Source organism: Kutzneria buriramensis (assembly GCF_003387475.1).
In the GTDB taxonomy this organism is placed as follows: domain Bacteria; phylum Actinomycetota; class Actinomycetes; order Mycobacteriales; family Pseudonocardiaceae; genus Kutzneria; species Kutzneria buriramensis.
On sequence record NZ_QUNO01000006.1, the window covers coordinates 509,831 to 567,501 of the forward strand.

52 protein-coding genes, 2 pseudogenes and 2 CRISPR repeat arrays (2 of these 56 running past the window's edge) are annotated in these 57,671 nt (G+C 67.6%); of the genes and pseudogenes, 23 read left to right on the top strand and 31 right to left on the bottom strand.

The genetic code is table 11. The features are described 5' to 3' along the window. The 4 genes from BCF44_RS20505 to BCF44_RS20520 all read left to right on the top strand — a co-directional run. A protein-coding gene (locus BCF44_RS20505) for an FAD-dependent monooxygenase (protein ID WP_116175907.1) crosses the window boundary here: on the top strand, positions 1–264 show its 3' portion. 243 nt of this gene lie to the left of the window's left edge; the window shows 264 of its 507 coding nt (coding positions 244–507); its start codon lies beyond the left edge, outside the window; its stop codon occupies positions 262–264. 72 nt (positions 265–336) lie between these two features. After that, positions 337–1,110, top strand: a complete 774-nt coding sequence (locus BCF44_RS20510) for a heparin lyase I family protein (protein ID WP_116175908.1) — start codon at positions 337–339, stop codon at positions 1,108–1,110. A gap of 22 nt (positions 1,111–1,132) precedes the next feature. Beyond that, positions 1,133–1,675, top strand: coding sequence for a hypothetical protein (locus BCF44_RS20515; protein ID WP_116175909.1), 543 nt, complete (start codon positions 1,133–1,135; stop codon positions 1,673–1,675). Between the two features lie 135 nt (positions 1,676–1,810). Further along, a complete protein-coding gene (locus BCF44_RS20520; protein ID WP_147328553.1) occupies positions 1,811–2,068 on the top strand; it encodes a hypothetical protein in 258 nt (85 codons plus the stop codon). A 122-nt stretch (positions 2,069–2,190) separates the two neighbouring features. Here BCF44_RS20520 and BCF44_RS20525 read toward each other — a convergent pair whose 3' ends face one another. Continuing rightward, a complete protein-coding gene (locus BCF44_RS20525; RefSeq protein ID WP_116175911.1) occupies positions 2,191–2,934 on the bottom strand; it encodes a hypothetical protein in 744 nt (247 codons plus the stop codon). Positions 2,935–3,483: 549 nt separating this feature from the next. Between BCF44_RS20525 and BCF44_RS20530 the strand changes: the two genes are divergently transcribed. Beyond that, positions 3,484–4,293: a PDDEXK family nuclease gene (locus BCF44_RS20530; RefSeq protein WP_147328554.1), complete on the top strand. Its 810-nt coding sequence runs from the start codon at positions 3,484–3,486 to the stop codon at positions 4,291–4,293. Between the two features lie 1,020 nt (positions 4,294–5,313). Continuing rightward, positions 5,314–6,399 (top strand): hypothetical protein, encoded by a 1,086-nt coding sequence (locus BCF44_RS20535; protein WP_147328555.1) that lies wholly within the window; start codon positions 5,314–5,316, stop codon positions 6,397–6,399. A gap of 647 nt (positions 6,400–7,046) precedes the next feature. Here the strand turns inward: BCF44_RS20535 and BCF44_RS54755 are convergent. The 4 genes from BCF44_RS54755 to BCF44_RS20550 form a co-directional block, all read right to left on the bottom strand. After that, entirely contained in the window at positions 7,047–7,613 is a 567-nt protein-coding gene (locus BCF44_RS54755) for a hypothetical protein (RefSeq protein WP_147328556.1), read from the bottom strand. 45 nt (positions 7,614–7,658) lie between these two features. Then, on the bottom strand, positions 7,659–10,349 hold the full coding sequence (locus BCF44_RS20540; RefSeq protein WP_342775620.1) for a DEAD/DEAH box helicase: 2,691 nt from the start codon (positions 10,347–10,349) through the stop codon (positions 7,659–7,661). A gap of 406 nt (positions 10,350–10,755) precedes the next feature. Beyond that, a complete protein-coding gene (locus BCF44_RS20545; RefSeq protein ID WP_211353118.1) occupies positions 10,756–12,399 on the bottom strand; it encodes a tetratricopeptide repeat protein in 1,644 nt (547 codons plus the stop codon). Between the two features lie 191 nt (positions 12,400–12,590). Beyond that, complete coding sequence (locus BCF44_RS20550) at positions 12,591–13,016, bottom strand: transposase (RefSeq protein WP_246015324.1); 426 nt, start codon at positions 13,014–13,016, stop codon at positions 12,591–12,593. A 35-nt stretch (positions 13,017–13,051) separates the two neighbouring features. On the opposite strand from BCF44_RS20550, the gene BCF44_RS20555 reads away from it, so the two are divergent. From BCF44_RS20555 to BCF44_RS20570, 6 genes are all read left to right on the top strand, one after another. Next, a complete protein-coding gene (locus BCF44_RS20555; RefSeq protein WP_116175915.1) occupies positions 13,052–14,125 on the top strand; it encodes a tyrosine-type recombinase/integrase in 1,074 nt (357 codons plus the stop codon). Then, positions 14,122–14,487, top strand: coding sequence for a hypothetical protein (locus tag BCF44_RS57655; RefSeq protein ID WP_246015326.1), 366 nt, complete (start codon positions 14,122–14,124; stop codon positions 14,485–14,487). The genes BCF44_RS20555 and BCF44_RS57655 overlap by 4 nt, the downstream gene beginning before the upstream one ends. A gap of 11 nt (positions 14,488–14,498) precedes the next feature. Further along, a complete protein-coding gene (locus tag BCF44_RS57660; protein WP_246015328.1) occupies positions 14,499–15,398 on the top strand; it encodes a hypothetical protein in 900 nt (299 codons plus the stop codon). A gap of 182 nt (positions 15,399–15,580) precedes the next feature. Beyond that, entirely contained in the window at positions 15,581–16,549 is a 969-nt protein-coding gene (locus BCF44_RS57665) for a tyrosine-type recombinase/integrase (RefSeq protein WP_246015330.1), read from the top strand. Next, on the top strand, positions 16,546–17,109 hold the full coding sequence (locus BCF44_RS20565; protein ID WP_116175916.1) for a hypothetical protein: 564 nt from the start codon (positions 16,546–16,548) through the stop codon (positions 17,107–17,109). The genes BCF44_RS57665 and BCF44_RS20565 overlap by 4 nt, the downstream gene beginning before the upstream one ends. A gap of 189 nt (positions 17,110–17,298) precedes the next feature. Continuing rightward, on the top strand, positions 17,299–17,694 hold the full coding sequence (locus BCF44_RS20570; protein ID WP_211353119.1) for a Tn3 family transposase: 396 nt from the start codon (positions 17,299–17,301) through the stop codon (positions 17,692–17,694). Here the strand turns inward: BCF44_RS20570 and BCF44_RS59215 are convergent. The 3 genes from BCF44_RS59215 to BCF44_RS20585 all read right to left on the bottom strand — a co-directional run bounded on the left by BCF44_RS59215 (position 17,642) and on the right by BCF44_RS20585 (position 20,318). Continuing rightward, positions 17,642–18,316 (bottom strand): tetratricopeptide repeat protein, encoded by a 675-nt coding sequence (locus tag BCF44_RS59215; protein ID WP_379801613.1) that lies wholly within the window; start codon positions 18,314–18,316, stop codon positions 17,642–17,644. The two genes, BCF44_RS20570 and BCF44_RS59215, sit on opposite strands and share 53 nt — an antisense overlap. After that, positions 18,238–19,677: a tetratricopeptide repeat protein gene (locus BCF44_RS20580; RefSeq protein ID WP_116175918.1), complete on the bottom strand. Its 1,440-nt coding sequence runs from the start codon at positions 19,675–19,677 to the stop codon at positions 18,238–18,240. The genes BCF44_RS59215 and BCF44_RS20580 overlap by 79 nt, the downstream gene beginning before the upstream one ends. Before the next feature lie 98 nt (positions 19,678–19,775). Further along, a complete protein-coding gene (locus BCF44_RS20585) occupies positions 19,776–20,318 on the bottom strand; it encodes a hypothetical protein (protein WP_116175919.1) in 543 nt (180 codons plus the stop codon). Positions 20,319–20,422: 104 nt separating this feature from the next. Here BCF44_RS20585 and BCF44_RS20590 point away from each other — a divergent pair, with 104 nt between their 5' ends. The 5 genes from BCF44_RS20590 to BCF44_RS20610 all read left to right on the top strand — a co-directional run bounded on the left by BCF44_RS20590 (position 20,423) and on the right by BCF44_RS20610 (position 25,327). Then, positions 20,423–20,608 (top strand): hypothetical protein, encoded by a 186-nt coding sequence (locus BCF44_RS20590; protein ID WP_116175920.1) that lies wholly within the window; start codon positions 20,423–20,425, stop codon positions 20,606–20,608. A 178-nt stretch (positions 20,609–20,786) separates the two neighbouring features. Then, positions 20,787–21,731 (top strand): recombinase family protein, encoded by a 945-nt coding sequence (locus BCF44_RS20595; protein ID WP_116175921.1) that lies wholly within the window; start codon positions 20,787–20,789, stop codon positions 21,729–21,731. A 23-nt stretch (positions 21,732–21,754) separates the two neighbouring features. Beyond that, positions 21,755–22,120: a hypothetical protein gene (locus BCF44_RS20600; protein ID WP_116175922.1), complete on the top strand. Its 366-nt coding sequence runs from the start codon at positions 21,755–21,757 to the stop codon at positions 22,118–22,120. A 220-nt stretch (positions 22,121–22,340) separates the two neighbouring features. After that, positions 22,341–24,515 (top strand): ATP-binding protein, encoded by a 2,175-nt coding sequence (locus BCF44_RS20605; RefSeq protein WP_147328557.1) that lies wholly within the window; start codon positions 22,341–22,343, stop codon positions 24,513–24,515. 374 nt (positions 24,516–24,889) lie between these two features. Beyond that, complete coding sequence (locus tag BCF44_RS20610) at positions 24,890–25,327, top strand: tetratricopeptide repeat protein (protein WP_170217640.1); 438 nt, start codon at positions 24,890–24,892, stop codon at positions 25,325–25,327. A gap of 104 nt (positions 25,328–25,431) precedes the next feature. Here BCF44_RS20610 and BCF44_RS54760 read toward each other — a convergent pair whose 3' ends face one another. Beyond that, on the bottom strand, positions 25,432–26,601 hold the full coding sequence (locus BCF44_RS54760; RefSeq protein WP_147328558.1) for a hypothetical protein: 1,170 nt from the start codon (positions 26,599–26,601) through the stop codon (positions 25,432–25,434). 367 nt (positions 26,602–26,968) lie between these two features. Between BCF44_RS54760 and BCF44_RS20620 the strand changes: the two genes are divergently transcribed. Continuing rightward, complete coding sequence (locus tag BCF44_RS20620; RefSeq protein WP_116175926.1) at positions 26,969–28,189, top strand: IS4 family transposase; 1,221 nt, start codon at positions 26,969–26,971, stop codon at positions 28,187–28,189. Positions 28,190–28,613: 424 nt separating this feature from the next. Then, positions 28,614–29,467: pseudogene (locus BCF44_RS20630) on the top strand (IS5 family transposase). Positions 29,468–29,660: 193 nt separating this feature from the next. On the opposite strand, the gene BCF44_RS20635 reads toward BCF44_RS20630, so the two are convergent. Next, positions 29,661–30,407 (bottom strand): hypothetical protein, encoded by a 747-nt coding sequence (locus tag BCF44_RS20635; RefSeq protein WP_116175928.1) that lies wholly within the window; start codon positions 30,405–30,407, stop codon positions 29,661–29,663. 153 nt (positions 30,408–30,560) lie between these two features. On the opposite strand from BCF44_RS20635, the gene BCF44_RS20640 reads away from it, so the two are divergent. Further along, positions 30,561–30,878, top strand: coding sequence for a hypothetical protein (locus BCF44_RS20640; protein WP_116175929.1), 318 nt, complete (start codon positions 30,561–30,563; stop codon positions 30,876–30,878). A 583-nt stretch (positions 30,879–31,461) separates the two neighbouring features. Here the strand turns inward: BCF44_RS20640 and BCF44_RS20645 are convergent. Further along, the gene (locus tag BCF44_RS20645) at positions 31,462–31,878 is read right to left on the bottom strand and encodes a hypothetical protein (RefSeq protein ID WP_147328559.1); all 417 of its coding nucleotides are present in this window, start codon (positions 31,876–31,878) and stop codon (positions 31,462–31,464) included. A 43-nt stretch (positions 31,879–31,921) separates the two neighbouring features. On the opposite strand from BCF44_RS20645, the gene BCF44_RS20650 reads away from it, so the two are divergent. Further along, a complete protein-coding gene (locus BCF44_RS20650) occupies positions 31,922–32,740 on the top strand; it encodes a suppressor of fused domain protein (protein ID WP_246015332.1) in 819 nt (272 codons plus the stop codon). Positions 32,741–33,080: 340 nt separating this feature from the next. Here BCF44_RS20650 and BCF44_RS20655 read toward each other — a convergent pair whose 3' ends face one another. Further along, positions 33,081–34,577 (bottom strand): tetratricopeptide repeat protein, encoded by a 1,497-nt coding sequence (locus BCF44_RS20655; protein ID WP_170217641.1) that lies wholly within the window; start codon positions 34,575–34,577, stop codon positions 33,081–33,083. Then, the gene (locus tag BCF44_RS20660; protein ID WP_116175932.1) at positions 34,577–36,052 is read right to left on the bottom strand and encodes an AfsR/SARP family transcriptional regulator; all 1,476 of its coding nucleotides are present in this window, start codon (positions 36,050–36,052) and stop codon (positions 34,577–34,579) included. The genes BCF44_RS20655 and BCF44_RS20660 overlap by 1 nt, the downstream gene beginning before the upstream one ends. Before the next feature lie 735 nt (positions 36,053–36,787). Between BCF44_RS20660 and BCF44_RS20665 the strand changes: the two genes are divergently transcribed. Next, a complete protein-coding gene (locus BCF44_RS20665) occupies positions 36,788–37,816 on the top strand; it encodes a ThiF family adenylyltransferase (protein ID WP_246015334.1) in 1,029 nt (342 codons plus the stop codon). 4 nt (positions 37,817–37,820) lie between these two features. On the opposite strand, the gene BCF44_RS20670 is transcribed toward BCF44_RS20665, so the two are convergent. After that, entirely contained in the window at positions 37,821–39,800 is a 1,980-nt protein-coding gene (locus tag BCF44_RS20670) for a tetratricopeptide repeat protein (protein WP_147328560.1), read from the bottom strand. 598 nt (positions 39,801–40,398) lie between these two features. Then, positions 40,399–40,901: direct repeats of the CRISPR family, unit length 37 nt. 1,173 nt (positions 40,902–42,074) lie between these two features. Here BCF44_RS20670 and BCF44_RS58550 point away from each other — a divergent pair. Further along, on the top strand, positions 42,075–42,206 hold the full coding sequence (locus BCF44_RS58550) for a hypothetical protein (protein WP_281283127.1): 132 nt from the start codon (positions 42,075–42,077) through the stop codon (positions 42,204–42,206). Between the two features lie 245 nt (positions 42,207–42,451). Here the strand turns inward: BCF44_RS58550 and cas2 are convergent, their stop codons facing one another. The 17 genes and pseudogenes from cas2 to BCF44_RS20755 form a co-directional block, all read right to left on the bottom strand. Continuing rightward, entirely contained in the window at positions 42,452–42,736 is a 285-nt protein-coding gene (gene cas2 / locus BCF44_RS20680) for a CRISPR-associated endonuclease Cas2 (protein ID WP_116175935.1), read from the bottom strand. After that, positions 42,727–43,848, bottom strand: a complete 1,122-nt coding sequence (gene cas1 / locus BCF44_RS20685; RefSeq protein WP_147328561.1) for a CRISPR-associated endonuclease Cas1 — start codon at positions 43,846–43,848, stop codon at positions 42,727–42,729. Before cas1 ends, cas2 begins: the two co-directional genes overlap by 10 nt. Continuing rightward, positions 43,846–44,399 (bottom strand): annotated as a pseudogene (locus tag BCF44_RS20690) (reverse transcriptase domain-containing protein); the annotation flags it as partial. The gene cas1 and the pseudogene BCF44_RS20690, both read right to left, overlap by 3 nt. A gap of 66 nt (positions 44,400–44,465) precedes the next feature. Beyond that, positions 44,466–44,597: a hypothetical protein gene (locus tag BCF44_RS58555; protein WP_281283128.1), complete on the bottom strand. Its 132-nt coding sequence runs from the start codon at positions 44,595–44,597 to the stop codon at positions 44,466–44,468. Next, positions 44,590–44,778 (bottom strand): CRISPR system precrRNA processing endoribonuclease RAMP protein Cas6, encoded by a 189-nt coding sequence (locus BCF44_RS20695; protein WP_116175938.1) that lies wholly within the window; start codon positions 44,776–44,778, stop codon positions 44,590–44,592. The genes BCF44_RS58555 and BCF44_RS20695 overlap by 8 nt, the downstream gene beginning before the upstream one ends. Positions 44,779–44,804: 26 nt before the next feature. Then, positions 44,805–45,439: direct repeats of the CRISPR family, unit length 37 nt; unit sequence GTTTCAATACGCCCTCTGGCGTGACTCCCGTATCGAC. 1,928 nt (positions 45,440–47,367) lie between these two features. Next, positions 47,368–47,841, bottom strand: a complete 474-nt coding sequence (locus tag BCF44_RS20700; protein ID WP_170217642.1) for a reverse transcriptase family protein — start codon at positions 47,839–47,841, stop codon at positions 47,368–47,370. Beyond that, positions 47,834–48,586, bottom strand: a complete 753-nt coding sequence (gene cas6 / locus BCF44_RS20705) for a CRISPR system precrRNA processing endoribonuclease RAMP protein Cas6 (protein ID WP_170217643.1) — start codon at positions 48,584–48,586, stop codon at positions 47,834–47,836. The genes BCF44_RS20700 and cas6 overlap by 8 nt, the downstream gene beginning before the upstream one ends. Before the next feature lie 167 nt (positions 48,587–48,753). Further along, a complete protein-coding gene (locus tag BCF44_RS20710) occupies positions 48,754–48,936 on the bottom strand; it encodes a hypothetical protein (protein WP_116175941.1) in 183 nt (60 codons plus the stop codon). After that, positions 48,936–50,150, bottom strand: coding sequence for a type III-B CRISPR module RAMP protein Cmr1 (gene cmr1, locus BCF44_RS20715; protein ID WP_116175942.1), 1,215 nt, complete (start codon positions 50,148–50,150; stop codon positions 48,936–48,938). The genes BCF44_RS20710 and cmr1 overlap by 1 nt, the downstream gene beginning before the upstream one ends. Then, complete coding sequence (locus BCF44_RS20720) at positions 50,147–51,502, bottom strand: hypothetical protein (protein ID WP_116175943.1); 1,356 nt, start codon at positions 51,500–51,502, stop codon at positions 50,147–50,149. The genes cmr1 and BCF44_RS20720 overlap by 4 nt, the downstream gene beginning before the upstream one ends. Further along, positions 51,499–52,464, bottom strand: a complete 966-nt coding sequence (locus BCF44_RS20725) for a hypothetical protein (protein ID WP_116175944.1) — start codon at positions 52,462–52,464, stop codon at positions 51,499–51,501. The genes BCF44_RS20720 and BCF44_RS20725 overlap by 4 nt, the downstream gene beginning before the upstream one ends. Continuing rightward, on the bottom strand, positions 52,461–53,276 hold the full coding sequence (gene cmr6 / locus BCF44_RS20730) for a type III-B CRISPR module RAMP protein Cmr6 (RefSeq protein WP_116175945.1): 816 nt from the start codon (positions 53,274–53,276) through the stop codon (positions 52,461–52,463). The genes BCF44_RS20725 and cmr6 overlap by 4 nt, the downstream gene beginning before the upstream one ends. Then, on the bottom strand, positions 53,276–53,689 hold the full coding sequence (cmr5, locus tag BCF44_RS20735; protein ID WP_116175946.1) for a type III-B CRISPR module-associated protein Cmr5: 414 nt from the start codon (positions 53,687–53,689) through the stop codon (positions 53,276–53,278). Before cmr5 ends, cmr6 begins: the two co-directional genes overlap by 1 nt. Beyond that, positions 53,686–54,621: a type III-B CRISPR module RAMP protein Cmr4 gene (gene cmr4, locus BCF44_RS20740; protein WP_170217644.1), complete on the bottom strand. Its 936-nt coding sequence runs from the start codon at positions 54,619–54,621 to the stop codon at positions 53,686–53,688. Before cmr4 ends, cmr5 begins: the two co-directional genes overlap by 4 nt. Next, complete coding sequence (locus BCF44_RS20745) at positions 54,621–55,652, bottom strand: type III-B CRISPR module-associated Cmr3 family protein (protein ID WP_116175948.1); 1,032 nt, start codon at positions 55,650–55,652, stop codon at positions 54,621–54,623. Before BCF44_RS20745 ends, cmr4 begins: the two co-directional genes overlap by 1 nt. After that, a complete protein-coding gene (locus BCF44_RS20750) occupies positions 55,649–57,421 on the bottom strand; it encodes a Cas10/Cmr2 second palm domain-containing protein (protein ID WP_147328562.1) in 1,773 nt (590 codons plus the stop codon). The genes BCF44_RS20745 and BCF44_RS20750 overlap by 4 nt, the downstream gene beginning before the upstream one ends. A gap of 65 nt (positions 57,422–57,486) precedes the next feature. Further along, a protein-coding gene (locus tag BCF44_RS20755; protein ID WP_116175950.1) for a hypothetical protein crosses the window boundary here: on the bottom strand, positions 57,487–57,671 show its final stretch. 1,981 nt of this gene lie beyond the right edge of the window; the window shows 185 of its 2,166 coding nt (coding positions 1,982–2,166); its start codon lies off the right edge, out of view — the gene reads right to left on this strand; the stop codon is at positions 57,487–57,489.

Consider the following 57,671-nt stretch of genomic DNA (forward strand, 5'->3'; position numbering starts at 1 on the left):
CTGCTGCGCAACGACTCCCGGCTCATCGAGCCCTATTCGGACACTGCGCTCCGCCGTGTCTGGCGGGCCGAGGCCTTATCCTGGAACATGACCTCGCCGCTGCACGTCATGCCCAGCGCGGATCCGTTCCAGCGCCAGGTGCAGCTGGCCCAGCTCCGGTACACGGCCAGCAGCAAAGCCGCCATGACCAGCATCGCCGAGAACTACGTCGGCCTGCCCTGGCGACGGCGTTCACTTGCCATCGCGTCAACGGGGCGCTGTTGACAGCGCCTACTGGGAACGTTTACATGAAGACGCCGCCCGCGCTACAAACCTGAACATGGCAGGAGGTCACGGATGATTCGCGCGACGGTGGCGGCGATGGTCGTCGGCCTGACTGCGGCACTGTCCGCGCCGGCGGCGGCCGCGCCCCAGGCGGCGCTGATCTGGCAGGCGGATCCGAGTCGGGGCACCTCGGTCTTCGAGGGCGTCGAGACGGCCCCGGGCACGGTATCCGTGGTCGACGATCCGACCGGCAGGTACGGCCAGTCCTACCGGTTCCAGACGAACACGAACAACGGCACCAAGTCCCGGTGCGAGAGCCGCGGCCTGCGGCTGCCCGACGGCACGGTGTACAAGCTGGACGACAGCAAGGCGGGGCAGACCTTCTACGTCGGCTGGCGCTCGTTCTGGAACCCGATGCCGGACAAGGCGGGCGCCTGGGTCGCGCTGTACCAGCTGCACCTCGACGGCGCGCCCACCGGCGGGGTCGGCGCCGGCCCGTTCGTGCTGCGCACCCTGGGAGACGGCCAGCTGCACTTCCAGCTGGTGTCGCCGGACGGCTCGTCGCGGCACATCTGGAACGCACCGCTGAAGCTCAACGCCTGGAACACCTTCGTCATCGGGTTCAAGCTGTCGCGCAGCAACAGCGTCGGCTGGGTCCAGTTCTGGTACAACGGCGTCCAGCAGACCTTCACCAACGGGTCGACGCAGTATCCCGGCGCGACGCTCATGGGCAACCACGTCAACAACAAGTGGGGCGTGTACCGGTCCGGGGTGAACAGCGGCGTGGCGGACGCGTACCTCAACAGCGCCAAGTTCGGCACCACGTACCAGTCCGTGGCCCCGTAGCGGCCGACATGCACGGTCAGTCATGGCCACCGACCAACCGGGCGCGCTCGGCGACCTCGGCCGCACGCGCGTGTCCCTGACCGAGCAGCACATCGCCCTCGGCAGCCAGGAACTGCCCGCCTGCCAGACGATGCCCGTCCAGCAGTGGATCGACACCGAGATCGAGAGCGACGATGCGCTGCACCCGGCCTGGCGGCGCATCGACGCCGCCGACACCGACGACGACCTCGGCCGGCAGGCCCGCATGATCCTGGCCGGGCTGGCCGACCGCCGCCCCGGCCCGCCACTGTTCCTGATCGGGCTACTGGCCCACATGCAGGCCATCCGCGAGCACCTCCGCGACGCCAAGCTGCGCGCGCTCCAGGACCGCATGGCCCGGCTCACCGAGCAGATCCGGCCCCCGCTTGTGCACGAGATCCACGACTTCGCCGACGACAACACCGACAGCAACCGCAAGTTGGCCGAGGCCGCCGCCGTCTCCCACACCGAAAACGGCCGCTGGCTCAACAGCCCCCTGAGCGTCAGCCTGCCCGCGCCGCCGAGGGCAAGACCAGAGCCGCGGTGATGCTCGGCGACCTGGTCCACGTCCTGCAGCGGCCGAAGGAGATGTTCGACGCGAAGCCGGGCAGCGACCTCGCCGCCGTGCTTCGCAAGCACGCTGCCACCTTCCACACCGTGCTGATCGCCCCCGCCTGCCGGCGTGCCCGGCACGGTGCTGCCGTTAACGGCGGATCGCCAGCCTCGAGCCACGTCGCTGTTGGTCGACGGCGACGTCGCCGGCTCCGGCGTGCCGGCCTCCAGGACGAACGACCTCGGACAGCTGGCGCGGATGCTGCAGGAGAAGTTCGTCGACATCGTCACCGTCGACACCGACCCTCCGACCAGCGCCGGCTGGCCGGCCCGCGCCCTCGACCAAAAACGTCACGGCGACGAAGCGGATGCGTCCACCGAGGACTAGCTGTGCTGGGTCAGGACGTTGGTAACACCACTCTCGGGAAGGCTCGGGAACGATGCCCACGACGTTGACGATGTCAGCCGCGACCGACGGCGGCCCCTCTGGACCGTCGCCGAGGAGCGCGATCAGGCCGGTGCGGTCCCCGTCGTCCGCAGGGTCCGCAGCTGCGCCAGGGACAATTCCCGCGTCCGGTCTGACACGGGCGAGCACGCCCAGTCGTCCAGATGAGGATGCGCCGTCACTTGGCTCGTGTCCGGGGTGACGTCGTGACCGTCGGAGGCCACGATCTTCTCGATCATCTTGGCGAACTTTCCAGGCCCACCGCCGCCGTAGCCGACGTTGTAGCCCTCGCCGGTCTTCTCGGGTAGGAAGTGCAGCTCGCCGCGGTCATTGCGCAGCCACATGACTCCAGCGTCTCGATCGATGATCAACCGCTCCAGCACCTGCCCCTCAGGCAACGACAACGGGGAGAATGTCCAGTAGGTCCAGTTCTCGATGTTCCCGCTGACCGTGCGGTAGTGCTGTTTCACCACCGGCATCCAGGTGAGCGGATCGTACAAGGTCTGCAGGCACAGGCAGCCGTCGCCAGCGACTGCCGACGGTGACTCTGGGTCGTCGAAGACGCAGGGATCCCACAGTCGCGGGGCCTCGTTACTGGAGACCAGGGCCATGTGAAGCGGGGTCGGCTCGGTGTCCTGCAACCGGCCAATCCATTCCTGCGTGTACCGGCTGGACTCACGCAGTTGCTGGGTGGCGTTGAGCGCAGATCCCCACAGCTTCGGTGTTTCGCTGTAGAGCACGAAATTGAACCATCCCCGCCTCGGGTCATAGGTCAGGTTCACTTCGCCGCGCCCAGGCTGGTAGGTCATCAGTCAGGATCCCTTCCGTGGTCGGTTCCGCCAGCGTCCCACCCGCCCCCCGACAAGAGCGTTCGGCAGCCCTGGGATAGAGGGGACATCAGCCAATCGGCGCAACCGCGATCACGGACAAGGTCAGCCGCCGAATTCGGGACGCGTTGTCGATCGGCGAGGCCGCCACGGGACTGCCCGCCGCCGGAGTCCGGCGAGGTCGTCTCGAACATGAACGCACACCTCGTGGCGTTCCTGCACTGGCACGTCGGCGACACCATCGATCGCGCCCAGTTGGACGCCGGGCTGCCCGGCGGTGCCACCGCCACGATCACCGTGGCTGTGGTCGCCGATGGACGGGTCGCATGGAAGCCCCACGATGGACCTCGACGCGGTCGACGGATCCACGCAGCTCGCCGTGACCACGGCACTGACCCAGCTCGGCGAGACCCTGACGAAGGTCCTGCCGGACTCGGCTTTCACCGAGCTGTAGCCTCGGCGAGCTGACTGGGCACAACTCCCCCAACACGTCCACATAGGAGTGTCAGGGGTCGCCGCTACCGTGAGCGCATGACCGAGCAGCCGGGCAAACAACGCGAAGGCGGCTGGCGCCCTGATCCCATGGCCGCGCCAGTGAGCAGCCTCCAGAGCTGGATCGTCGGAGATCCGAGGCTGCGGTGGCCGAGGGAGTCCGACGTGACCCGCTGGCTGGCCGACCACCTCGACTGCCTCGCTCCGCACCTGGGCGTGCGACACCTGGAGGTCATCGGCCGGGAAGTGGTGATCGGTGAACGCTGGTCGACACCGGGACGATATGGCATCGAGCAGACGGTCGCAGGCCTCCGCCTGGATCTCGCCGCCCGCGACGAGCACGGCCGACTCGTCATCGTCGAAGTCCAATTCGGGCCGGCCGACCACAAACACGTCGGCCAGCTGATCACGTACGCGAACACCGCCGACGCCGCGCTCGCGGTGTGGGTCGTCGCCGACTCCGATCCGGTGTTCTGCGGGGATCACCTGGCCACGTTGGCGCGCGTCAATACAGCTTTCGCCGGCCGGCCAGAGTTCCGCGTTGTGGCGGTCACCCTGGAATCGCAGGGGCCGCTCGTTGCCCGTGCCGACGTACCGTGGACGCCCACGCTGCGCGGCGTCGATCCCGCCCACGCAGCGGTACACCGACTGTTCGACCGCAGGCCCGGTGTTGCTCTGACGCCTGGCGGCGGCCAGCAGCGCGGTCCGGGAATCAGTGCGTGGAGGCGCAGACGGGGAGCTGTTCGACGTCCGCGTAGTTACTCGCCGGCCCTACGCGACGTGCGCGGCACCGTCCTCGGCGACGACCACCAGCCACCGCGCCAGGTACGGCCACCAGCGCGTCCCTGAGCCTCCACTAGCGAAGCTCGTCGCTGGAAAAAGCCCGCACAGGCCGCATCCTGAACGCCAAATAGCACTGAACCGCCCGGGCATCGACTGGACGATCGTCCACACAGGACCAGGATCCGAAGGTTCGCATGCGGGCAGTTCGCGTGCTCGACCTCGGAGTGTCCGAAGCGGACGTTCGTGGAGCAGATCGCGCGAGTGACCCGTCGCGCGCCGTTGGTCGCAACGGCCGCACTCGGCTCTGGAGAAGATCGGGCTCGGCCCGGCTGGTCGCGCCGGTGCCCGGTTCTGCGAAGTCATCGGCGCAAAAGCCAGTCGCAGCAACCTGATTCGACTGGTCAGCACGCTGCCCGGCGCGCCACCGACAACTCCAATCGCTGTCGGCATCGACGACTCCGCCCCTGCGCCGCGGGCACCTCTACGGCGCCGTCGTCATCGACGCCGTGACACACAGGCCACTGAACCTGGCCCTCACCCCGCAGTGAAGGTCGTGCGCAGCGACCGTGCCCCGTTCTACATCGACGGCGCCACCACCGGGCGCTACAAGCAATTCACGTCACCTATAGGTGGCACCTGCGGCACAACCTCGTACAGACCGTCGAACGGTGCGTCTCCCCGCGCGTCAACTGCATCCGCGCCGCGACAACGGACGCCTCTGCGCCAGGTGATCACTCCCGGTGACTTCGGCCGGGGTTACGCGACAGTTGATTCCGCGAGGTCACCACTGAGCCCTCGCCAGGGTCCGGCCAGGCGTCACGATGACAGTCCTACGTCCGGTCTCGGTCCTTCCCCAACCTAAATGCCACCTAGCACCTTGTCACGCAACCTCGGTCAGGTAAAGGTTTCACGATCGTTCCGGCGGGACGGGTTCGGGCGGAGTCCCGAATAGACGGGAGAGCCCGGCAGCGGGCGGTGCGAAAATGGCTGCTCGCCGACGGAGGTGCCGCCCGGTCGACCGCGAACGGCGAGCTCGCACCACCAGGGAAGATCGTCCGGCTGCCGCGCGCCCGAACGGAGTCCGCCATGATGCCAGTGCCGCCAGGTCCCGCTCCGGGCCCGGCGATGCACGCCCGTCTGACGATCGCCGCCGAGGACGCGGCGGTTGTGCTGTTACAGGAGGCAGCGGCGATCCTGTGCCTGGTGGACCCGGTCCAGACGGCGATGCGCGCCGACAGCGACCCGGGTGCCATCGGGGACATCGCGGCCAATGTGGGGCGACGGAAATCGGAGCTCGACGAGGCGCACAACGATCTCGTCAGCGCGGTGGGCATTCTGATGCGGGCGTGGCGTGGACAGCGGCACGACAACTGGAACAGTCACGCGAACGATGCCCTGGAGTACTACCAACCGGCCGGGCTGGGACGCGGCAAACCAGGCGTGCTCGCGCGGACGGACAAGTCCGCCAAGGCGGCCTCGTCCATCGGAAACGACCTGGACAAGGCGACGTCGGCGGTCGCCGACGGCCTGATAGCCCGCGCGACCGAGGCTCAGGCGGCGTCCCAGGCAGTGGTGAGCGGGGCGGCCACCGACGAGGACGTCGCCGAGGTGACCATGGCCGTCAACGCGGTGGTGGACTCGGTCCGGGACTTCGGGGCCAAGGTCGAGCAGATGACCGACAAGTACCTGGTCGCGCCCAACCTGGACAGCACCCTGCCATTCCCCCAGCCGAGCGGGGATGCGGGGCCGGCCTCGGTGCTCTACATCGACGACGAGGAGTTCGCCAAGGGGGTCGAGAAGCTGGACAGCTCGGCGGCGCTAGCCGGGATGGCGTCCGAAGGCCTCAACGCGGTAACGGGAATCACCAGCACGGGCGGCCGATCCCCATTCGGGGACAGCCCATCCGCGATCCTGCTGGAGGCGACGTGGATGATGACCGTCACGTCCCGCAGCGAGGAAGCCGGTCGGTTGCGGGACGTGACCCTGCGCCTCAAGGAATCCGCCGAACAGGCGTGGCAGGAGTTCCACGAGGTCGACCGGAGAAACGCCGAAACCTTCGACGGCATCCGTCATTCGCTGGATTCGAACAAAGTCGCGGCTCTTCAGTTCGTTGGCGCACCCGCGACAGTGAAAGGCCGGGGCAGGGACGACCGCACCGTCGGTGATCAGTAGGACATGACCATCGCGGACCACCGCCACGACGTCACCGAACACACCCAACAGCCGCTCGGACTCGGCGCGGCGTCCGGCCCGGATCTTCTCCAGCCCTTCCCCGACCTTCTAGCCCTGCCGGCCGGACCAGCCGACGGACGCTTTGCGCCAGCCAGTGGTGCAAGCACCGGCACCGTGTCAACGAAATGCTCGGCTACACCGCCGCCCACACCGCCCGGCTCGTCGCCGACGTCGGAGGCACGAGAGCCCGCTACGCACTCACTGATCACTCTTGGTGACCTACGCGGAGAATATGCGACAGTTGATTCCCCGAGGTCCCCAGTGCTGCACACCCCGAAGACCGACCCGATACCGCCGACCCAGGCAGCCAGTACCGGCGCTTGCCGGTGCAGGTGACGACGCAGAGTGCAAGCGAACCCCCCGGCAGCGCCCCGCGTGTCAACGTGAGCACCCGCCGCTCATACCCATCCAGCGGCGCCTCCCGACCGGCCTTGATCAACAACACGGCGAGAGCGACGCGACCTGATGATCTTGGAATGAGCGAGGGCCTCCCGGATCGATGTGGATTGCGACATCTGCACCGACGACCGAAAGGCCCTCATGTCCCACCGTAACGCCCCACTGTGAACTTTGTTGCGTAAATCGCGTCAAGCTCGCCATTGCGAAAGCCGGAACATGGGGACCGCGTCACCACTGGGCGCTGGAAGGACAAAGCACGCCGTGCCTTCGTCCTGATAGCCGTACTGTGCTACGGCGGCGTCTCGTTCAGCTGCGGAAATGGTGAAAAGGTGGTCATGAAGCCTTCCATTGGAGGCTCTATAGAGCGGAACTGCACCGTTTTGGCCGTCACTCTCGTAGACCCAGGAGGCGATTCCCTCCAGGGTGTAGCCATACCGCTGGATAGCAATGTTCATTTCGTCTGCCGATACGGTGTAGAGGCGGTCACCACTACTCGGCTGATACAGTCGGTATAGTGGAATGCCGTGGTCATGCTGGCCCGCGAACGTATAATATGCGACACCTTCAAACGTGAAGCCGTATTTCTGAACCGCAACGCTAGCCTCTTCGGTGGACGTTGTGTAAAGGTGATGCATTGTTGCGGTTACGCGATCTGCCTTCACGTTCGCATAGGCGCTGGACTGTGGTAGCGCAACTATACCAACCAGCAGGGCGGCGATTGAACCAATGATAATCTGCCACGCATGCGAGCGCATAAGATTCTCCTCTCGTTTATTCTCAATCCGAGGCAACGCTCGTCGCTAGGTGGAGTGCGCGCGGCGGCGGCGCCTCTCGTTCCGCACTGCGGCAAGAAGCTCGTCCAGGTCGTGATCGTCCAACCGCAGGGCGATCCGCCGGGCTCGGTCCAAGGGCGTGCGCTGGTCGGATGGCGCGTGGGCGCTGTCGCCCTGGCTGTTGGTCCAGCGCCGCACGGCCGGCCCCAAGGCGGGCCGCGCCGGCGGGCTTCGGTCCGAAGCCCTACCGCTGAGCAGGGCTTTTGCCTCCCTTCTTGTGTAGCCGAACGGCTCGATGGGCTGTCCCGGCCGTTCGGGATTGGCCGCCCGGACCTCGCCCAGCGCACGCCGGTAGTCGGGTTGGCCGGTGCGCCGCTCGTCCATCGCCGCTTCCAGCCGGGCTTTGACCTCCACGTTGCGGACCGCGTGCATCACGTCCTCCCGCCGCACGCCCTGCTGGGAGAGGAAGTAGTCGAACTCGCCGGGCTGGAACTCGTAGCTGCCCAACCCGTCCTGGAACTGATGCCAGACGCGGGACTCGAGCATCGTCATCAGCGCGTCGGCGAGCCGGGGCAGGCCCAGGTTGGCCATCTCCAGCGCGAAGGCGTGCACCCGGCGTCCGTTGAGATCCACCAGGGTCTGCGGGGTGCGGCGGGCGCGGTGACCGGTCACGACTGCGATCCCTGTGCGCAGGCGGGGATGTGTTCGGCGTGGGTCAGGCAGTGCCGGATGATCTGGCGGCTCATCCACACCGCGATCGTGACGAGTTGGTCTGGCCGGGCCTGCTCGCCTGCGCCGGCGGAGATGCCGGTCTCCCGTTCGGCAGCCGTCTGGAACTGCTCCAGCGTGCTGCAGTGCGGGGTCACGGCCGAGGTGGCCGCCCATCCAGTCGGTCAGTGCCGCGATGCGCGCCCGGGATGCGAGGCCGCGCGGGTCGGCGGGCCGCAGCAGCGTGACCGCGGCGGCCTGATGGCGTCGAGAGACCACGGCCACCCGGGGCGCGTATGTCTCCGGGATGCCGACCTCGCGGCATTGGCAGACGTAGCAGGCCAGCTCGTCGGCCAGCACCTCCCCATCCGGTTGAGTCAGCACGGTGGCCGACCGCAGCCGCCGGTCGGACAGGTCCAGCAGTTGGTAGCGCGGCAGGCGCGGCTGCCCGGTACCGGGACCAATGCCGGGTTGGCCGGGCGCCTCGGGCAGTTCAACCTCGTGCATCGCGCTGGCCAGTGCCGAGGCGAAGGCCTTGCGCAGTTCGGGATCGTCGGGGATCAGGATCGCGGCGGGCAGCATGCGCCCGTGGGCCCGTTCGGTGGCGGTGATGCGCATGGCCCGCGCCATCATCTGCGCGACATGCACCCTGGCCAGGATGTTGGTCACGTAGGCGATGGTCGCCACCTGCGGGCAGTCGAAGCCCTCGGTGACCATGCGGATCGCCACGATGGCGCACGGCTGACGTTCGCGCGCGGCCCAATGCAGCACCTGCAGCGCGTCGGGCTCGTCCGACACCACCAGCCGGGCGAAGTCGTCCTGGCCGGTGACCTCGTTGAGCGCGTCGCGCGCCATGCGGGCCGCGGCGACATCGGCGGCGATGAACAACAGCTTCAGCGGCTCGTCCAGGCCGATGGCCAGTTGCTGGTTGCGCAGCAGGCGCACCGCCTCGCTCGCGAAGCCGGAGATCCACGGCGCGCTGGTGTAGGCGTTGCGGACCACCGCCGAGCGCTGCTCACAGGTCAGGTCGGCGATGTCGGCGTCGATCACCTCTTCCTGACGCAGATCGACCAGCCGGGCGTGGCTGCCGTAGGCGTAGAGGTCCGGTGAGCGCAGTTCGACGCCGATCAGTGTCGCGGTCGGGACGGAGAAGTCGGCCACCGCCTGGAGTAGTTCGCCGGAGTCGGTGGTGACCTTGTCGTAGCGGACGGTGCTGATGCGTTGCTTGTTGCTGGAGCGGAACAGGGTGCCGGTCGCGTTGAGCACGGCCGGGCGGGCCAGCGGGTCACCTAGGGCCGGCCGGACCATGCGCTGCACGGCTGTGGTGCCCCAGGCGGCGTTCTCGGCGAGGTGGTGCACCTCGTCGAGCACGACCAGCGTCGGGTGCTGCGCGGCCCAGGCGGCATGCCGTGCGGCGGTGCCCTGTTCCTTGGCCAGTGCCTGGTAGGTCACTACGATGCCGTCGGCGTCGGCGTGCTCCACGACGCCGTCCTGCGGCCGGGCGTCCAGGGCGACGCCCAGCTCCCGAAGCGCGTTGCGCCACTGCCGCAGCAACGCCCGATTGGGGACGACGACCAGCAGACGCGTAAGCAGGTCCGCCTCGCGCAGCACGTGGAAGACCATGCCGGCGAACGCGGTCTTGCCCGCGCCGGGCGCGGCGTGCAGCGTGGCGGTGCCGGCGGTGTAGATCCGGTGGAGGATCGTCGGCAACGCCTGGGCCTGCCACTGCCGTGGTCGCAGTGCGCCGATCTGCGGGAGTTGGCAGGGGGCAAGGCGCAGCGCGCACGGTACGCACCGCGCTCGCGCAGCCGGCCGGTCGGCATCCGCGGCGTCGACCCACTGACCCAGGTAGGTGGTGGCGAAATCGCCGGGGAGAACCGTTTCGCAGACCTGACAGCGTCCTGCGGCGCGTCGGAACAGGTCCTCGCGTTCAGCGGTGCTCAGCCGTGGACGGTCGCAGTGGCCGTGCGGTGGACAGCTGGGTTGGGGTTGCGCCGCTCCTGTCACCACGTCCGTCCACAATGGTCGTAAAGGCTCTGGGGACTCCGCGTGCCGGACAGTCAGGACGCGCCGCCTGCCTGGCTTCGCCGGCCTGGTCTCGGGCGGTTTCGAAACCTCCTGAGTTCGTGCGGTGCGGTGCCCGGCCGCGTGGTTCTTCGAACGCTAGCGAGGGGCGACGTCGCCTGGCCCCTGTTCGCGTGGCCAGTTCTCGTCTAGGTCCGCACCACGTCATTGCCGCTCTCGGCGCGGTAGCGGTGGCTACGAGACGACCACACCGGCCCACGAGACCCGCCACACCCCGGAATTACTCGAGCACCGCGCCGTCCCCCCATCCCACCAGCGGCAGGCCGGTCAACAACGCCCTCGGCACGGCCAGGCCGTAGTACTCGGTGGTCCAGGCGATCACGGCGTTGGATCAATCGATCGACGGCTTCCCGCCACGCGCCCGTAGTTCCGTCTCCAGTTCCTCTGCGCGGTCAATTTCCCCTATGGAGCGCTGGATGGTGGCGGTAGTTCTTATGGCGTGCAGCGTTTCTGGGTGGTTGTTGCCCAGTGTCCGTCGGTAGCGCGCTAGGGTGTCTTCCGCGCGGGCCTGTGCGGCGTCCAAGTCCCCGAGGAACCGCAGGACAGCTGCGAGGTTGTTAGCGGCGCGTAGCGTGTTGGGGTCGTCGGGGCCAGGCGCTCGCTGGCTCCGCTGCACGACGGCCTCAAACTGTTCTCGGGCTTCCTGATACTTGCTTAGGTTGCCAAGGGTGGCGCCAAGGTTGCCCGCGGCCGTCAAGGTCGTTGGGTGACTCTCTCCCAGCGTCCGCTCGTATCGGGAGACGAGGTTCGCGTATAAGTCCCGTGCCTCCTGGCTTTTCCCGAGGCCGACCAGGCACCCGGCGAGACGGTCGGCTGCGGACAGCGTGTCCGGGTGGTCCTCACCAAGAGCTTTGAGCCAGTCAGCGTGGATCTTGCGGCCGATGATCACGCCGGGCTGGCACTGGTCGGACACATACAGATAGCGCAGCACATTGATGACCAGCGCACGGAAAGCTTTCGGCTCGTGGTTGCGGTGGAAGTCTGGGTGGGCGAACAGGACCCGAACGAGCGAGGCAGCCCTGCGATACTCAGGCCAGGAGGCCGGAAGGTTGGGGTCACTCGCTCCGATCTCAGCGCTCAGGGCGAGGATGCGGCGTCGGAGGTCCTCCGGGTCGTCCTGGGTGCGGCTGGGCAGTGGCGTGGTGGCGTCGACGGCCGACGGCCCGGCAAGCGAGACGGGTGCCGGGTAGGGCGCAAGCCGCGAAGACGAGGAATCCCAGAGGGATGTAGGGAGCCCCGACTTGCGGAGAAGCAGAAAGGGGCAGCCCTGTACGTGTCTCACGTCGCAACCCGAGTGCAGAGCCGAGCGCTCGCGGCCATCGTAGAGCGCGGCCAGGGGATACAACTCGAATGGCTCCCCGTTGTTGTCGATAACGGTGGTGCCGTGTCGGCCTGCGCAGGTCCAGTCAAGCTCCAGATACCACGAAATCTCGTGTGTGCGGGCTTCGGGCTCGAACCAAAACTGCTCCACGTCAGTCGCGCTGATGGAGAACGGGAAGTCCACGCCTTCGGCCTGCATCCGCGGCTGCTCGGCGTCGAAGTCGGTTGTGAAACGACGAGGTTGGACTGTCGCTCCGACATACATAGGGAGACAGGCAGGGCGCGGCAGTCTGCGGGACACGACGACCGGTCGCGCAGCGTGGAGTACCACCGCCCGGGTCGTCCTGGCCTCCAGGGTGATGACATGGACCGTCCCGCTAGCCACCATTACTCGTGGCGGATCGGCGTCCACGGCCAGATCCGCGCCTCGCCTCAGCTGGACGGAGGCGATGACCGGATCCTCCAGATCGCTCGGGAGGTCGCCGCCGGCATGGAGGGTCACGGGGCCGTGTACCTCACCCGCCATGACGACGTTGGAATAGACGCCGTCCGAGATGTGGTTCGAGATGTGGTTGACGTACTTGTCCGGGCTGGAACCCGAGTCGTCCTGATCATCCCCGTCGGTGCCGCTTTGGTCCGTGTGCGTGTCTGCCATTGCTTGTCCCCCGCTCAACTGCGCCAAGTGCTGATGGTGACCGTGCCTTGATAGCACCCTCGGGCGCGTCGGTGGCCGCGGTTCGTGCCATCCCGGTAGTTGCCACGAACCTTTGCACCGCCCGCCACTTGCGATGTTGCCGCTGCGAGGCGTCTCAGACCGATGGCGCCAGGACCGCCGGACTGAAATCCCTAAAACAGGGTGTCGCGTACCCGCAGTGGCCGGTACCCGGTCGGGCCGAGTTGCGCCAACTCGCCCTCGATGTCGACCTCGATCGCGCCGAAGAAGTTGATGTTCTCGCTGTGCGCGGGCGAGATGTGCGCCAGGACCTCGTCGTCGACCTGCCGCCCGGCCGCGCGCATCTGCTCGACGGCCAGGCCGAAGTACTCGGTGGTCCAGGCGATCACGGCGTTGGTCACCAGCGTCAGGCACCACGCCTGCTCGGTCTGGGCCTCCGGGTGCCGGGCCCGGATCATGCCTTCGTGGGCGTAGAGCAGGTCGCGGCGCAGTGCGTGTAGCGACTCGCCCTTGTTCAGCTGCCGGGAGATCTTGCGCCGGTAGACCGGGTCGGCGAGGTAGCTATCAGTTACGTGGAATCTGCCGACGAGGTTGATCATCTCCTCGTCGGGCGACCACGAACTGAGGAGACCTGTTGGGCACCACGTTGGTCCCGGCCGAGAAGTGGCCGGTGCTCGCCCGGCACGACCAGGCCGCCGAGTGGCTGAAGGTGTGGACCGACCTCGGTCGGGCGCCCCGCACGATCGACGCCTACGGGCGCGGCCTGGCCGAGTACTTGCTGCTGTGCGAGGCCACCAGGGTTGACCCGCTGGTGGCCAACCGGGCCCACATCGCGGTCTACGTGCGCGAACTGACCACGCGTCCCAGCCACCGCGGCGCGAATGTGCTGTCGATCGACTCCGGTTCCGGGCTGGCCAACGCCACCATCCAGCAGCGCCTGGTGCCGGTCCGGCTGTACTACGACTTCCTCATCGAGGAGGGCGTGCGCGAGTCCAACCCGGTCGGCCGCGGCCGGTACACGCCTGGCCGCCGGCGCGGCGGCCACGAGCGCGGCCTGGTCCCGAGGCTGACCAAGCTGCCGTGGATCCCGACCGAGCAGGACTGGCTGGCGCTGCTGGCCGTGGCCGCGCTGGAGCCAATCCGCAACCGAGTCATGCTCGCGCTGGCCTACGACTGCGCGCTGCGCCGGGAAGAACTCTGCCTGCTGGAGACCGGCGACATCGACCCCGCCCACCGGATGGTGCGCGTGCGCGCGGAGACGACGAAGAACGGGCTGGAGCGGGTCGTGCCGTACTCGGCGCCGACCGGCGTGCTGCTCTCGCAGTACCTGATCCACCGGGCGTCGATCAGCCGGGCGCGCGGCCCGCTGTTCCTGTCGGAGTCCCGCCGCAACTTCGGCCAACCGCTAACCTTGTGGACCTGGTGGAAGGTGATCCGCCGGATCGCGCTGGCCGCCGGCGTGCCGCGGTTCAGCACGCACACCACCCGGCACCTATGTCTGACCGACCTGGCCCGCATGGGCTGGGACATCCACGAGATCGCCCTGTTCGCCGGCCACCGCCAGATTCAGTCGACCATGATCTACATCCACCTGTCGGGCCGTGACCTGGGTAAGAAGCTCAACTCCGGCATGGAACAGATCCACAGCTGGCGGGTTGAGATGCTGACCCGCCTCGGCCTGCAACCGACGGAGGTCGCGTCCCCGTGACCACCTCGACATTCACAGCCGTCAGCAAGGCTGCCGGCGCCTCGATCTGGGCATGGCCGATCCACTCGACGCGCTACAACCGCAGCCCAGAGCTCACTGGGGTTGAGCTGGAGGCGTTGCGGCGGCTGGGGATGAACAATCTCCGTCGGCGGCGCTGCTACGACGGGGATGCGCCGGAATGGGCCTTGGTCCAGCGGCTCCTGCGGCCGCTGGACGATGCGCGTGCGGCATTGTGGTGTCCGGACACCACGCACCATCGGCGTGCGATTTCCGATGCGATCGGCTTGGTGCTGTTGCGCTGCGCTGCGCTGAGGATGGCACCAGTTTCTGGGCCTGGTCTGAGGCTGATTGGCTTCGGCTGATCGGCACGAGCGTGGCCGAGTTCGAGCGGCCGTGGCCAGGCTGGATTGACGGCACGGTCCGCCCCTACGTCGCCGCCTATGCCTACCTCCTGGGAGGATTTGCCGCCTTCGACCAGCTCGGTGGCTTCAACCGGCTGGCCCTGACCTGGCGAGTGTTCGGCAAGGACGCGGTCGATGAGGCTCAAGCCCAGGTCGCTGAGGTCCTCACTGGATGGGGCTACCGGCTCGGCCGGCGTTCCGACCACCGGGTGGTCACCGTGGTCTGCCAAGCGCTGCTGCTCAACCGGAGTCCGCTGTTGGAGGATCTGACTACGGACGTCTTCGACCAGCTCCGTCTTGGCGCGGGCATGCGCCAATGGCATGTCGGAACCCTGTTCGGCATCCAGCGGGCCGTCGCCGCGCTGGGCTTCTGCGACCAGCCGTCGTTCTCGGTGCACGGCAGCATGCCCGCCATCGAAGGCACCTCCGGGACCTGGGCCGAATGGGTCGAGCGCTGGTACGCCACCTCGACCCTGACCCCGAAGGTCCGCAGCATTTTCCGGGGCACGATGGCCAAGGCCGGCCGTTGGCTGGCCGACCAGCATCCGGAGATCACCGAGCCCGGCCAGTGGACCCGGCAGACCTGCGCGGCCTGGGTCGCCGCGGTCGACCGCATGAACGTCGGCGACTACATCCAGCGCACGTTCGGGCTGTCCAAACGCGCCGGTCAGCCCATCACCCCGCGCACCAAGGCTGGCATCCTCACCGCCACCAGGGTCTTCTTCCGGGACTGCCAGGAGTGGGAGTGGATCCCACGCCGGTTCGACCCCGCCCGCGCGCTGGCCACCCACGCAGCGTTCAGGCGCTCGTCGGACCCAACCCGAGGGTCATCGCCGACGATATCTGGGCCAAACTGCTGTGGGCCGGCCTGAACATCGAGGCCAACGACCTTCCCGCCAACGCCAGCGGCCCGTGCTACCCGATGGAACTCATCCGCGCAGTCACACTGACCTGGCTGTTCGCCGGGCAGCGCAGCGACTAGATTTCCCGACTTCGTGTCGGCTGCATCCGCTGGCAGCACGACGGCGCCCCGATCCCCGGCGACTCCTCCGACGTGCTCGTCCAAGACGCGATCTGCCTGCTGGACATCCCCGCACACAAGACCGGCACAGCGTTCACCAAACCCGTCGATCCCTTGCTAGGCAAGGCAATCGAGGCGTGGGAAGCCGTGCGACCGGACCAACCGACGATGCTGGACTCCAAAACCGGTGAGCACGTCGACCTGCTCTTCACCTTCCGGGCGAGGCGGGTGGCCAAGGACTACATCAACAAGACGATCATCCCGGCACTCTGCGGCAAGGCCGGCGTCCCCACCGCCGACGTCCGCGGCAACATCACCAGCCACCGGGCCCGCTCCACGATCGCCACCCAGCTCTACAACGCCAAGGAACCGATGACCCTGTTCGAGCTGCAAGCCTGGCTCGGACACCGATCCCCGCAAGCGACCCAGCACTACGCCAAGATCACCCCGAACACACTGTCCAAGGCGTACAACGACGCCGGCTACTTCGCGCGCAACGTTCGCACGATCGAGGTCCTGGTCGACCGGGACGCCGTCACCTCCGGCCAGGCCGCCGCCGGCGAGCCCTGGCAGTACTACGACCTCGGGCATGGCTTCTGCACCTACACGTTCTTCGAGCAGTGCCCCCATCGGATGGCCTGCGCCCGTTGCGACTTCTACGCCCCGAAGGCGTCAACGAAGGGGCAGCTGCTGGAGGCGAAGGAGAACCTTCAGCGGATGCTGGCGAGCATCCCGCTCACCGAGGACGAGCAGGCGGCCGTCGACGACGGCCAGGTAGCCCTCGACCGGCTTCTGGAGCGCCTGGTGGACGTTCCCACGCCGGCTGGGGCGACGCCGCGGCAACTCGGCGTTCCGGCAACCGCGACGCTGCTGCCGATCGTCGCCGTGAGCCACGGCAAGGAGGGGACGACTGGAGTGTCCGGCGCTCAGTCCGATTCGAGCGGGGCACCCGGTTGCCGCAGTAGCTCGCGAGCCGAGTGGAGCGATATCCCACACGCATGATGGCGACGATCCAGGTGGTCGCGCCCCACGTTCCCCTACTGATCATGGAGTTGGGTGTGGACATCTGGACGTCACTGATCGCGGTGGGCGGCACGCTGGCCGGTGTAGCCCTCACTGGATACATAACCCACCGGTCGGCCCGTCGGCAGGCTGATGTGGCCCGGCGCGAACGTTCCAGCACCGAACTACTCGATGCCTGCGCGGCCATGCTGCTGGCGCTGGACCTACGCAACGACGCCATAACCGAGTACTGGCAGGGGTTCCGGGAGAACATGGCGCGCAGCGTGTCCACGGACGCTCCTGTCGAGGAAAGCGGCTCAGCCACCGACTTGACAGAGCCGTATCACCTCGCTAACCGGAAGGTGAGTCACGCCGTGGCGCGAATTCAGCTGCTGACCGGCCGGAACTCGGCGATCAGCGCAGCCGCTCTCCGCGCGGCGACCGCCTCAGAGGAGGTGACCGGAGCATCTGATTTCCTCGCCATGTTGAAGATCGAGGACGCAGCGTGGGACGCCGCCGGGGATTTCCTCGATCTGGCTTACGGCCTGCTCGCCAACTGATCTGACCCCAGCTGCCGACGAGATCGCGTCGCCGCACTTGTTTGCGCCGGTCAGCGACACCCACTCGATTTCAGCGGGTCGAGGCTCCGCGTGCGACGCCGGCCTGCTGGGCCTACCAGTCGTTACGCCGGGTGTAGCCCGACGCTCCTCGACTCGCGTTCGTGAGCTTGACAAATCTGATTCCACATAATGCTGCGATACCTGTCCGAGCCGGCGCTGCGGGAGCAGATCACCGCGATCACCAACCGCACCGAGGCGTTCCACGGCTTCGCCGACTGGCTGATGTTCGGCGGCAAGCTGATCGGCCACAACGACCCCGAGCACCAGGAGAAGGTGATCAAGTTCAACGAGCTGATCGCCAACTGCGTCATCTACTCCACCGCGCTGGACATCACCGACGCCGCCAACGAGATCGCCGGCGAAGGCGAGCCGGTCGACCCCGACGACCTCGCCACGATTGCCCCGTACATCACCCACACCGTGCGCCGGTTTGGCAACTGGGTGATCAACCTGGCCCCGCCTGACCAGCCAGTTACTCGGCTCGATCTGGAACCTCGGGTACTGTTCCGGGCAGGTCCAATCTGATCGATTCTTCGACGATCGCGTTCGATGGGGTCGTCTCCGCTCTCTCGGTAACTCGCGCGCGCCAATAAACGATGTTGTTGTAGGTAGCGATGGCATCCGGATGCGCGGGGCTCAGCACTCGAATCATGTCGCCGAGTAATTCAGTAAGAGCGTCAACAGCGCCTTGCGGATCCTCTAATTCTCCCTGCCATCGCGCGGCTTCACTACGAACGGCTAGAATTGCAGGGTGATCCGGCTCGAGTACCCTCCTCATGTCCTCAAGAAGGACGGACAGGGTCATGACCGCTGCCTTCGGATCACCTGCCCTGCCTTGCCATTCCGCAAGATTGTGTCGTGTGCTCAGAGTATCCAGGTGGTGAGGGCCCAAAACGCGGATTCTATCGTCAACCAGATCGGCCAGCGCCTTGGCCGCCCCGCCCGGATCCCCGCTTTCTCCCTGCCATTGCGCGAGGTTGCCGCGAGTAGTGAGAGTGTCGGGGTCGTCAGGACCAAAGGCGGCCGCCGCCTCCTTCAGCAGTGCAGTGAATGCTGCGACCGCTTCGGCTAGCTCGCCGCTCTTGCCGCGCCAGAAGGCGACGTTTGAGCGCGCATAAAAAGCGTGCCGCCCCCTCTGAAAGCTAATGCGTGCGCTGTGTTATTAAGGTTGGCATGTAGCGTGGCAGCCGCTTCGTGTGAATTTCCCCTTCTACCTTGCCATTCGCCCAGGCTATTGCGGGTGAGAACAGATAAGGGGTCATCGGTGCCCAGTACCCGAGTCATGTCGTCGAGCAGTTCAGCCAGCGCCGTCGCTGCTCCTGCCGGATCTCCTGCCTCTCCCTGCCAACGGGCGAGGTACTGCCGGGCAGCGAGTGTGTGACGATGCTCAGGTCCCAGTCGGTCGCGAGCTGTGGCGGCGAGCCGGGTCAAGTAGGCCACGGCCGCGGTCTCCATCCCGGCTCGGCCGAGGCTGTTGGCATAACGGAACAACACGCCGATCGCGCCTGAGCCCCACAATGCCACGTCAGCCACTGCGACCAGTTGCTCGGTGTTCGAACGCAACGCCGCGGCCAGTGCTGTGTCGCGCTCGACGTCCGGCCACACTTCCAGCAGCGCGTCCGAGGCGGCGTGCGCCGTCGTGAGCCACGCGTGTTCGGTGCGGAGGGCCGCGTCGCGGGTGGCTCGCTGGACTAACCCGTGCACGGAAATCACTGGTGTCGTGCCCTCCGCAGGATTGTCGGTAAGCAGGTTGAACCGATGCAGCATCCGCACAGCCGACATCACCTCCCCGTCCTCAGGTGCCCGCCTGAGGACGGACCGCACCCAGGAACCGACGGCATCGGAGGCAAAGACGGAACGCGGAATGCCGTCAGGGTCCAGGACAGACGCCAGCAACATCACCATCGGCACCACGCCCCCAGGCATCAACTCAGCCGCCTTGTGAATTGAGACCGTCCACGTGGCTGCCACAGTGTCCTGGTAGCGATCCGGGAACTGGTCTGGGGGGACGAACAGCTTCTCCAGTCGAGTCCGGTAGTCGGCAAACTTCATCCGGTACGCCGTGACCGAGACCTGTCCCTCTCGTAGATATGCACTGGCGTGGGATAACGCCAACGGCAGATAACCCAGATCGTGGGCCAGCGCGGCCAACAGGTCGTCGGGCGAAGTGCGCTGGCGCGGATCAGCGAGCAAGTGTGGTTGGTGATCCAGCCGGCGGTGCAGGTATTCCAGGGCTTGCTCGAAGGTATAGAGGCCGACCTCGATGACCTGGCGATCGACACGGATCAGAGAATCACCACGATAGCGGGTGGTGACGATGACCTGGCCCGTCTTCGTCGGGTCCGGCCACCACTGCTCGATCTCGGCAGGGACCTGAACGTCGTCCAGCACGATCAACCACGGCCGGGTCGTGGTCGACAACCACGCCATCAACTGGGCAGCGGCCTGCTCAGGCCGGGCAGGATCTGCCCCCAGTAGCAGAACCGCAGCATCCGCATATCGCTCCATGATCGCCGCCGAATCGCGGGCCGTGATCCAGACGCCCAGATCCAGGCTGGGATCGTCCCACTGTTGACGGGCGTACTGAGCGGCTAGTTGTGACTTGCCTACGCCCCCAGTCCAGACAGCACTCGCTCTTGAGTCTGAGGCGCTCGGATCTCGCCGTTTTCCGGGCCGGCCTGGGTGAGCACGGCGGACTGGCCGGCGACGACGGCTGCCGCTATCAGCCCTAGGTCGGGGCGCTGTACGAAGGCGTCGGCGAGACGCGGGGGACGGCCTACCCGCACCATCCCTGCGGTTGTGCTGCCTGCGCGTCCCAGCGCGTCGTTGAAGCGGGCTCTCCAGTACGAGGCGGAGCCGATCTCACTAGCAAGTTGCGGATTGTCCTGTTGACGCAGGAGACAGGCTGCGATGAACAGTTCGACCGACTGTGTCCGGGCCTCGTTGCTTCCGGAGAGCAGGTTGCGCACCGTCTGGCCGGTGATCCCGCCGTCCGGGCTCGGCGACGCCTCGACGCTGCGGCGGGAGATCTCTGCCAACCCTGTCCGGCCTTCCTGGTCAGTCAGACCTGCGCGGACCGCCAGGTCCAGCAGTACCTGCGCGCCGCGCCTGCGTGCCGCCTCGCGCTGTGCATCCTCCTGTGCTGGCATCGCCCGTCCTCACCAAATTTCGCCAAATTCCCGCAGTTCTCGGCGTTGGACTGCCGGGGCGGTGTGCTCGTGACCATCAGTCACCGCAAATTGAGGAGGCCAGCATGGTCACCACCCTCGCATCTATCGCCCTTGACCCCGCAGCCGTCACCTTCGCCACGCATCTCCTGCACACGGTGTGGATGAATCTGCCTGCGATCACCGCGAGCTTGCGCGCCGTGGGCGCGGCGCTGAGCGTGGCCACTGGCGTCCGTGCCCTTGTTCGTGACCAACACCATGACCGGGGTTGAGCGAGGGGCATGCGGAGGGCGTTGGTCAACTTCGGCGGCCCGGGTCTGTATGGGTCTCTAAAACGATCGTATTAGAGACCCATGCACATCGAGATCTCGTCCGACGTAACATGGGTCTCGAAAGGCTGTCTCGGAAACAACGTCTCACAAACGGTGCTGAGCAGGTTAGGAGACCCATATGGTTCGGTACGGGTACGCGCGGGTGTCCACCCGCGAGCAGAACCCGGACCACCAGATCGACAAGCTGCTCGCAGCCGGCGTGCCGGAGGACAACCTGTTCATCGAGAAGATCTCCGGGAAGCTGTCCTCCCGCACGAAGCTCGACGCCATGCTGGCCAAGCTCGCCGAGGGCGACCAGGTCGTGGTGACCCGGCTGCGCCGGATCGGCCGCTCGCACCAGCACCTGCTCGATCTCGTCCGCGGCTTCGGCGACAGCAAGGTCGACTTCATCGTGCTGGAGCAGGGCATCGACACCACCACACCCGGCGGCAGGCTGGTGTTCCACTTCCTCGCCGCGATGGCCGAGTACGACCGGGAACTCATCGTCGAAGGCACCCTCGACGGACTCGAGTCCGCACGGGCCCGCGGCCGCGTCGGCGGCCGCCCCGAGGCGCTGTCCCAGCGGCAGCTCGACCAGGCCCAGATGATGGTCGACTCACGCGAGCACACCATGGCCGAGATCGCCGAGACCTTCCACGTCGGCCGCGCCACCCTCTACCGGCAGCTCAACGCCTACAACGACGGCGGCGACTGCGTGCTGGTCGTCTACCGCAACACCCGCACCCGCAAGGTCGACGCCGACACCAACCGCCGCTACGGCGAGACCGGCGCCGGCGAGAAGTTCCAGCTCGACGCCGACCGCAAGTGGTTCCCGATCGCGCCGTCCCGCTGGTCCCGACTCAAGGCGATCGTCTACGTCGTCGACGGCACCGTTGCCCGGGTCCGGGCCGTCGACCCCGACCCGTCGAAGTGGGACACCGACGACCGCGGCTACGCCGACGTCCCCGTGTCGAAGCCGCTCACCGAGCTGCAAATCGCCAAGCTTCTACCCACGCTCGGGCTATCGCTCGGCGACGAGCGCCCGCACGTGAAGGGCAAGATCCGCGAGTACGTCAACCTCTAACTGTTGCGAGGAAAGGGAAACCGGTGACCGCCGTCCGCGAGCTGCTGACCCGCCGAGGCGACATCGAGCTGAAGTTCATCCGCCATCGCGTGAGCGGCACTGTGCACGTGGTGGTGCCGGACGATCCCGACAAGCAAGGCGAGGTGTTCCGCATCGGCGAGGTCCCCGCCGATGCGCAGCTGGCGATGGCCAGCGGCCAGACACCGACGCTGTGCGGTTACCTCGCCTACAAGTCTATGGACGGCACGCGCCGCAGCAGCGACGAAATGGTCAGCGAGTTCGACGACGCCCACCTCTGCGCGCGGTGCTGGCGAGCGCTGGGGCCTGAGCACCAGGCACGTGCGTTCGAGTATCACCAGCCAAGCACGATGCTCCGATCAGGAACGTGATCGGCGGCTACCGGTGGTCATTGTCCGTGTCCGAGGTGCTCCGGCCGCACCCAAATTCGGGAGGACGGCCTCGGTACCGCCAGCTTCGGATATAGCGGCGCCGGAAGTAGCCAGCCTCGGCTAGGGGGCTCGCGATGAACCGGACAAACCATATGGCTGATATGAGCGACAAGCCCTGACTGGCTACCGTGAACCCTCCGTGCTCAGTTAGGTGGCGGCGATGACGACAGACGATGACCCGGACGGCGGCAAACTGACAGCCGATCAGGTTCAGGCCGTGCACAACAAGGTCACGGGCTCCGTCGTTGGCCCGATCGTCCAGGCACACACGATCCTCGGCGGGGTTTACTGCCACGCTCCGAGTCATCGGCGGCCGGTACCACGGCAATTGCCACCTGCACCGACGTTGTTCGTGGGCCGAGCACAAGAGTTGGCCACGCTCACCTGCGCCCTCGACTCAGCGGCGGACATGCACAGACCATTAGTGATCACCGCGATTGCTGGTGTCGGCGGCATTGGCAAGACCTGGCTTGCGCTGTGTTGGGCGTATCAACATCTTGAGCGATTCTCTGACGGCCAGCTATTTGTCGATCTCCAGGGCTTTGCCCCTTCCGGGCGGTCAATGACGCCAGAGAAGGCCATACGAGGGTTTCTGGATGCTCTAGGTGTCGATCCGCAGTCTGTACCAATAGACCTGGACGCGCAGGTTGGGTTATATCGCAGTCTAGTCGCCGGAAAGCAGATGCTGATTGTGCTGGACAACGCGCGCAGTACGAACCAGGTTGTCCCATTATTGCCTGGCACTGCCACATGTACGGTGTTGATCACCAGCCGCTCACGCCTCTCTGGCCTGTCAATGGCGTACGGCGCCTCGTCAGTCGGATTGGATGTGCTCAACGATACTGAGGCTTGTGATCTGCTCGCCCGCTACTTGGCTTATGATCGGCTCGTCGACGAGCCTGCTGCGGTAACCGAGCTGTTGAAATCTTGCGCCGGATTGCCGCTTGCGCTCGGAATTGTCGCTGCGCGAGCTTGCGTCCACCCTCGCTTCTCGCTTGCTGTATTGGCGGACGAACTTCGCGATCGCCCTTCGCGATTGGATGCGTTGGACGCTGGAGAGTTGAACACGAACCTCCGTACAGTGTTGTCCTGGTCGTTCGACGCTCTGTCTGCAGATACGGCTACTGTGTTCGGGTGGCTCAGCCTTGCGCCTGGACCGGATATCAGCATGGCTGCCATTTCCAGTCTTGCAGCGCTACCTGACACCAAGGTACAGGCCGTACTTCGGGAGTTGGAAAACGCTCACCTGCTTCAGCAACATGTGCAAGGTCGCTATCGTGCTCACGACCTCGTGCGGCTCTTTGCGGGCGAGCGAGCTACTCTTGAACACTCTGATGAGGTCCGCGCCGTTACCCTTCGTCGATTGGTCGACTTCTATCTGCACACAGCCGCCGCCGGAGCTCGTCTCCTGTATCCACATAGCCCAGTGATCGAGCTTGATCAGCCTGCAAGCCGTTGTGCACCTGCTTTACTCCCGGACTTTCCGGCAGCTTTGGCGTGGTTCGACGCCGAACATCAATGCTTGCTTGCGGCACAACTTTTGTGCGTTCAGCGAAGATGGCACCAGCACGTATGGCGGATGTCCTGGGCCTTGACCGGCTTCTGTCGACGCCGCGGCCACCTTCGCGATCACGTCGTCGCATGCGAGTACGGTGTGGTGGCCGCCGAACACCTAGACAACCTGGCCGACCGTGCATGGGCGCACCAACTCTTGGGCTATGCCCTCTCGCGGATGAATAGGCACTCGGAAGCCCGGGAGCACCTACAACAAGCACTCGAACTTGCACGCCAGTCGGGTGACATCCAACGCGAAGCCAACATCTATCGAGTTCTGGCTCGCGACTGGGCGAGAGATGGCGACTACGAACGGGCACTCATGTACGCCAAGCGAGCCCTGTGTCTCTACGAAAACCTGGGAATTCCGGTGTGGTCAGCTGACTCCCTCAATATGGTTGGATTGTGCCAAGCTCGGCTTGGCCGCTACGGGACGGCGCATACGGCATGCGTCGCCGCCCTTGCCCTGCATCGGCGTCACGACAATCGTCACGGCGAGGGGAATACACTCGACACACTCGGTTACATAGCCCGACAAACCGGCCGATTCGACGATGCCATAAGTCACTATAACGAGGCGCTCGACTTGTTTCAATCTCTTGGAGACGAGTACGCGGAAGCCGATGCAGCCAATAGTATCGGCGACGTTCTTGCCTCGCAGAGTAAGCAACTCGACGCTCGCAACTTTTGGCTACGCGCTCTCAAGCTCTACAGTGCCCAGCACCGCATCACGGATGCCGACCGCGCCGAACAGAAGCTCGCCGACCTCAACGGTGGCTAGATACCAGAGAAGCGATGGACATCGCACTATGGACGCAACCCTATGTGAGGAAGCCATTCGCGAGCGCGAGAAGAAACGGCAGAAGCGGCAGGCCGACCTCATAGCGATAGCTACGACGCACGGCCTGGACCCGAAGGTCGTCAAGAACGGGTTCACCAGTACCACGGCCGTGACGGCGGCCCGGGACTATGTCGGACCTGACTTTCCGGACGTGCCGATCGAGAGCAAGCCGGGCATCTCACTGGTCGAATTCGCTCCTGGCTACGACCGGCTACTCCCACTGGCCGTCGCCGCGCAGCGGACCGTCGAGGTGGCGCTGCTGTCGGGCGCTCCCGTTGGCACACGGCACCGACAGCGGACGAACGGAGGCCATGGTGGCGGGCAACTTGTCCAGGGCCTGCATCGGACTCGGCGACTACCAGCAAGCCCTCAAGCACGGTCAGCATGGCCTGGCCCTGCGACGCCAGTGCGGCGACCGCCCCGGAGAAGCCCTCGCTCTGCACCATCTGGCACGAGCGTGGCAAGGGTTGGGCGATCACCCACGCGCCATCGACCTGTGCCAGAAGGCACTCGCCATCGGCCGGACCAATCCGACGTTGCCGCTCGCCAGTGTCGGCGAGCCGTTGGAGACCCTCGCCGAATGCCTGCACCACACCGGGCACACCAGCGACGCCATCCCACTCTGGCGGGAAGCCGCCGACACCTTCCACCAGTACGGCGAACCGCACCGCGCCGCGCAGGTCCGGGACCTTCTGCGCGCCCTGGCGGACAGCCGCGAGATCAGCGTCGACCCCCATGATGGCGACGAGTGACCGTACGGGGGCACCGGCCAGCTCGCGCTGCCAGCCGCCGGGACCACGACTGTTTCCTTGGTTAGTCGCCAACTGGCAGAGCGACGGATTCGCCGGCGAGGAGTTCAGGGGGCCTTGCGGGCCCGGTTGGCTGCGTAGGCGACCCAGTCGGCGCCAGCCTGGGTGGCATGACGCATGGCGGTACCGGGGTAGATGCCGAGAGCGTCGGCGAGGACCTGCGGAGGGGCCTCACGAGCGAGCTGCTGCCAGGTCGCATTGCGCACGGCTCGCACTGGAACTCCAGCGGCGCGCAGGACATCCCCGACCTGTCGCGAGCTGCGATGCTCTCCAGGGAGAAGACCGGGAAACAGCCACGGCGACGTCGGATGGGCAGCCGTGCCTCGATCGAGACGCGTGGCGAGGTGAGCGCGGAGCAGCGTAGCGAGGGGGTCGCGAACGTCAATCCAATGTCGACCCAACTGAATGCGGACGCCCGAGCCGGCATCCTGGACCCGGTCGACGCGTAGTTCGGTGATGCGGTGAATCGGCTGCCCAAACAGGGTGACTAGACATCCGATGATGCGTTCAGGCAACGGCAAGTCGTTATCCAGCAGTAAGCTGCGAATGATCTCCAGCCGCTGCTGTTGACTGACCAGAGTCGGGTTTTCCTTTGCGCGGCAGGGTATGTCGACGTTGTGGATCACGCGATGCACCTGGGCCCATCGAAGGAACCGGCGAGCGTTCCAGACGGTCGCGGTGTCTCCTGCGAACCAGGCGTCGATGTCGTGCTGAGTGCACTCGGACAGTGGCCGGCCCCGCGCCTCAAGCCATGCGAGAAACCCGATGGCGACAGTGAGAACCTGTTTAGCCGCAAGGAATGGGCCTTCCGGGACCGGCCCCCGATCGGCATGGCGTCGAAGCCGTCGCAGGAGGTCCCAGCGGGCGAATTGCTCGATCAGCCGACGTTGGTCTTCGTCGCCGATCGCCCCGAGCTTGATGGTCATCGTGCGGGTGAACGCCGCTAGCCTGCGGTCTCTGGGTGGCAGTACTCCGTAAGTGACCATCAGGCCGCGGAGGTGATCGACAGCTCGTGAGGGAAGTCGTTCATCGAGCGCGGCATGGTCACAGGGCAGCACCCCAGTCGCCAGGTCCGTGAGTAACTGCTGGACCAGAGGACTGTTGTGTAGCCAGGAAAAACCGCTCTGTGGGCGCCGCGTCCGGCAGATCCCGTCGGCCAGTGGTCGCAGGTGATCGGGGAGGTTGCCGTCCGGCCCGGTGAGGAGTTCGGTGACCATCTCCGTGAGCACGCAGCGCCAGCAGAGTCCGTGGCGTCCCAGCCATCCCTCGGCGTTGCATCGTCGGCAGGTCTGGTTGACTGGAATTCCGCTACACCGCAAGCATGTGGGTTGCCCAGCGGCGTTGAGGCCGGGTATCGCGGCTTCACGTCCGCAGTCAGCGCACGTGCCTTCGAGCAGTCGCGCTTGCCAGTAGCAGTACGTGCAGATCGGGCCTTCTGGCCAGCGTGCCCCGACTTGGTAGCACTGGCCGCATCGGGTGCAGGCAGGGTGACGCGAAGGATCAGGCGTGCGGACACGACGGCTAGGCCCAATACCAGTGACTTAAGCGTTGATTCTGTAGTGTGAGCGTCCAGGAGGTGTCTGGATGCCGCGGCCTGGACAGGTCAAGCCCGACACGGACGCCCGGTTGTCGGACCGGATTGCGATCGGTCTGTTGACCAGGACGTTCCCGCCGGAGCTAGTGGATCGCGTGATCGCGGAGACCGGGCGGACGGGACAGCGTGACCGACTGCTGCCGCCTCGCGTGGTGGTGTACTTCGTGCTGGCGATGTGTCTGTTCAGCGGTCAGGGCTATGAAGAAGTGGCCCGCCTGTTGACGGAGGGGCTGTCGTGGGCTGCGCGGTGGTCCAAGCCCTGGCGGGTGCCCACGACCGCCGCGATCTCGCGGGCCCGGGTCAAGCTGGGCGTGGCGCCGATGAAGGCGCTGTTCGAGCAGGTCGCGAAGCCGTTGGCGGGTCCGGCGACTCGTGGTTCGTGGTATCGGAGCTGGCGGGTGCTGGCCATCGACGGCACCACCTTCGACGCGCCGGACACGCCCGAGAACGTGGAGCGGTTCGGTCGGCCGGGCAGCGCTCGAGCGGCGGCGCGCGGTGATCGGGCGGCGTTTCCGCAGGTGAGGGTGGTGGCAGTGGCCGAGTGTGGCACGCACGCGATCGTCGCGGCCACGCTGGGGCCGATCACCAAGGCCGAGGCGACCCTGGCCCGAGACCTGTTCGGGGGTCTGGGCCGGGGCGAGTTGGTAATCGCCGACCGTGGGTTCGCCGGACTGCCGTTGTGGCGGGCGGCGTCGGCGGGCGGCGCAGATCTGTTGTGGCGGGTGCGCGCCAACATCGTGCTGCCGGTGCGCAAGGAGCTGCCCGACGGGTCGTATCTGTCGGAGATCGTGGCCACCGATGATCACTACCGGAGGAGGGACCCGGTGGCGGTGCGGGTGATCGAGTACACAGTGGACGATCCTGGTCGTCCTGAACAGTCAGTGCCCTACCGGTTGATCACGACGATCCTCGATCACCGCAAGGCGCCGGCGAAGGAGCTGGCGGGGTTGTACTGCCAGCGCTGGGAGATCGAGACCGCACTCAACGAGCTCAAGACCCATCAGCGTGGCGCGGCACAGGTGCTGCGCTCACGCTCGCCCGACGGTGTCGAGCAGGAGGTCTGGGCGCATTTGCTGGTGCACTACGCGATCCGGTCGTTGATGCACGTCGCCGCCACCGAGCAACGTCTGGATCCTGATCGGCTTTCGTTCACCCGTTGCCTGCGCCTGGCTCGTCGCCAGGCCATCGCCCAGGCGGCGTTTTCCCCCTGACCGATTAGCTCGAGCCGTGATCGACGGAGCCTGTGAGATCCTGGCCCGGCTCCTGCCGATCCGACGACGACGCAGCAACCCCCGTGTGGTCAAACGAAAGATGTCCAGCTTCGGCCTCAAACGCACCGAGCACCGCACGTGGCCACAACCCACCCGCGATCCGGCCGAGGCAGTCCGGATTGCACCGCCTTATCGCTCCGCCTCAGCGAATAAGCACCACAGATGGACCTAAGTCACCGGTATTGGGTCTAGGCCGTGTTTCAAAGGTAGGGGCCATGTGGATGATCACGGCGGAGTGTCGGTGATCAAATGAGGGAGGTCTCCGGTAGACGGGTTAGCGACCAAGCAAACCTGTACCACCGGAGACCTCGTGCCCAGCGTAGCGGCAACGGGGCGGCCCGACCTGACCGACGCGCAGTGGGCGATGCTGCAACCGCTGCTGCCTGTCGGGAAGAAGCCGGGCCGTCCGCCGAAATGGACCAAACGGCAACTCATTGACGGGATCCGCTGGCGGGTGCGGGTCGGCGCCCCTTGGCGGGACGTTCCACCGGTCTACGGTCCCTGGCAGACCGTGTACGGGTTGTTCCGTCGCTGGCAGCGGGCTGGGGTCTGGCAGCGCATCCTGACCGCGTTGCAGGCCCGCGCCGACGCCGTGGGGTTGATCGACTGGGATGTGAGTGTGGATTCCACGATCGCGCGGGCGCATCAACACGCGGCCGGTGCGCGGAAAAGGGGGATCTTCAGGTCGAACCGCCGGGCACCGCAGCGGGTGGTGCGGAGCTGGATGATCACGGGTTGGGCCGGTCGCGGGGCGGGTGGACGACCAAGCTGCACGTGGCCTGCGAGCAGGGCCGTAAGCCGTTAGCGCTGGTGGTGACCGCGGGCCAGCGCGGAGACAGCCCACAGTTCATGGTGGTGCTGGAGCAGATCCGGGTTCCCCGGCTGGGATCGGGACGGCCGCGGTGTCGACCGGACCGGGTGTTGGCCGACAAGGCCTACAGCTCCCGGGCGAACCGGCAGTATCTGCGTCGTCGTGGGATCAAGGCCACTATCGGCCAGCCGCGTGACCAGGCCGCCCACCGCCGTGCTCGAGGCTCGGCTGGTGGACGGCCGCCGGCGTTCGACGCGGAGATCTACAAGCAGCGCCATGCCGTGGAGTGCGGGATCAGTCTGGTCAAACAGCATCGGGCGGTGGCCATCCGCTACGACAAGCTGGCGGTGCGGTATCAGGCCACCGTGACGATCGCCGCCATCAATATCTGGTTACGCCACATATGAAACACGGCCTAGCCGGCTGCCACGTCGTGCCGGCAGCGTTGCGGCAACCCTCGAGCGGCGCTCTCGCTCAACCCGTCGGCGCGGCCCGAGCCCGGAACGTTCCACCGCTTCGGCTGCGGCGAGGGCGGTGCCGCCACCGACTTCGCCAATTCGATCAGCAGCTGACGAGGGTTTCGCCCCAGCCCGGGGCGCGTCAGCTCTCGCTGGTCGGGAGGAACGTCGTGATGCCGACGAGCTGGGCGGTGTCGAGGCCGGCCAGGCCGCCGCTGGCGTCCAAGCTGCCGGTCGGCGGCCACCAGATCCGCGGCTCGCACGGCGGCCACAGCGGCAGCAGCTCGGTCGCGAGCGCCTCGTCGGGCTCGATCTGCATCTCGACGTCGTCGGTGACGTAGCCGACGATGTCGAACACCACGTTGATCAGCCGGAACGTGACGCGGTAGCAGGGAAAACTGACGCTTTGGCCAGCGGCCGAGACGGTCGCGACGCGCGGCTCGAACCGGTATCCGGCCAGTTGGAGGCCGTGGGACTCGTTCGTCATGGACGCCGTGCCGATCCGCAGGTGGACGTGCTTCGGCGGCTCGACGTCGTTGTAGAACTCCGTGCGGTGCGCCGCCGGGAACGGGTCGCTACCGGTGACCTGCGCCGCAACCGCGGCGGTCTTGAACGCCCACTGCGCCAGGACCAACTGGGCGTCGGCGTCGAGCTCGACCGAGGCGCCGCCAGCGTTGAACATGGCCAGCAGCAGCGGCATCGCCGCCTCCTCGAGCTTACTCATCCAGCCGGTGCTGCAGGAGAGGCAGGCGATCGGAAGCTTCTTGCTGAAGGGCCCGCCCTTCTGGATGATCGGCTGCGCCCCGTCGCCGGGGATGATCTCGCGAATGACCTCGCCGTTGAACCCGCTCTTGCGCAGCAAGTCGCCGAAGACGTGCTCAGCGGTCATGGGACCAGTCGACCCGCAGAACAGGCACCGCCTCTGCGGCTGTCGGTGCGGCGTGGGCTTGCGAGGCATTGGTCCATTCAAGCAGGTCACTTCGACACTTTCGGGCTCGCCGCGTCGAACGCTTGTACGACCAGCAACGATTACACTGTCCGTGTGGGCGGCAGCGCGAGAGACCTGACACCACATGGCGAGGTCCAGTTCTACTACGACGGCATCCAGCGGCTCCACGGCGTGCTTCCCCGGACGTGCCGGCTCGGCGGTCATGATCTGACTGTCGTCGGTTACACCCACGAGTTCATCGACCGACCTGGTGCGCACAGCCTGATCGTGGTCTGCTGCCCGTGTTGCACGCCACCGGACGACGCCTGGGTACTGATCCTGGTCAAGTCGCAGCGTCCGTACCACGTCGAGCTAGACGACTCTCGGTACGAGAAGCTCAGGACACGGGTGAGCGAGCCATTCGTCGAGTAACCCGCGCCGACAGGCTTGACCGTCCGCCGACGCTGGTGGCCCAATTGGCGACGGGGCCATACGGTCCGACCAGGTCTGCCGCCCCGGCAGCGGTGCCTCCGGCCAGTGCCGCGCGCTGGATGGCAGCGGCGGCTCGCTCTCGCACGCGTCGCCTTGCAGCATGCCGCAAGGCACCCTCGTCGTTTCCTCACCCCCTTCGGCGTGACATCCGTTTGGAAAACGGCATGGCGAGCTCGACGCAGTACACCATCGTTTCCATACGCCCTTCGGCGTGACGCCCTTCTGAACAGACCGAGCTGAACGGCGGCGAGATCGTCTCGACCCTGTTCGAGTTTCCATACACCATTCGCCGTGACGCCTTTATGAACCTAAAGCTGCTCACGCTCACACCAGAGACCGGATTTCCATACACCCCCTCGGCGTGATGCATTTCCGGACCAGATGATCGACATCCTGTCCATCCTGTTCGCCATCCTAACGTTTCTATACGCCCTTCGGCGTGGCACACTTCTGGAGCTGGCGTCATCTGCTCACAGAGCCGCGGACTTGACGAACTCGCGCAGAGCCACGGCAACCGCATACGTCATCGCCGCTCGCGCAGGAGCTCCCGGTCGATCAGCCTCTCCAGCAGCGTGCACAGGCTATGGTCGGATCCGCCGGGAAATCTCGGCGCGGCGTCCTCGACAAGGACCCGCGTGATGCGATAACCGTCCGCCGCCTTACTAAATGTCGCTTCGTATCGTCCGTCGCCCAACCAGCTTCGGTGCAGGAACAGCCGATCGCCCTCCGCGAAGAGGTGCCAGCGATCGTCCATGTCCCGGGCGCGGAAGCCGAGTTGGATGCGCTCCCACTGCTCATCGGTCCACACTCGTCGCGGCACCTCGGACAACAAACGCGGCTCACGGATCGGCACCAGCCGACGCAGATCAGAGCGGAGCACTCGCTTAGACATAGCTTGAGCATAGGGAATCTCGCCCACGTACGACAGGCCGCTACGCACCGTTGCTCCTCTAACGGGTCAGCGCCAGAGACACTCCGGCTGCGTGGATGGCATCTGGAGCCTGACGTCTGATGCAACGAAGGCTGTCGTGCCGATGGTCGATTGTTCGATTGCCGGCGAACTTCCTGCATGTCAGCGACGACCGTTACGGGTGATCAAGTCCTGTGCGTGGATCGAAGGCCTTTTCGGCCAAACCACGTGGGTTCCCGAGCCTGGGTTCCCGACGGGCTGGTCGGTGCGGCGGCCAGGGACGAGGTCGATCGCAGTCTGGGATGATCGCACGGTGAGTGATGCAAGGCTGGCTGCCGCTGACGCCGTCGAGTCACACATCCGCGCATTCTTCATCGGGCACACCGTGGAAGTCGTTGACTTCGACCTCGGTCCAGAACGGCGAAAGATAGTACCTGATCTGCGCGTCGTCACCGTGGCACCCGGTCCGCAGGGCGACAGTTGGGCCTACGTGACCGCCGGATGCTGGGCCTCAGCGGAGAAGGACGGTCACGGACTTGAGTTCGTCATGACCGCCCACGTCCGCGATCAGCGTTTCGTCGAGCTCATGGGGATGATCGCCTACTACCACTGCGGAGGTCATCGGCTTGACCTCGAGCACAGCATGCCGATCGGTGATCCGTGGGTGCCCGGATCGACCTGCGACCATCTACTGATCAGCCTGCCTTATCTGCACGGTCCCGCGCTCGAACAGTGCCCACTGCCTGGCGGACACGCCCGGATCCTGTGGGCCTTGCCGGTCACCGCCGCCGAGATCGAGTTCCGCAGACGTCACGGGCACGAGGCGTTGGAGCAGCTGTTCGACGAGGCAGAGATCGTTCCCACGGATCCCTTCCGAGCGTCCGTCGTCTGAGCGACGGATTCTGGTGGTCATCGCTCGTGACAGGTGAGGACGCCGGCCCGACAAGCCCCCTGCTGGTTTCCGCAGAACGCTCGCTCATGCCGCCGATCGCGTGTCAATTTCTCCCACTGGGCATGGTGTTTGCGAGCGCTCGACCTTCGCCTTTGGCGGTTCTGTGGACGAAGCGTCCCGTCTCCGCGCCGGTCAGGTACCCGCCGTCAAGGGCTCGTGCGTAGTCGAGTGCGTGGGGTGTGAGCCACTCACCGCGCCGCGCCGGTGCACCTCACAGTGGTCGGACCTTGAGGCGGGTGAGCCGGTCCTCCCCCATCCAGCCTGGCATGTCGTTTCGCGCCTATGGCAGGTCGGATGGCTCTGTTGTGTCGTCGTCGGTGTCGCTGTCACTGAGCACGGTGAGCCTGACGGCGGTGGGTTCGATCGCGGGTGTCACGTCGAGGTCGACCAGCAGCTCGCGTGCATGGCGGCTTTCCTCCTGCGCCTCGTCGTGGCGTCCGAGATGTTCCAGCGCCTCGCTCAGGGTCGTCGACGCCCGGATTGCGTGTTCGCGGTCGTTGTGAGGGTGACAGAGGCCGATCGCGTAGCGGGCACGCGCTGCGGCTTGGGCGTAGTCACCTCTGTCGACGTGGATGTCGGCCAATGTCGTCAACGCGCGCACCACGTCCTCGTGGTCCGCGGTCTGGGTTTCCTGAAGCGCCACGACCTCGTCCAACACTGTGAGTGCCGTTTCGGTGTCTCCCTCGCTGTCGGCGAGCATTCCGAGCTCGGTGAGGGTGGCCGCCTGGCCCACGTGGTAGCCGATGCTGCGGCGAATGTCCAGGGCCTGGTGCAGGTACGCCCGTGCCTGGGTGGCGTCGCCTTGCTCAACCATGATCACGCCGAGCGCGTGTAGGGTCGCTGACTGGCCGCTGCGGTCGTTTTCCTCGACCCGCAGCCGCAGCGCGTGATCGTAGAAGGTCTGCGCGGTGGTGTACTCGCGGTCGTAGCGGTAGTGGTTGCCCAGGTAGTGGCGGGTGGTCGCCTCGCCACGCCGGTTTCCGGCTTTGCCGAACAGCTCCAACGCGGAGCGCAGGCCCTGCAATGATTTCGCTGGCTCGTCGTCCAGGCGTGCCAGCAACGCCAAGCCGAGGTGGATGCCGGCCTCGCCTTGGTCGTCGCCGGCCTGGTGCGCCGCGACGAGCGCGACCTCATGCGTGCGTTTCCAGTCGGAGCGGAAGTTGTTGAGCAGATACAGTTCCCGCAGCAGAACCGGCATCCGCCAAGCGTGGGGCAGGCCGTGCTCACTGGCCAGGACGATCGCCGCGCTGAGGTTGGTGCGCTCGGTGCTCAGCCACGCCATCGCCGCAGGGCCGAACTCCAGTATCACCGGCGGCGCCGCCGCGGGTGGCGCCAAATCAGCGCGCTGGATGCGGTGCGGGTACACCGCCTGGTCGGCGCTGCTGGCCCCGGCCCAGTACCAGTCGAGCATCCGGACGCGGGCGTCGGCCAACTCCTGCGGCGCGGTGGCGTCGTGGGCGAGTTCGGTGGCGTACGCGCGCATCAGCGGCGGCAAGATGAAGCGGACGCCGGCGTGCTCGAGGAGATGGACCGAGGCCAACGATCGCAGCATCGGCAGGCACGCCGCGACGGGTGTGCCGATGGTCGCGGCGGCGACCTCGGCGCTGAATTCGTCGCCCGGATGCAGGCTGAGCAGACGAAACAGCCGCGCGACCTCAGCGGGCAAGACCCGGTAGGAGCGGGCCAGGCTGGCGCGCAGGGCATCGTCGCTGTCGTGGCCGTCGTCGATAGCGGCCAGACTGCTCGGCAACGCGCGCAGCGCGGTGACCAGCTCCATCAGCGGCATCTCGGCCAGGTCGAGGGCCGTTCGCCGAGCAGCCGCACCGCCAGTGGGAGGCCGGCGCTCAGATCGGCCAGCCCGGACAGTGCCACCGGGTCGGTGCGTTGGCGACGGCTGCGGGCAAAGATCATCCTGAACAGGTCGAGTCGCTCGGCCTGCGCCAACGGCGGCAGGGCGACGCGGCGGGCGCCGTGGCGCGTCGCCAGGGGCGCCAAACGGTGGCGGCTGGTGACCAACACGACGCATCCCGACGCTCCGGGCAGCAACGGCAGAATTTGGCTGGAGTCCTGCGCGTCGTCCAGGACGATCAGGGCGTTCTGGCCGGCCAACACGCTGCGGAACAGGCCGCCGCGCGCCTCGACCCCGGCGGGGATCTGTCCGACGGGCACGGCCAACGCCTGGAGGAACTCGCCCAGGATCTCCCCGGGGTCTCGGGGCGGGGTGTCGGCGTAGCCGCGCAGGTCCGCGTAGAGCTGGCCGGCCGGGAATCGGTCGCGGATGCCGTGGGCCCATCGCAGGGCGGTGGTCGTCTTGCCGACGCCGGGACCGCCGGTGATGGCGATGATCAGGGTGGTGGGTTGTCGGGTCAGTTGCGCCTGGGCCAGCAGGGTTTCGAGTTCGCTGAGTTGCTCGGCGCGGCCGACGAAGTCGTCGATGGTGGGTGGTAGCTGGGCGGGTGGGGGCAGGGGCGCCGGGACCGAGGCGACGGCCGGATGCTCGCTGATCAGGGCGTCGCGTTCGAAGAGCAGTTGTTGGTGCAGCTGCCGGAGTTCGCGTCCTGGTCCGGTGCCGAAGGCTTCCACGGTGCGGCGGTAGATGTGTTTCCAGTAGGAATCGAACTCGGCGTAGTGGCCGGCGGCGTTGAGTGTGGACAGTCGCAGCGAGATGCACCGGGTGTCCAGCTCGTGGCCGGAGGTGATGGTGTCCAGCAGTTCGAGCGCGTCGTAATAGTTGCCGCGGTCCAGTTCCACGGAGCACAGCAGTTGGTAGCCCGGCAGGCGGTGGTAGGCGTCGAGGTCTTCGCGGACCAGTTCCGCCCAGCTGGTGTGTAGGTCGGCCAGGGGCGGTCCTTGCCACAGCTCGATCGCCTCGTACAGGTGCCGGGCGGCCTCGTCGACGCGGCCCGCGCGCCGTGCGGCCTCCGCGGAGGCGCGCAATGCCTTGAACTGGGTCAGGTCGAGCTGGTCGTCGTCGGCGTGCAGGACGTAGGCGTGGTGCTGGGTGAGGATCTCCGCGGTGCAGCCCTGTGACCGCAGTGCGGCGCGCAGCCGGCTGACGTAGGCCTGGAGGTCCTTGTGGGCTCGCTCGGGTGGGTTGTGGTCCCACAACGCGTGCATCAGGGTGTCCGTGGTGACCCTTTTGTGGTGATTGAGCAGGAGCACACCGAGCAGCGCGCGTTCTTTGGCGCGTCCCAGCCGCAGCTGCCGCCCGCCGTGGCGCAACTGGACTGAACCAAGGATCTGAAACTTCACCAGGCCCCCTTGACGCGTCCCATCCTAGGAAATTCGATCCTGTGTTCGCGTGTCACACCCCCGTTTGTGTAGGTGTCAGGTTATCGGCGATCGTCGGTCGCCGGCGAATGGCAGGTTCAGTGTCGAGTCCATGGCAACCAGAGTGTCAACCGGCGTGCCGGATCATTCCCTCAAACGCGGGATTCGATGCGGGGAGTCGGCAATGATCACTCGAAAGAATGAGCGGGTGGCGGCACTCGAAGTGGTATGCGGCCCTGGGGTTCGGCAGCGCGGCTCTGGGTCGGCGAGCGCACTCGCCGCGCTGATGCCCATCGCTACCAACGCTGGTTGGCCCGCACCATCCAGTGTGCGCTGGCGTGTGGGAGCCCCAGCAGTGGACATGTGGCGGGAGGTCAGCGCAGCCACGTCCGGCCGGGTGGCACAGGTGCGCGGGAGCGCCCGGTGATCGCCGAGTGCTCCCGTGGGTTCTTCGCGCGCGGAATCCGGGTCCGAGAATCCCGGCCCGACGACGACGCCGTGCGGCATGAATGCCTGCTGGCGACCGAGGCGAATTGGGTGGCGATAGGGAAAGGAGGTGGCGAATGATGATCGAGTTCTTGGAGCCGAAACTCGACCTGGTCCTGTGTGACCCTGACCAGAACAACTAGAGGAGTTATGTCGATGAAGCGCCCGCGCGTCAAACATGAACATCGACCCGTCCGCTATGGCCGGAACCGCATTCGTATCGGCGGTGCCGTGCCCGGTATCGCCGTTGATATCGACGACCGCGACGGCTCGGTGTGGGCGCTGTTGCAGCTTCTCGATGGCACACGGACGGTGGACCAGGTCATCGCCGATCTGGTCCACCGCTTCCCGCAGCTGGACGCTGACCGTGTCCGCACCGACATCGACGACCTGGCCGGGCGCGGCCACCTCGAGGATGCCGGCCGCTCAGCGCCACCGCAGCTGACCGCTCGCGACCTGGACCGCCACGCGCGAAGCCAGCGTCTGTGGCAGTGGATCGACGACACGCCCCGCGCGACCCGTTGGCACGCCCAGTTGGCGCTCAAGCAGGCGAGGGTCCTGCTCATCGGGCTCGGCGGCGCCGGCAGCACCGCGGCGCTGGCGCTCACGCAATCCGGTGTCGGTGTCCTGCACTGCCTGGACTTCGACGCCGTCGAGATGTCCAACCTCAACCGCCAGATCCTCTACACCGACGACGATCTGGGGCGGTCGAAGGTCGCCGCCGCCCTTGACCGGCTCCGCGCCCACAACTCCGACATCACCATCACCGGGGAACACCGCGCCATCGACGGTCCGGCTGACGTTGTCACGCTCGCGCCAGGCTTCGACGTGGTCCTGCTTGCCGCCGACCGACCACGGGAGATCACCTCCTGGGTCAACCACGGCTGTCACGCGACCGGCACGGCCTGGGTGCACTGCGGCTACCACGGCCCCGTGGTCGCCGTCGGCTCGTACCAACCCGACCGCACCCCCTGCTACGACTGCGTCCTGGCCGACGCTCGCGACCAACGCCGCCGCGCCGGACTGCGCCCCGTCGCACCCGAGCCAGCACCCGAGCGTCGGCCACCAGCCGCGTCGAACGCGGTGACCGCCGGAACCAGCGGCCTGCTCGCCGCCCACGCGGTAATGCGCTTGATCACCGGCATTCCCGCACAGCACACCAACACCACCGTCGCGCTCGACCTGCTCACGATGACGGCCCTCCCGCTGGCGCCGGTGGCCCACCGACCTGACTGCCCGACCTGCGACCTCACCGCATGAATCCTCACCCCTCCCCCGATAGGTCAGTGTTTCCGGCGCCGACGGCCGCCAGCCGCCGGGAGACGGCCTCCGCCCGTGGATCCCCGACCTCCGTGAACAGTTCCCTGGCCCGGGTCAGACATTCCCGAGCGAGCGTGGGCCGCCCCTGGTACTCATGGGAGGTCGCCGCGGTGCACAGCACCAAGGCGCGGTACCTGCCCGTGCCGGTCAAGGCCTCGTACTGGGCGATCGCCGCGGCGGCCAGGTCCAGTGCCCGTTCGTGGTCGCCCAGGCCCTGCCAGGCCACGGCCTCGTCGTGGACCGCCCAGGCTTCGCCGACCTGGTCACCGGCAGTGTGGCGCAGCACGCGCTCCCGCGTGGCATGGGCCAGCGCGACCTCGAACTGCCCGAGGTTGGCCGCGATCCGGCTCAGGTTGCACTCGACGACGGCTTCGGACCGTGCATCGCCGCTGTGCCGGGCCAGGGGAAGCGCCCGGCGGTAGTAGACTCGCGCGTCGACCCAGCGCGCCTGCTGCATGCGCACGTACCCCAAACCGAGCAACGCCACCCGCTGCCGATCCCCGTCGCCGGACCGCTGAGCCAACGCCAACTCCTGGGACATCGCCACTTCGGCCTCGCTCAACCGCCCCAACCTCGACAGCGTGTCCCCCTGCGAGGCCAGCAGGAACGACTCGACGCCGACGTCGCCGCACGCCCGCGCGGCGCGCAGTCCCAGCGACTGCGCCTGCTCTTGGGTCACCAGCCAGGAGCGTTCGCGCAGGGTGAGAAAACGCGCCGTTCCCGCCAACGCCATCGCCGGGCCCAGCAGCTCGTGATCCACCGCGGTCCGCAGCGCCGTCATCATGGTGGTCACCTCACCGTTCAACCACGCCAGCGCCTGGTCGCGGTCGGCCAACTCCACCGCGGGCGGCACAGCAACCACGGAAACAGGGACAGTGGGTAGACCGGGGAACACCAGCCGGTCTGCAACCAGCGCGGTGTGCGCGTACCAGGTGACCACCTGCGTCAACGCCTCGACGCGTGCGGTCTCGGGTTCGTCGGTGGCCGCGCGATGAGCGGCGTAGGCGTGCAGCAGGTCGTGCACGCGATACCGCCGGCGCCCGGCGGGCTCGACCAGGTGCAGGTCGGCCAGCGACTCCATGTGCCGATAGCTCAGGTGCTGGGTCATGCCGGTCACGGCGGCGATGGCCGGCACGCCGAACTCCCCACCGGGATGCACCCCCAGCAGCCGGAAGGTCCGGGCGAGATCTCGTGGCAGCTGGCTGTAGGACCAGTCGAACACGGTGTCCACCGCGCTGTGCTCATCTCCCCTCGCGCTGAGCTCTGCCAACCGGTCCTCGCCGTCGGTGAGGTCGTCGACGGCGTCGGCGACGGTCAGCGCGCGACGCGCGGCGATCCGGGTGCACGCGATCCGCAAGGCCAGCGGCAGCCGCGCGCACAACGCGATCAAGCTGCTCACCGCGGTCGGTTCCGCCGTCGCTCGAGGCGCGCCGATGATCCGCCGCACCAGGTCCTGCGCGTCCGTCGGCGTGAACAGGTCCAATGTCAGCTGGCTGGCCGCTTCGGCGATGATCAAGCCGGACATGCTGGAGCGGCTCGTGACGAGCACCAGACAGCCCGGTGAGCCGGGCAGCAGGGGCCGCACCTGCTGCGGGCTCGCGGCGTTGTCCAGCACGATCAGGACCCGTCGTCCCGCCAGCAGCGACCTGTACATGCCGGACTGGGCGTCCAACTCGCCCGGGATCGCGTCCGGCGCCACCCCCAGGACGCGCAGGAACCCGGCAAGCACCACGAGCGGGTCCAGCGGGGCACTGGGGCCGTAGCCCCTTAGGTTCGCGAACAGCGTGCCGTCCGGGAATCGGTGCTGCACGCGATGGGCCCATTGGACGGCCAAGGTGGTCTTTCCGACCCCTGGAGCACCGTCCACGGTCGCGATCACGGTGGTGCTGTCCGTGTCGTCGTCAGCGGGCAGCAGTGTGTCCATGGCGGCCAGATCCGTAGACCGGCCCGCGAAGTCGCGGATCGCCGGTGGCAACAGCCGTGGAGTCAGGCGCGCGGCCGGTGCAGCACCGGTTACGACGACGCGGTCGATCCTGCCCGCCTGCACGACGGCACCGTGCACTTCGCCGGAAAGATCGTTGTGTGAGTCCGAATGGTCGGCCACGAGGTCAGTATCCAGTATCTCGGTGGTGATCGTGATCCTTCGGCGCTACCGCTACACGGTCGGACCAGCGGGCACACAGAAGGCTATTGTCAGACGCAGCTACCGCGGTGGCGCCGGTCAGTTGCGTGCGCCATGCGCTTTACGATCACGTTCCAACAGCGAGCGAATGTTCCATTGGGGACTGATAGTGCCGGCGGATCGATCACCGGAAGTCATGGCCGTTCCGGCTCGGCCCAGATGCCGTCTCCCATCGTCGCCCTGCAGTCGTCCAGCGGAGCCCGCCTGGTCACCCGTACATTCGATGCCAGCACCGAAGTGCCGCACCGGTGGCGTTCCGAATTATTCAAATGTCACCCTTCGGCGTGATGCGCTTCTGGACGGCCGGCAACGACGGCAGTGGCGACACCACGTGCATCACGTTTCTATACACCCTTCGGCGTGACGTGCTTCTGAACGTGACTGTCACGTTCCACACGGGCAACATGCAGCTGTGCGTTTCTATACGCCCTTCGGCGTGACGTGCTTCTGGACGGGCGGCCATCGCAGGAAACCTCCTGCCAACCCAAGCTCGTTTCTATACGCCCTTCGGTGTGACGTGCTTATGGACCGAAATTCCGCGGAGCGTCGCTGGCGTCAGTACGTGACGGTTTCTATACGCCCTTCGGCGTGACGCGCTTCTGGACCTTTGTCTTCTTCTCCTGCACGACACCGAAAGGTGGCCTGACCGTTTCTATACGCCTTTCGGCGTGACGTCCTTCTGGACATCTTCGATGGCAATGCGATCCACAGGGCCGGCACTGACGCGTTTCTATACGCCCTTCGGCGTGACGTGCTTCTGAACCCGCCGGCCGGATGGCGACAAGGGCTGGATGATCACCTTCACGTTTCTATACGCCCTTCGGCGTGGCGTGCTTCTGGACCCTACCTACTTCGGCGAGCCTCCATCCAGCGGCAATGAAGGCCTGCGGCGCGCGGACCTGCAACCCACGCCATGAATGATCGTTTCTCGCCGCTGAGGACCGTATCGCCGCAGGCCCAGGCGTTGCACGCAAGACCAGTGTTCGATCTTCACAGACCCCTCCCTGAATGAAGTAGCGTCACAGCGCCGCCCAGTACGGCTTGTCCGGCTCGCGTTCGGCCTGGCCGATCGCGACGAGCTTGGACCAGCACGTCCCACACACCGACAGGACGTGCACAGCATCCGCTGACGCCTTGATTATCGCTGCGAGACGGCCGGCCGGCGTCTCCACTCACACGCAACACCGCCGTCGACAGGTCATCCTCCGGTTCGAGTCATCCTCCGGTCGATCGGCACGCCAGTCGGCGTGACGTCCATCTTGACGGCTGGTTCAAGTCCCGATGGCACATCTTCTGACGTTCCTATAGGTCCTTCTGCGTGAACTCGACTTCTACTCAGCCGAGTTCCAACAGGCGGAATTCGATACACCCTTCGGTGTGACACCCATCTCAACTATCCTCGCCAAGCGTCAGAACCACGACGGAAAGCTCGGGTCTCTATACGCCCTTCGGCGTGACGCCATTCTGACTTGAAGGACTTTCAAGCTACTGAACCCCATCCCGGAGCCAGTGTCCATACGCCTTTCGGCGTGACGCACTTCCGAACGCAAGACTTTTGCCGCCGGCGTGCTCGACAGCCTCGAGCAGGAGTTTCCATACGCCCTTCGACTTGACGCGCTTCTGCACTCGAACCGCTGAGCCGGCGGTTCGACCGGCCGCCTCTGGTTTCAATACACCCTTCGGCGTGACGCCCATCTGGACGACGCGGCGATCGCTCCGTTACCCATGGGTGCGGAGGTTTCCATACGCCCTCGGCGTGACGCCCATCTGGACCGCCAGGTCTACTACGCGCCCTTCAACGCTCACCCGCTTCTATACGCCCTTCGGCGGGGGCCCATCTGGACTCCTCATGGACGGCACGCCGCCCTCCATCGTCACCGTTTCCATACACCCTCCGGCGTGAGGTCCTTCCGGGCCGCCCCGTCTTCGAGATTCTGCCCACCGGCCGGTTCAGTTCTATACGCCCTTCGGCATGACGTTCTTCTGGGCCAGCGCTCGGCGCTCACCCGCCTCATCATGGCCATCAAGTTTCTATACGCCCTTCGGCGTGACGTGATTCTGGACATGATGCTGCTGGAGATCGGCGCAGGCGTCACCGTCCTGTTTCTATACGCCCTTCGGCGTGACGTGATTCTGGACTTGACCTGATCCTGATGCGTCTGGGGCAGGGCGGTGCCATGTTTCTATACGCCCTTCGGCGTGACGTGCTTCTGGACCCTACCTACTTCGACGAGCCTCCAACCAGCAGCAATGAAGGCCTGCTACACGCGGACCTGCACTCCACGCCATCGATGATCGTTTCTCGCCGCTGAGGACCGTATCGCCGCAGCTCCAGGCACTGCGCGCGAGACCAGTGTTCGATCTTCACAGCCCCCTCCCTGAATGGAGTAGCGTCACAGCGCCGCCCAGTACGGCTTGTCCGGCTCGCGTTCGGCCTGGCCGATCGCGACGAGCTTGGACCAGCACGTCCCACACACCGGCAGGACGTGCACGGCATCGGTGGACGGCTCGATCATCGCCGCGAGACGGCCGGTCACCTCTGCCAACTCATCCGACGCCACCGCGCAGACGAACACACTGCGCTGCAGGCGATCGCCCCACTGTTGCAGATAGGCGGCGACGCGAGCGCGGGCACCATCGGCGGAAATGTCGTAACACACCAGCACAGTCAGCGCCATGACAGCCCCACCGGCAGCGGCCCGATTCCCTCCACCCACGCCGCCACCACCTGCGCCTGCCGATACAGGTGGCGCCGCAGACTGCCCGCGAACCCGGGCAGGGCGCCGCGTGTCACCGTCAGCATGCAGCGTTCGTAGCCGTCCAGCACCGCTTCCCGACCCGCCTTGGTCAACAGGATCCCGCCGCGGGCGTCATCACGGCGGCCGTGCTGCGGCCCCAACCGGTGACGGCGCACCAGTTCCAGCACGACCTGATCGACCACCAGCGGCCGGAACTCCTCCATGAGGTCCAGCGCCAGACTCGGACGTCGGTCGTGGTCGGCATGCAGGAAACCGGCGGCTGGTTCCAAGCCGGCAGCCGCGAGCGCGGACACCGCTTCGGACGCCAGAACCGCGTAGCCGAACGACAACGCGCTGTTGACGACGTCCAGTGGTGGCTGTCGGGTGCGGCCGGCGAACCCGAACTCCGCGGGCAGGAACGCGGCCCACGCCTGAAAGTAGGCGCGCGCGGCAGCGCCCTCTAGCCCCATGATCTCGGCGTGGTCGCTGGCCTGCGGCAGCATGGCGGCGTAGCCGCGCATCGACGCGATCGCCTCGGACAGCTCCGCCGCGTGCTCACGTCGGACCATCCGCTGCAGCAGCACGACCTGTTTGCGGATCTTGGCGTCGATCAGAACCCGGCCGAACGGCACCGACAGCGCGGGATCGGCGGTGTGGGCCAGTTGCCGGCGTAGGCGCTGCAGCCTGCCGCTCGGGCCGGACACCGTCTGGCCGAGGTAGCGGCCCCGCTGCGAGCAGAACACGAGCTCGACGCCGTCGGACAGTGCCCAGTTGCGCAACCCGGAGCTGACGCCGACCGCGCCGAAACACACGATGCGGGCCACGAGCCCGGCCGGAACGTCCAGCACCTCGGTGCCGTCGTGCTCGACGAGGACGCGGCCGCGTTCGATGTGCGCCCTGCTGCCCTGGATCCCCGCATACACGGTCCGGTTCTCGGGTACCTCGGCGCGCAGGTCCAGTACCGGCGGATACCGAGGACCGATGTCCTCGCCGAGGAAGCAGAAGCCCTCGTCACATGACATGATCTCCGTCTTGTCCGCGGCCAGCGTCATCCCGATCTCCTGGGCTGCCTCGGAGGCGACACGCGCCGCCTGCCACGCGTCGCGCTCGTCGCAGGCCAGCACGGCGACGTCGTCGGCGTAGCGGACCAGGGGGAAGCCGGCGGCGCGGAGCCGGTCGTCGAAGTCCTCAAGAACCAGGTTGGCCCACAGCGGTGACCGCGGCGACCCCTGCGCCAGCCCATGGGCGGGCCGAGCATGCTGTTGCCCGGGGCGGGGCGCGCCAGCAGCCGGTCCACCAGGTCCAGAAGGTCGCTGTCGACGATCAGGATCTCCAGCAACCGACGCAGCCGCACCAGGTCCACGCTGGGGAAGCAGTCGTGCAGGTCGGTGCGCAGAACCCAGCCGAACCCCTCCTCACGCAGCCGCACCAGCGCTTGGACGGCGTCCACGACGCCCAGCCCGGGCCGGAATCCGTAGCTGCTCGGTCCCAACACCGGGTCCAGGTGCGGACGCAGCTGCGACAGCACGGCACGCTCCACGATCCGGTCCCGGACGGTCGGCACACGCAGGACCCGGTGGCCGCCTTCGGCCTTGGGGATCATCAGCTCGGTGAGCACACCCGGCTGGTAGGCCCCGGTGGCGAGTTGGTCGGCTAGCTCGGCCAGACTCTAGTCGGCGTCGGCGGCGAACCGGCGCACGCCCGCCGATAGCCGCTCGTCCGCGGCGTCGGCGTCCAGGGCCTGCTGCCACGCCTCGGCGAGGCAGCCTGGGTCGCTGGCCGCGGCGAGCAGGTCACCCAACGCGTGCCGCCTGCCCGTCGGGTCGCAGCAGGCGCGCCCCGCCGAAGCCGCGGGTGGTGTAGGCGCCGATCCCGCTGAACGGGGCCAGCCGAGCCAGCGCGCTGACTCCGGCTGGGTCGAAGCCCGGCGCGTCGAGGGCGAAGCGGACCTGTCCGCGGAAACCGCCGACCGCGACCGACACCGGGCGCCGTTCAAGACCCCGATGACGTTTCAATACGCCCTCCGGCGTGACTCGCGTATTGACGATCCCAACAGCCACTACCTGCTGGCCTCATACAACGGGTTTCAATACGCCCTCCGGCGTGACTCCCGTATCAACCGGCCCTTCACTGGATCGGCGCCACAACTCACCTCGGGTTTCAATACGCCTTCCAGCGTGACTCCCGTATCGACCTTCAGTGCAGGCTACGCCATTACAGCGCTTGGCCGGTTTCAATACACCCTCCGGCGTGACACCCGTATCGACGCGGGGCCGTTCCTGTTGATGACCTGGCATCTGCAGAGTTTCAATACGCCCTCCGGCGTGACTCCCGTATCGACGCCCGACCTCGCCCGCATCGTCGACGAACTGGCCGGAGAGTTTCAATACGCCCTCTGGCGTGACTCCCGTATCGACGAGACCATCCTGGCTCGCATCGCCGTCGCCTACCCGTTTCAATACGCCCTCTGGCGTGACTCCCGTATCGACCCACGAAGTGGGCAAACTGGTACAGATGGCGTTCGGGTTTCAATACGCCCTCTGGCGTGACTCCCGTATCGACATTCGGCTCGTATTCCGATTCATCAGGTTTCGCGCAATATGGAGTTTCAATACGCCCTCCGGCGTGACTCCCGTATCAACCGCCACCGCCAGCACGCTCATCATGAGCGCCGAGATGGGGGCGTTTCAATACGCCTCCGGCGTGACTCCCGTACCGACCCTATCTACTTCAGCGAGCCCCCAACCAGCGACAACGAAAACCCGCCGCACGCGGACCCACAACCACAGCCGTCGATGATCGCTTCCCGCCACCTCAGACCATATCGCCGCAGCCCCAGGCGATGCACGCCAGAACAGCATCCGATCTTCACAACCCCCTCTCCGAAGGGAGCAGACCCGACAGTGCAGTTTAGCTACGGCTTGCCCGGTTCACACGGCACGACCGGCCTGAACACCCCGCTCACCCGAATGCCCCTAACAGTCGACCACCTACAGCTCACCCTTCACCATGACCGGTACGCCAGTCGGCGTGAGCCCATCTCGACTAGCTTTGCCGAGGACGTCGTCCCGCCCCGCTGGCCAGCAAGACGTTCCAATACGCCCTGCGGCGTGACTCCCGTATCGCCTTCACTATGCCCGCACGCTGGCCGGAGCCAAGTGCTAGTTTCAATACGCCCTCCGCCGTGACTCCCGTATCAACCTCATCGCCGCGCCCGGCTTCATCGGGTTCAAGACCCCGATGACGTTTCAATACGCCCTCCGGCGTGACTCCCGAATCGACGTGCTGAACGGGCTCGCAATCGTGTTTTCCTGACCGTTTCAATACGCCCTCCGGCGTGACTCCAGTATCGACCCTATCTACTTCAGCGAGCCCCCAACCAGCGACAACGAAAACCCGCCGCACGAGGACCCACAACCACAGCCGTCGATGATCGCTTCCCGTCACCTCAGACCATATCGCCGCAGCCCCAGGCGATGCACGCGAGAACAGTATCCGATCTTCACAGACCCTCCCCGAGCGGAGCAGCCCCGACGGTGCAGCTTAGCTATGGCTTGCCCGGTCCACACGACATGACCGGCCTGAACACCCCGCTCACCCGAATGACCCTAACAGTCGACCACCTACAACTCACCCTTCACCTCGACCAGCACACCCGCCGCCGTGAAGCCCATCTCGACTAGCTTTGCCGAGCACGTCGTCCCGCCCCGCTGGCCAGCAAGACGTTCCTATACGCCATCCTCCGTGACTCCCGTATCGCCAGGGAGCGTTGTCCGTGTTCATCGGAAACGCCTTCAACGTTTCAATACACCCTCCGGCGTGACTCCCGTATCGACAGCCATCATGCAGCTTGTCACGACAAGCCGACCCATAACAGTTTCAATGCGCCCTCCGGCGCGACTCCCATATCGACCACCTCATTGCCCAGCTGTGGCCGCAAAAGCTGATGATGTTTCAGTACGCCCTCCGGCGTGACTCCCGTATCGACAAGATTCCGGCCGCGTCGAGCGCTCGCGCCCCTCGAATTTCAATACGCCTCCGGCATGAGCCCCGTATCAACGTAGCTACCGGGCCGTCGCCTCCACCGAGACCGACGGGTTTCAATAAGCCCTCCGCCGCGACTCCCGCATCGACGTGCCGCTAACGCGATCATCACCTTCGCGCAGAACCCCTTCTGACGTTGCAATACACCCTCCGGCGTGACTCCCGTATCGACTCTTTGCAATACCCGGTGACTATTCCCATTTTGAGTGGTGTTTCAATACGCCCTCCGCCGTGACTCCCGTATCATCGTTTAAGCAAAGCTCGCCGTGACCAAATCGCCATCTAGTTTCAATACGCCCTCCGGCGTGGCTCCCGTATCGACTTCTTGCTCCACTCGATCGACATGCTCTGATCTGTGAATTTCAATGCGCCCACCGGCGTGACTCCCGTATCGACGTTGCTGAAGTGGGTTCAGCATGCTGACGGGTCTTTCGATGTTTCAATACGCCCTCTGGCGCGACTCCCATATCGACCCTATCTACTTCAGCGAGCCCTCAACCAGCGACAACGAAAACCTCTATCGCCGATCAGGATCCCAGCAGCCGACGCAGCCGCGTGAGGTCGACGCTGGGGAAGCAGTCATGCAGATCGGTGTGCAGCACACAGCCGAACCCCTCCTCACGCAGCCGTGCCAGCGCTTGGACTGCGTCCACGACGCCCGGTCCGGGCCGGAACCCGAAGCTACCCGGGCCTAGCACGGGGTCCAGGTGCGGTCTCAGATGCGACAGCAGGTCTCGCTCCACGACGCGGTCAGGCACCGTCGGCACACGCAGGACCCGATGCCCGCCGTCCTTGGGGATCACCACCTCGGTGAGCAGGCCCGGCTGATACGTGCCGGAGGCGAGCAGGTCGGCCAGGTCAGCCAGCGATTTCTCGGCGTCGCCGGCGAACCGGCGCACTCCGGCCGACAGTTGATCATCCGCGGCGTCACTGGCGAGGACCTGCTCCGACGCCGGGGTGAGGCAGCGTGGGTCGATGGCCGCGGCGAGGAGGTCACCCAACGCGCGCCGCCTGCCCGGCCGGTCGCGGGGCACGGGCCCCGCCGAAGCCGCGGGTGGTGTAGGCGCCGATGCCGCTGAACGGGGCTAGCCGCGCCAGGGCGGTGACGCCGGTCGGGTCGAAGCCAGGGGTGTCCACGGCGAAGCGGACCTGTCCGGAGAAGCCGCCGACCGCGACCGACACGGGCCTGCGGGTGCCGGTGCTGTCGGCGCGGTCGTGCAGCACGACCTGCTCAACAGTGGTGGTCCCGTCCACACCCGTGACCACGATGGGGTCGCCGGACAGGTCGACGGTCACGTCGGCGATGTCGGCGGGCGCGAAGGTCCGCCAGGACGCGCGCAGGCTGCCCAGGACTGCGGACGGCGCTGGCCAGGGCAGGAACCGGTTGCCGCGTCGGAAGGTGACGGGGCTGATGAAGCGGAAGGCCCATTCGGTGGTGACGGGGCCGTGCAGCAGCTGTGCCCAGGTGCAGGCGGCGATCTGGTGGACACCCGTCGGTCGGCCCGCGGCGGGTGCGTGGCGTCGTCGTGTGTCCTCGACGCCGGTGATCAAACGGTCGGCGAGGGTGTCATCAAGCAGCCCGACCTCGACCACAAGGCTGCCGGGCTCGCGGCGCGCGGTCCACGACCAGGGTTTGCGGTTCGCGTGGTGGTCGGTGTCCAGGCAGCGGGCCAGCATCCGATATACCGTCCTGCGGTCGAGCGTCGGGCCGGGCTGGGCGAGGGTCAGTCGCCAGAGGCTGGGCATCAGGCTCTCCTGGGGGTGCGGCGGTCGGCCGGGCGTGGTTGTGGTCGGGCCAGGCATCCCACACGGTGTGCGCGACCGTGTTGTCCGGTGTGGTCAGGTCTGTGTGCCCCGTGTCGCCGGTCAGGCGGGCGGTGGCGCCGGCTGGCAGGAGTCCGGCGGGCACGAGTTCAGCGCGGAACACGGCGGTGAGCAGGGCGTGGGCGGGTGTCGTCGATCGCGACGGGCGCCAGCCAGACCGGTGAGGCGCGGCCGCCGTGGTGGTCATCGTCGAGCCAGCGGGCCAGGATCGGGTGCACCACGCGCGGCTTGAGCACCTCGCCGTCGCTCTCCCAGCGCCACAGGCTCGGCATCAGGACTGCCCACGGTAGAAGTCCTCGGGCAGCCGCCATTCGTCCGTCAGCCATCGTCTCCAGGTGTCGGAGATCGTGTGCAGGTCCGGGATCGTCAGGCCGAACTTGCCTGGGCTGAGGCGGGCGGTGTCGGGGAGCAGCCTCGCGTGGAACAGGAAGGTCACGACGCGCCAGCCGTCTGTGGTCCATACCGGGCGCAGCCAGACCGGGGATGCGCGGCGGATCTTCGCGCCCTGGAATGTCGGTTCGATCGAGGCGCGAAACTCGCCCCGACTGGTGGAGTAGTAGCCCACGGGGAGGCCGAACGCCGCGATGGGATATTTGCCCGAGGAGCCGTGGATGGCATTGACCCATTCCGGGGAGCGGAGATTCTTGCTGATTTCTTCTTCCGGCTCGGCGACGACACGAAACGCCCGCCATTCCTGACCGGCATGCATGAGTGCGGACTGCCAGTCGGGCAGTGCTTCGCCCGCTAGGAACCGGCCTTCCCAGTGCGGAGGGCACAGCACGGGGAACTCGGCCAGGACATTTCCCGGCCTGCCTGTCCATCCGTGCTCGCCCATTCTGCTAATTGCGGGCGGAATGGGCTGGGTGAACAGGACACCCCAGGATTCCGCGCGTGTCGGTGCCCCGAGTGCTTCGTGCCGCCACTTCCCGGGCAGCGGCACGCCGGAGTGGTCGGCACAGCGCAGCTGGCCGAAGCCCCGGCGGACCCGGGCGCCGAGACCGCCGTAGGTGAGCCAGGCCCACAGCGCCAACATGAAGCGCGCGTTCAGCTTCTCGGCGTCCCGGCCGGTAGCGAACCTGATCTTGAGGTCGAATGTCTGGTCGGGGCCGGGAGGCACATAGGGCCGCTTCATGGTGCGCTGCCACAAGCCCTGGCCCATCAGGTACTGGGCCCCGTGAAACCGCTGGTCACGAAGGTCCGGGTAGGCCGCCCACTCCGGCCGCGGGTCGGTGTCGGTCGCCGGCTGGCTGTCCACGCGCAGGGCGATGCGGGAGGGGCGCTCGGGGCGGGCGCTACCGAAGACGGCTTCCTCCTCAGCCCACAGCGCCTTCAGGTCCGTGATGCCGTGGGCGGCGGCCACGGCGCGGAACCAGAAGCGCAGGGCGCCGCGGATGGACGGGACCCTGATGGGGTCGCCGCCCTCGGCGTCGTCGCCACTGAACAGGGGGGTGACGACGCGCAGGGTCAGCGTGGTCCAGGTGGTCATGGCACTCCTCGGATGCGGCGCAGGCGACCCAGCGGCGCGGTGACCGGGCGGTCGTCCCACAGGATTTGCGCGGCCAGGCCGAAGGACAGCGACCAGCCGGTCATCAGCAGCATTGTTGCGGCGGGCGGGGCGGCGTTGGGGGTGGACAGGGCTGCCGCGCACGAGTCGGTGCCCGCGGTGCTCAGCGGCAGGGGCTGCCACGGGTTGTGCTGCCACCAGTCGGTCAGGCACTGGCCGTGGTCGGCCAGCACCGGCACCAGGAAGGCCAGTGTGGTGATGCTCAGCACCACGGTGTGCAGGACGCCGAGGACCAGCAGCACCAAGGCACGGCGTGCCGCCGCGAGCCGGCCGGAGCCGTGCTGGCGGGCCTCGACCATCAGGTATCCGGTAGATGCCGCCAGCAGCGCCGCGCCCAGCGGCCACGCGTTCACGGCCAGCCACCAGCGGGTGGTCAACGTCAGTAGCAGCGCGAGACCGACCGCGGCGGCGGCCGGGATGCGGGGTAGCGCCAGCGGGGTGTAGCGGATGGGGGCCAGGGCGGTGGCGGTCAGGCCGAGGGCGAGCACAGCCACGGCGGCCCAGCGGGCGATCCCGGCGTGGCCGGTGAATGCCAGCGCGGTCACCCCGGCCGCGAGCAGCGGGTAGGCGGCCAGCAGCGGCCAGCGCCACGGGTTGCCGGGGGCCAACGCGGTGGCCGCGCCCGTCACCGAGCCGCGTTCCAGCCAGCGTTCGGCGGCCTCGCCCGCGATCCGGCGCTGGGCGGCCACCGGCCCCAGCCTCAGCCGGCCGGTCTGGCGGGGCAGCGGCGCGATCCGGGGCGCGGGCCAGGCCTCGACCAGCCAGCGCAGGTCACGCTCGAACGCGGCTGGGTCGTCGATCTGGCGGGCGGCCAGCCACGGGTCGTCCTCCCACGCGGTGAGCGCCTGCAGCCACTGCTGCCGAGCGGACTGGGCCTGGCTGTCGATCCGGTGATCGGTCAGGTCCAGGCGCTGGCCGTCGGGGAGTTCGATCACGCGGTGGGGTTCGCCGGTGGCGGGGCCGGTGCGGGCGGGGAAGGTCCAGATCAGGAATCGGAGCCGGGCTAGGGGTGCGCGCAGGTCGGGCGGGATCCGCGCGGGGTCCCAGCGGCCGGTCAGCCAGGCGAAGGCCATGAGGGTGGCCAGCCGGGCGGGCGTGTCGGTGGTGTCTGGGGTGAACAGCAACGCCGGATCGGTGAGCACGCGGCGCAGGTGGTAGGTGTCCGGATCGCGGGACGGGTGGGGCAGGCCGACCGGACGGGCGTCGTGCTCGTCGACGCCGTGCCCGCCGGTGGGCAGTACGTGGGTGAGGTAGTGGTCCAGGATCGCGGTCACAGCACGGCCACCATGATCCGCCCCATCGGGGTGAGCTGTTTGTGCTGGTCAAGGCAGAGGCCGAGCAGTGATCCGCTGGTGATCGACGCTAGGGTGCCCGCGCGGGCGTGCCGGGCCAGGGCCACCAGTTCGGCGTACAGCGCGTTCTGGAAGGACCGCACGGGCACGGCCAGCCGCCTGCCCTCGCTGTACTCCTGCAACATCACGGCCTCGATGACCGGCGGGTGCTCGCCGCCGCGCTCGGGGTCGTGGAACACCGAGTTCATGGCCTCGGCCATCACCAGCAGGTACGGGATCAGCGCCTTGTAGCCGCCGGACAGGTGCAGGACGACCCGCCAGCGCGCGGCCAGGGCGGGGTTGAGCGCGGAGGCCGCGGCCACGTTGCCGATCGCGCCCAGCGCGTCCCAGGTGGCCGCGCCCAGCCCGTGCTCGTCGGCGAAGTCCAAGCCGGGGATCCGGCACAGCACCACCTCGCCGGGCCGGATCAGGCCACGCCGGAACGGCGTGGTTCCGGGGTCGTCGGTGTAGCGGACCGGCGTGGCCTCGGCCAGGCCGTGCGCGACCAGGGTGGCCGTGCGCAGGCCCTCGGCGGTGTCGCTGGCCAGCACCAGGTATGCGTGGCCCTGGTGCGGGTCCCCGGCGGGCTGGGCGTCTAGTTCGGCGTGCACCGAGGTCCACTCCGCGCACAGCTGCGGGTGGGCGCGCAGCGCGCTGACCAGGTCCCGGGCCGGGCCGAGCAGCGTGGCCGCGTCCAGCGGGCCGTCCGCCGGGTCGTCCGGTCCGGCGGTGGCCTGGCGCAGCGCGGCCCGCACCGGGTTGGCCGGGCCGCCGCGGGTGCCGAGCATCCGCGGGGTGAGCGTGCGGGCCAGCAGCTGTCGGTCGGCGCCGTGCACGATCCGCTTCTGCGTGACCTGCATGTCCAGCGACAGCCCGACCGGGATCACGTGCAGCAGAAGGCTCACGGCGCGTGCTCCGCGCTCAACGCCGTGATCTCGGCCGTGCAGTAGCCGTAGCCCGCCGCGGTTTTGCCGCCGATGCCCAGCTCGTCCAGGGCGGTTGCCAGCAGGTCCGCGGCCTGGGTGACCTCGGCGTCCGGGCCGATGAGCAGGGCCTCGAACGGGGTGGCCGCCACGGCCAAAAACCGCACCGGCACCGGGTTGTGGTACTCGGCGGGCGGGCGATCCGGCACGCCGGTGCTGTTGCCGCTGTTGTAGTACGGCGGCACGTGCGGGGCCAGCGTGTCCACCACGACCGTCGGCGGTGTGAGCGGGAACGCGTCCAGGAACACCACCGCGCCCATGGCGGGCTCGTCGGTGCCGGTGCCGGGACGCGGCGCGCCGAACAGGCGGCCGATCCGCTGCGGCGCGGTGACGCGGGCCTGGGCGGCGGCCAGGCCCTTGAGCGCGCTGCCGGGCAGGATCGGCAGGCCGTGGGTGGGCGAGAGGGTCAGGCTGGTTTCGGTGGCGGTGTTCTCGCCGTGCCCGACCACCATCCGCCAGCACGGGGTGATGGCTACCGCCCGCACCGACTGGCCGGGCCGCACCGCGAGCGCGGCGGCGCGGCGCCGGGCGTGCAGGGCGTTCAGCGCCGTCGGATCGACCCCACCGCACAGCCGGGCCACGGTGCGCAGGTGCGTCAGCGTCACCTCGTCGCTGTCCTCGATCAGCAACCGGCGGTGCACCGCGTCGGCGTTGGCTCCAAACGGCAGTGCCCTCAGCGCCCTCCCGGGGTCTGGCCCCAGCACGGCGGCCAGCGCACCGTACAGCTGGGCCATCAGGCACCCGTCCCGGTGACCTGGCCAGTGGTGCTGCCGCGGCGGGCGTTGGCGATGCGAGCCAGCCACACGGCCAGCATCCGGGCCCGGCTCTCCGCGATCAGGTACCGGTGGTGGTCGGCGTTGGCGATGTTGGTCAGGGTGGCGTTGGGGTGCTCGCCCCGGGGGATGCCCGCGCAGTCGGCGGCGTCGTCGAGCAGGGTCGTTGCCGCCTCGCGGTAGGCGGGGCCGTCGATGCCGCCGGCGGTGCTTTCCGCCTTGGCCAGCAGGAACGCCACGCTGGCGGCCAGGCCGCTGGCCATGATCATGTGGGGCAGCCCGGCATAGCGGGTGCGCAGATCGTCGCTGACCGTGCCGGGCACCGTCTTCGCGGCGACCTTGGCGAGTTCGTGGTCGATGCGGGTGGCCGTCATGATCGCGCCTGCGCGGGTGCGCGCAGCTCGGTGATGGCCTCGCCGACCTGCTTCGGGGTGAGCACGCGGCACCACAGCAGGCCCTTGCCGATGGTCTCGTCGCCGCCGAGTTGGAGGGGCATGCCATCGAAGACCTTCAGGTGCTGCAGGGAGTTCTCCTCGCCGCTGAGCAGCGAGACCAGCACGGTCTCGGCGGGCAGGTGTTCGGAGTAGAACGGGCCGTTCTGCACGGTCTTGGTCTCCTCCTTCAGCTGTATCCGGGCCACGGTGTCGGTGCCGAGCTTGCTCAGCTCGGTGAACACGCCGTCCTCCAGCAGCAGCAGATCCGTGGCCAGCTTGGCGCGGGTGTAGGCGAACGCGGCGTCGTGCGGGCAGGCCAGCGCGGCCAGCAGCCGACCCAGCGTGGCGACGTCGGTGTGGGCGGTGATCGTGTCGGTGAACGGGCCGATCAGGCTGCGGCCCGCCCAGTCCGTGCCGCCGTAGGTGCCCGGGGGCAGTGCGGTGAACGCGCCTAGCACGGGCGCGGGGTCCACGCCGAGCAGACGCAGCTTGCGTGACAGCCGGGACAGCAGCAGCGGGCTGGTGGTCCACGCGAAGGTGTTGCGCAGGGTGGGGGCGGGGAAGGCCAGCAGTGCGGCGTCGCCGAAGGACACCGCGCCCTTGGTCAGCTCACCGCCCTTCTCCTGAGGCTGGGCTGTGCGTGGCGCGGTGTCCTGCGGGCCGGGGCCGCGTAGCCGTTCGCCGAACACCTCTGCCGCCCAGGCCTGGGTGCGTACGCGCTCGCGCAGCGCGCCTTTGAGGCTCTGGCCCCAGATCACCGGCAGGCCGGTCGCGGCCTCCCGCTGGATGGGCAGGTCCAGCGCGCCCTCGGCCGCCGACCCGCCGGCGTGCACCGGGGTCTCGGCCAGCAGCACCAGCAGTCGTTCCGCCATCACCATCGTCCTGTCAGGCAGGTGCCGAATCCGGCATTCGTCATGGGTATCTCCCGCTGTCGTGGCAACAGCCCGCCGTGGTGGCGCCGAGCCCAGTCGGCGGCGGCCACGGGCGAGCCGAAGTCGAGGTAGTAGACGGTTCCGGCGGGAACCGCCCAGGTCAGCTGACGGGTCTGCCACACCCCGTCCCGAGGTGATGCGGTGGCGACCGGGCAGGGACCGGTCAGCGCGATCGCGCGCAGTGCCGCCTCCTCGGGCCGCCAGCACACGTCGTCCAGCAGCGCGGGCGTGGCTAGGTACACCGCCACCCGGCCTCCGGGAAAGTGCGGCGGCGCGGCGGGTAGGTGTGGGGCGTCGACCGCGCTCACTTCGGCCAGTCGTCCCCGGCCACCGATCGGCACCAGGTGTTTGGTCACGGCGACGGGTTCGGCGGTGGCGCAGCCGACCAGGAACCGGGTGCCGTCCCGGGGCCGCAGGTGCGTCGCGGCGTAGAGCAGGCCGGCCTCGGCGGTCCCGGCCAGCGGGCCGTCCTGCCGCACCGCCAGCCCGATCCGCTGCTCGGGCCGCCACGGTTCGTGCCTGCCGTGCGCCGTCCACCACTCCGGTGTGACCACCTCGCCGGGCGCCAGTTCGTCGCCGTCGGCGGCCAGCCAGGCCGTCATCGCCTCGCTGTCGAGGAACCCGCCCAGCGCCGCGCCGTTGCCGGTCAGCACCTGCGGCAGCGTGTCGGGCAGGTCGGTCGTGCCGTCCGGGTCGGCCACAATCACGCGCGTCACATGGTGGTCCCGGGTGCGCACCAGATCGTTGGGCATCGGGAACAGCGGCCCGTGGTCGGTTGTGGCCAGGAGCGGGCCGACCAGGTGATCGCCCACCCGCCGGCTGCCCACCGCCTCGCCGATCACGCCGCCGAGCGTGCTGGGCGGCGGTGTGGTCGCCACCGCCACGCTCGCCGCGCCCGCGTCGAAGGACCGCCCGTCGCGCACCATCACCGTGTCCAGCGGTTCGACCGCCAGCCAGTGCAGCCTCGTCATGCCCGCACCCCGCACTCCTGCGCCAGGAACCGCGCGACCAGCGCCGGCTCCGCCGGCCGGTAGAAGATCGGTGTGCCTGGTACTGCGTCCGGCTCGCCGCGTTCGTCCCAGGCCAACTGGTGCAGCGCCTGGGCCACGGCCCCGGCCTCGGCGTCATCGCGCGCCCTGGTCCTGCGCAGGACCAGGCGGGTCAGCTCGGCCTCCACGGTCGGGTGCAGATCGGTGTCTTCGGCCAACCCGGCCAGTTCGTGTTTGTCCTGCTCGAGCTGGCCGGCCAGGCCGCTGGACAGCGCGAACCGGGCGGGTGTGAGCCGCGCCAGCCGGGACGGCAGCTGCGGCGACCACGGCTGGATGAGCCGGGACCGCTCGCCACCACGCCGCAGCACCACTACGGTCAGCGCGTCGCGGTCCTGGCCCTGCCGGGATTCGCTGTTCTTGGCCTTGTCCAGCGCGTCGCGAGCCTGGCTGAGCACCGACCGCAACGGCGAGCGCATGTGCGCGAACACCACGGCCGTGCTCGCGGTGATCGTGCGTCCGTCGGTGTCGCGCAGCGGCCCGTCCTTCAGGTGCTCGTCCACCAGGGCACGCATCTCGGCGGCCAGCGTGATCGCGCCCGCCGCCGGGGCGAAGGCCAGCAGGTCGTCCCCGCCGGTGTAGACCGGCACGCCTGGAAACACGGCGTTCTCGATCGCCCTGCGCTGCGCGCGGCCCAATTCCACGAGCTGCTGCGAGCCCGTGCCCTGCTGGTCGCGGCCCAGCGCGCCCATGGCCGCGCCGAGCCGGTCCAGGTCCTGCAGCAGCACCGCGTAGTACGGGGTCGGCCGCCGGATGCCCAGACGCTCGGCGATGCCCCCGATGGCCAGCGCGGCTGCGCGGCCCTGCCGCACGGTGTCCTCGGCCACGTTCGTCCGGTACTCGCGGTGCAGACTGGCCTGGTTCCACACGTCCGGGTACACCCAGGCACCCAGTGACGTGGCCAGTGGCTCCACGCCGGCGGGCACACCGGTCACCACCGGCCGCTCCGCGGGCAGGCTGGGCGAGCGGCCGACGACCGTGGCCGCCGCGTCGAGCAACGCGGCCACCTCAGCGGCCAGGTCGTCCGGAGCAGCCTTCAGCAGTTCCACCCGGTAGGGCGTCGAGGCGATCGACAACGTGGAGCGCGTCGCCTGACCGCCACGGTCGCGCAGGTAGGTGCGCTTGACCCAGCACGCGGCCGACAGCCGTTCGCCGCGCTCGTGCCGCCGCGCCGTGTCCGGCGCGAGCACGGAGGGCAGCCCCGGCGACACGGCGCACGGCCACACCCCTGATGCGGTCATCACCTCGAACACGCGGGTGCGTTTGCGGGCGGTGGCCAGGTTCTCGGCGCGCTCGCGCAGCGCCGCGTACTCCTGCGGGGTGTCCGCCGGGCCGGTCACCGCCACCCACCACGTGTTCGGCATGCCGGGGGTCGTCGGCGGCGCTGCGCCGAAACAGGCCGCGGCCGCCTGCCGCCACTCCCGGTGGACGGCATCGGCGACCTCCTTGGCCAGGCCCGGACCGGCGCCCTCGTCAGCCAGGAAGGCGATCTTCGAGGTGACGCCGCCGCGCGGTCGGTCGTCGTCCAGCACCGGATAGATCAGGTCCACGCCGAGCTCCCCGGCACGGCGGGCGGCGACGGTCGCGAGGTCCTGAATGATCTGACTGGCGCTGGCCACGTCGGCGGTGGTGCGTGACTCCTGAATGAACTTCTGTACCCCGGACAGGCCCAGCACCACCATGTCCCTGGTCAAGCCGTGCTCCCCTCGGCGTTGATGGATCGGTTGTCGAGCCGCGGCGGGCGGTCGTTACCGCGTGCTCACCGGCTCAGCCAGTCCAGCAGCTCGTGCGCGGCGTCCGCGCTGGTCAGCACGATCTCGGCGTGCTCGCGGGTCAGCACGCGCGGCGGGAACGGGCGGCGCACCAGTTGGCTGTACCGGGCGGACAGGTACGCGGCGTCCGGGCTGTCGCGGTCGGTCACCAGCAGCGTCCTGGCGATATCCC

Excerpts from the sequence above, each read along its gene's own strand:
- BCF44_RS20510 (WP_116175908.1), top strand. The coding sequence starts at position 337 with ATGATTCGCGCGACGGTGGCGGCGATGGTCGTCGGCCTGACTGCGGCA.
- BCF44_RS20515 (WP_116175909.1), top strand. The coding sequence starts at position 1,133 with ATGGCCACCGACCAACCGGGCGCGCTCGGCGACCTCGGCCGCACGCGC.
- BCF44_RS20525 (WP_116175911.1), bottom strand. The coding sequence starts at position 2,934 with ATGACCTACCAGCCTGGGCGCGGCGAAGTGAACCTGACCTATGACCCG.
- BCF44_RS20530 (WP_147328554.1), top strand. The coding sequence starts at position 3,484 with ATGACCGAGCAGCCGGGCAAACAACGCGAAGGCGGCTGGCGCCCTGAT.
- BCF44_RS20535 (WP_147328555.1), top strand. The coding sequence starts at position 5,314 with ATGATGCCAGTGCCGCCAGGTCCCGCTCCGGGCCCGGCGATGCACGCC.
- BCF44_RS54755 (WP_147328556.1), bottom strand. The coding sequence starts at position 7,613 with ATGCGCTCGCATGCGTGGCAGATTATCATTGGTTCAATCGCCGCCCTG.
- BCF44_RS20545 (WP_211353118.1), bottom strand. The coding sequence starts at position 12,399 with ATGGCAGACACGCACACGGACCAAAGCGGCACCGACGGGGATGATCAG.
- BCF44_RS20550 (WP_246015324.1), bottom strand. The coding sequence starts at position 13,016 with ATGATCAACCTCGTCGGCAGATTCCACGTAACTGATAGCTACCTCGCC.
- BCF44_RS20565 (WP_116175916.1), top strand. The coding sequence starts at position 16,546 with ATGATGGCGACGATCCAGGTGGTCGCGCCCCACGTTCCCCTACTGATC.
- BCF44_RS20570 (WP_211353119.1), top strand. The coding sequence starts at position 17,299 with ATGCTGCGATACCTGTCCGAGCCGGCGCTGCGGGAGCAGATCACCGCG.
- BCF44_RS20580 (WP_116175918.1), bottom strand. The coding sequence starts at position 19,677 with ATGGAGCGATATGCGGATGCTGCGGTTCTGCTACTGGGGGCAGATCCT.
- BCF44_RS20585 (WP_116175919.1), bottom strand. The coding sequence starts at position 20,318 with ATGCCAGCACAGGAGGATGCACAGCGCGAGGCGGCACGCAGGCGCGGC.
- BCF44_RS20590 (WP_116175920.1), top strand. The coding sequence starts at position 20,423 with ATGGTCACCACCCTCGCATCTATCGCCCTTGACCCCGCAGCCGTCACC.
- BCF44_RS20595 (WP_116175921.1), top strand. The coding sequence starts at position 20,787 with ATGGTTCGGTACGGGTACGCGCGGGTGTCCACCCGCGAGCAGAACCCG.
- BCF44_RS20605 (WP_147328557.1), top strand. The coding sequence starts at position 22,341 with ATGACGACAGACGATGACCCGGACGGCGGCAAACTGACAGCCGATCAG.
- BCF44_RS54760 (WP_147328558.1), bottom strand. The coding sequence starts at position 26,601 with ATGGTCACCGAACTCCTCACCGGGCCGGACGGCAACCTCCCCGATCAC.
- BCF44_RS20620 (WP_116175926.1), top strand. The coding sequence starts at position 26,969 with ATGCCGCGGCCTGGACAGGTCAAGCCCGACACGGACGCCCGGTTGTCG.
- BCF44_RS20635 (WP_116175928.1), bottom strand. The coding sequence starts at position 30,407 with ATGACCGCTGAGCACGTCTTCGGCGACTTGCTGCGCAAGAGCGGGTTC.
- BCF44_RS20655 (WP_170217641.1), bottom strand. The coding sequence starts at position 34,577 with ATGGAGCTGGTCACCGCGCTGCGCGCGTTGCCGAGCAGTCTGGCCGCT.
- BCF44_RS20670 (WP_147328560.1), bottom strand. The coding sequence starts at position 39,800 with ATGGACACACTGCTGCCCGCTGACGACGACACGGACAGCACCACCGTG.
- BCF44_RS58550 (WP_281283127.1), top strand. The coding sequence starts at position 42,075 with ATGGCCATCAAGTTTCTATACGCCCTTCGGCGTGACGTGATTCTGGAC.
- cas2 (WP_116175935.1), bottom strand. The coding sequence starts at position 42,736 with ATGGCGCTGACTGTGCTGGTGTGTTACGACATTTCCGCCGATGGTGCC.
- cas1 (WP_147328561.1), bottom strand. The coding sequence starts at position 43,848 with ATGACGCTGGCCGCGGACAAGACGGAGATCATGTCATGTGACGAGGGC.
- cas6 (WP_170217643.1), bottom strand. The coding sequence starts at position 48,586 with ATGCCCAGCCTCTGGCGACTGACCCTCGCCCAGCCCGGCCCGACGCTC.
- BCF44_RS20710 (WP_116175941.1), bottom strand. The coding sequence starts at position 48,936 with ATGCCGAGCCTGTGGCGCTGGGAGAGCGACGGCGAGGTGCTCAAGCCG.
- cmr1 (WP_116175942.1), bottom strand. The coding sequence starts at position 50,150 with ATGACCACCTGGACCACGCTGACCCTGCGCGTCGTCACCCCCCTGTTC.
- cmr6 (WP_116175945.1), bottom strand. The coding sequence starts at position 53,276 with ATGGCCCAGCTGTACGGTGCGCTGGCCGCCGTGCTGGGGCCAGACCCC.
- cmr5 (WP_116175946.1), bottom strand. The coding sequence starts at position 53,689 with ATGACGGCCACCCGCATCGACCACGAACTCGCCAAGGTCGCCGCGAAG.
- cmr4 (WP_170217644.1), bottom strand. The coding sequence starts at position 54,621 with ATGGCGGAACGACTGCTGGTGCTGCTGGCCGAGACCCCGGTGCACGCC.
- BCF44_RS20745 (WP_116175948.1), bottom strand. The coding sequence starts at position 55,652 with ATGACGAGGCTGCACTGGCTGGCGGTCGAACCGCTGGACACGGTGATG.